The following is a 57671-nucleotide window of genomic DNA, read 5'->3' as shown; positions in this document are numbered from 1 at the left end:
CTTCGAACTTATCGTAGAAGTCAGCCAGTGTGGCGAAGCCATTCCAGCCCGATGGGTTCTGGTCATAATGCAACGTCATCATCCAACGGTTCTGAGGCGTACCCTCGCCGCTGGCGAAGATTACTTCATTGGCACCTGATGAAGTGAACGTCTTGTAGTAGTCAGGGCTCAGCGAGAAGCCAGCAGCCGTAATGGCATCGACATACTTCACGACCAGGTCCATATCAGCTTTATCAAAGGTGTATCCACCCTCAGCTTTTGCTGATTTGTATACGGCTTTATTCAGGTATAGGCGAGCCAGCAGGAAGTTGGCCGCCGATTTAGAGGCAACCGTATTGTCCTGTACCGATGGCTTAGCTTCCGGCAGGTTAGGTAGCGCTTCGGTCAGGTCTTTCACGATGAAGTCAAATGCTTCTGAGCGTGATTTCACTTTCGGGTTCGCGTCTACCCCTTCAGTTAGTTCCCGGAAAGGAACCTGACCCCACAGATCCATCACGTGGAACATGTTCCAGGCGCGTAGGAATTTCGCTTCGGCCAGTTGCTGTGGCGTCGTTTTACCTGAACCAATCAACTGCGTGGCTTTGAATACCCGCTGGTTCAGCTGGTTCCAGGCCGTCAGTACGTTCGAGTGCGTCGCATCCCAGGTGTGCTGGTCAAGCGTACGCCATACGCCATTATCACCCCAGTCTACACCCCGCGTTGGCGGAATCATCTCGGCTGATGTATGCTGACCCAGCGAGTACATGCTGCCTTGGTCAGTGAAAGCACCCAAATCGATATAAGCAGACCGAAGGGCCTCTGCTGCGTTAAAGTTAGGGTCTGGCTTAGTTGGATCCGTTGGCGTTACAACCACTGAATCTTTCTCTTTTACTACCAGATCGGTGCAACCCGAAAGGGTGGCAAGGCTAACACTCAAACCGAGTGTTAGGAGGTTCAAAGGTCCTCTCTTAGTCATGGTTTTTATCGTGTTTACTGATTAAAATGCGATGTTAGCACCAACTGTCACTGTACGGGCACGGGGGTAAGCCGTGTAGTCGATACCCAGTGATGGTACACCGTTGATCGACTTGTTCGTGTTTACCTCTGGATCCTGACCCTTGTAATTGGTGATCAGGAACAGGTTCTGAGCGGCTACAAACAGGCGAAGGTTCGACAGTTGTGACTTACCCGTGTTGAAGCGGTAGCTCAGGCTGGCGTTTTGCAACCGAACGAACGAACCAGACTCCAGGAAGCGGGTTGATACGTCGGGCGCGTTGAATGGGCCTTCAGCCAGCGTAGGTACGTCGCGAGTTACGTTACGGCCGTTGTTGTACGAGCCTTTCGTAAAGTAAGCGTTGGCCGTGTTGTTGTAGATGTAGTTACCAAATACACCGTTGAAGAACAAGCTCAGACTGAGGTTCTTGTAACGGAAGTTATTGGTCAGACCACCTGTGAAGGTTGGCAGTGGGCTTTTGCCCAGGAACCGCTGTACGTCACCGCTTGGGTAGATCGTATTGCCGTTCTCGTCATATCCGCCAAAATCACGCAGGAAGAACGCGAACAGCGGCTGGCCTTCAGCAATACGCTGTGCAAACGCCCCTGTCAGACCCTGACCGCTGATAGCGCCCGTGTTGATCAGACCGGCAAAGTTTTGCACTTCGTTTTTGTTGTAAGCCATGTTGAACTGCACGTCCCAGCCAAATTGTGGCTTGTCGATAGCAGCTACGTTCAAGCCCAGTTCAACCCCTTTGTTGATTACGTTGGCGTCCAGGTTCTTCCACACGAATGGTGATAGGGCTGGCTGAGCCGACGTTACCTGAATCAATAAGTCAGTCGTGTTTTTCGAATAGTATTCGAGGTTACCCGTTACACGGCCACCAGCGATACCGAAGTCGATACCAATGTTGGTTTGTGCTGTTTGCTCCCACTTCAGGTTCGGGTTCGGGAACGCTACGTCGTTCAGACCACCACCGCTGATGTTGGTTGCGTCGGCGTTACCACCCCAGTCGCTATACCGCTGACGCTGTTGATACAGGTTGTGCGGAATTTCCTGGTTACCAGTAATACCGTAGCCAACCCGTACTTTCAGGTCAGAGAAGATATTTTTAGGAACGAAGGCTTCGTCGCTCAGCTTATAGGCAATTGCGGCCGATGGGAAATAACCTGTCTGCTTACCTGGACCAAAACGTGTTGATCCGTCGGCCCGCAATGTGGCAGTAGCCAGCAGTTTACCGAAACCAACGTTTACCCGGCCAAAATACGACTGCAGTTCATCGCGTGATGACGCTGAGTTAGCCAGCAGGCTACCGAACCCTTTCGAGTTATCGGCCGACGCTGCGTTGTTGAGCATCAGATCAAGGTTGCTGGTACGGAAGTTTGTAGCCGTAGTACGCTTGTAGTAGTTGTCGAAGCTCTGGTATTCATAACCCAACAGGGCATTTACCGATACTTTGCCAAACTCTTTGTCGTACGTGAAGTAGCCATCGAGCAGGGTGTTATCAATTTCGATATCACTCAAGATTAATCGACCCACGTTCTGAATGTCCTGATACAGCAGATCGCGTGAGAACGCGGCCTTCCGTGATGACATCGACTTGTCGAAACCGTATACAGCCTTGAATTTCAGGCCACTGATGATTTCGTATTCCGCGTTGATGTTACCCAGCGTACGCAGCGTCTTGGTGTTGTCTTTCGACAGACCGATCAGCGCCAGTGGGTTTGGCTCAGCGATGTTTGTCGACTGGTTGAATGAACCATCGGCTTTGTAGATCGCCCGTGTTGGGTTCGACTTCAGAATACCGCCCAGCAGGTCACCCTGGTAGCCAGCGTTGTCTGTTACGGGGATATTCTTGTCTTTCGTTTCAGACAGAGTCAGCTGCACGCCGACGTTCAACTTGTTATTGATGAACTTCTTGTTGGCGTTGAACGTACCAGACACCCGGTTCATGGCGCTCGTCTGCATGATACCTTGCTGATCGAGGTAGCCCAGTGAGAGGCGGTAGTTACCACCAACGCCATCGCTGCCACCGTAGGCCAGGTTTTGCTGGTTAGTAACACCTGTACGGAAGAGTGCATCCTGCCAGTCTACGCGGGCGCCCAGGTCCTGCGTAGGCTGAAGCTTAGCATATTCGTCAGCGCTCAACAAATCATAGCGCTTGGTGATCGTGCTAAAGCCAACTGATGGCGAGTACTCCAGGCTACCTTTACCGGTTTTACCTTTCTTGGTCGTGATCAGTACAACACCATTGGCACCACGTGACCCGTAGATCGCAGTTGCCGACGCATCTTTCAGGATATCGACACTGGCAATATCTTCCGGGTTCAAGAAGTTCAAAGGGTTTTTAGCCGCTGTAGAACCGATACCTGAGTTATCACCACCGGCCGATGTTTCACCACCGCTCAGGGGCACACCATCCACTACGAATAGTGGGTTGTTGTTGCTCCGAACTGATGACGTACCCCGGATACGGATGTTGATACCACCGCCTGGCTCACCGCTGTTCTGCGTGATTGCCACACCCGGAACCCGGCCCTGAAGCAGTTGTTCTGGTGACGTAATGATGCCTTTGTTGAAATCTTTGGTGCCAATCGTATTTACCGCACCGGTCAGATCTTTCTTCTTGGCGGTACCATAACCGATAACTACTACCTCATTCAAGGTCTTGTTATCTTCCAGAAGCGTTACGTTGATTACCGATTTGGCGCCAACCGTAACGTCCTGGCTCTCAAAGCCCACAAAACTAAATACCAGTACTGCATTGGCTGGAACACCAATTCTGAAATTACCATCGGCATCCGAGTTGGTACCCCGAGTAGTGCCTTTTACGCTGACACTAACGCCGGGTAAACCCCGACCGCTATTGTCTGATACTTTACCCGTCACGCTGTTGTCCTGCGCAAACGTTAACTGGCTGCTCAGCATAAGGAATAGCATGAGCACCGACAGTAGTCCCAACTGAAGAGACGACCGAACGGACTGCATACGCCTGGTAACTGTGGCGTAACCTACTGAGTAGGAATTGTCCATCATAGGTTTGTTAAATTGGTTAGTAAAAGTTTTTTGGTGATAAATACCCCTTCTACACAACGCAGTATTTTCCATAAAGCAGGCTGAAACCAATACATGATAACCCTACTAAAATGGGCTTCACATAGCACTGCATTTAGAAAATATTGAGCGTATAGATGAAGTAGCCGACAAATTACAAGAATTAATCCTTTAGGTACAAATTCATGTTTGATAAATTAATACAGAGGTTTGTTAAAATAGTACTTAAACAATACTATATAATTTTAGTAGTTTATTAGCGATAACTACTGAATTCATGTATTTACACTTAACAACTGCCTGATACACCCCCATTTATACTTAGTCACGTAAGCTCTTCTTTCCCAGACACATGTATACACAGTTAGGAATTTACGTTTTCCCATTGGGCTGGTTTTAGTTAAATTTATGCTCTCAATAGAAGCAGGGTGTAGGGCATACGGGGTAGTTTCTGTATTGGCCGGCTCCAAAGCTTTTCAGTTTACATGACACCTACCGTTTTTCCTCTGTTGCCCCCCCCTTCGTTTGAGGGTGACTTCTTTAGCGATTCAACCTATCGTACGCTCTACGCCACCGATGCATCGGCTTATCGGGAGATGCCGCTGGCTGTAACCATGCCAAAGTCAGTTGCTGATTTAAAGGCGTTGATTCAACTGGCGCGGGAACGGCAGGTATCCCTAATTCCGCGTACGGCAGGTACATCGCTGGCCGGACAGGTTGTGGGGGCAGGAATTGTTGTTGACGTATCGAAACACTTCACTAAAATCCTGGAGATCAATCCAGACGAACGTTGGGTACGTGTACAACCGGGCGTCGTTCGTGACGAACTGAACCTCTTCTTAAAACCATACGGCCTTTATTTCGGCCCCGAAACATCGACGGCAAACCGAGCGATGATTGGCGGTATGGTGGGCAATAACTCCTGCGGCTCAAACTCAGTAGTGTACCGGGCCACCCGCGAGCATACGCTGTCGGTGAAAGCACTTTTATCCGACGGATCAGAAGTGGAGTTCAGCAGCCAGTCGGCCTGGGATTTTACCAAGGCGGTTGGTGAAGCCAGCCGCAAGAACGGAAGTGCTACCCTGGCCGATCAGATTCTGCTGAAAACCAACGCCATGCTGGCTAGTCCGGTTAATCAGCAGGAAATACGGAGCCACTTTCCGAAAGCAAGTATAGAGCGGCGTAACACCGGGTATGCGCTTGATGAGTTGCTGAACTGCGAGCCATTCACACCGGGCGGCGAGGCGTTCAACTTCTGCAAACTTATTGCCGGCTCGGAGGGTACGTTGTGCTTCATGACGGAGATCAAGCTGAACCTGGTGCCGCTCCCCCCCAAAGAACAAGGACTGGTCTGCGTGCATTGCCACAGCATCGACGAGTCTCTACGAGCCACACTGGTGGCGCTGAAATACAAGCCGCAAGCCGTTGAGCTGATCGACGACATTATTTTGGAGCGCGCCGACTCGAACCCGGAACAGCGCAAAAACAGCTTCTTCGTCCAGAAAACCCCGACCGACGGCTTCCCCATTATTCTTGTCGTTGATTTGTCGAAGCCAACGCGGGAAGAGATCGAGGTGACGGCCGCCGACATGGAAGCCGAGATGCGGGCAGCAGGGCTCGGTTACCACTATCCGCTGCTGTTTGGCGAAGACACCAAAAAAATCTGGACCCTTCGTAAAGCCGGTTTGGGCCTGTTGGGGAATTTGCCCGGCGACGAAAAAGCGGTAGCCGTAATTGAAGACACCGCCGTTGACGTGCGCGACCTGCCCGATTACATTCGAGAGTTCAATGAGATTCTAAAGACTCACAACATGGCATCGGTGCATTACGCCCATGCTGGTTCAGGCGAGTTGCATTTACGGCCCATCATCAATCTGAAGACGGCTGAAGGACATCGCCAGTTCAGGATGATTGCCGAAGAAATTGCCACGCTGGTGAAGAAATACAACGGCTCACTCTCCGGCGAGCATGGCGACGGACGGCTACGCGGCGAGTTTATTCCACAAATGGTCGGTGAACACAATTACGAGTTGATGCGGCAGGTAAAGCAACTCTGGGATCCAGAGGGCATTTTCAACCGGGGTAAGATTGTGGATACGCCCCCGATGGATACGTACCTACGTTACGAAGCCGATCAGCAAACGCCCGATTTCCAGACCTATTTCCGGTACAACAACCAAACCGTACTGCAACACGCCGAGCAGTGCAATGGCTCTGGCGATTGCCGTAAAACGGAGGTGTCGGGCGGTACGATGTGCCCTAGTTACATGGCTACGCGCAACGAAAAAGACACGACACGGGGCAGGGCCAACATTCTGCGCGAAATGCTGACGCGGTCGCCGAAAGAAAACCGGTTCGACCATGAAGAGATCAAGCAGGTGTACGACCTATGTTTGTCGTGCAAAGCGTGCAAATCCGAGTGCCCATCGAACGTGGATGTAGCGAAGTTGAAAGCCGAGTTCCTACAGCATTACTACGATGCTAACGGTGTACCCATCCGGTCGCGGTTGATTGCCAATTTTGCCCGCCTATCGGGTCTGGCCAGTTATGTGCCCTGGGCCTGGAACGCGGTGCTGGGTACGTCGTCACTACGCCGTGTGGCCAACCGCCTCGTTGGTTTCCACCCCGACCGGACGATGCCATTGATGCACAGTACAACAGTAAAGAAGTGGTTCGCCGGATGGAAAACACCAGGTACGTTGCCGACATCGGCCAAAAAGGTCCACCTCTTCTGTGATGAGTTTACGAACTTCAACGATGTAGAGGTTGGGCAGAAGGCGGTAATGCTGCTTGAGCGACTTGGCTACGACGTTATTCTTCCGGCTCACGGCGAAAGTGGGCGGGCAGCATTATCGAAGGGGATGCTGAAGTACGCCAAAACGCTGGCCGAACGAAATATCCGCGACCTGCAGGACATAATCAATGACCAAACACCATTGGTGGGTCTGGAACCGTCGGCTATTCTTACATTCCGCGATGAATACCCCGACCTGGTCGACGCGTCGCTGGCAGAGGCGGCTCGTGAGCTCGCTAAACACGCACTGACCTTTGAGGAATTCATTGCCCGTGAACTCGACGCCAAGCTCATTGACCCTACTCTGTTCACCGACGAAAAACGGCTGATCAAACTGCACGGGCATTGCCAGCAAAAAGCGGTTTCGTCGCTGGTACCGAGCAAGCGTATTTTATCGTTGCCTAAGAACTACACGGTCGAGATCATTCCGTCGGGCTGCTGCGGAATGGCCGGCTCATTTGGGTACGAGAAGGAGCATTATGATGTGTCGATGCAAGTGGGCGAACTGGTGCTGCTCCCAACGGTTCGGCAACAACCCGCCGATGTCATCATTGCAGCCGCAGGTACGTCATGCCGCCATCAGATTCACGATGGTGCCCAGCGAACCGCAAAACACCCAGCCGAGATCTTGTATGAAGCACTGAAGTAAACCGTCCATCCAGTACAGAATTTTATTTCGTTAGAACCCTGCTATTTTTACAGAGTAATACGTTCGTTGCTCTATTGGGTGACTTTCCTACAATTTTTGTTCATGAAAAAACTCCTTATTGGTGTCGCCTGTCTGCTTAGCTGGCAGGGTATGGCCCAGACTTCATCGACAACAACCACCAGCGGTTATGACCCCCGTGTGTTGTTTCACCCCTTATTTAATATGCAGCCCGGCAACGATTACCGGACGGGCAGCGGTGCACCGGGACCTCGTTACTGGCAAAACCGGGCCGATTACAAAATCAACGTAAAACTCGATGATGTAGCTCAGAGCGTAAGCGGTGAGGTAGAAATTACGTACAAGAATAATTCGCCCGAGAGCCTCAACTATGTGTGGCTGCAACTCGACCAGAACGCGTTCAGCGATTCGTCGCGGGCGGCCAAAACCACCCCCATTCAGGGCGGACGTTTCGGTAACAAGGATTTCGCGGGCGGCTATGGCATCACCAGCGTGCAGGTTGAGCAGGGGGGCCGTAAGTTCTCGGCGGCACCAAACGTCGTGAGCGACAGCCGGATGCAGATCAAGCTATCGGAGCCCATGAAGCCAGGTGGCGACGTGATTAAGATTAAAATCGGCTATTCATTCAAGATTCCCGAGTACGGATCAGACCGGATGGGGCAGTTGAAACGCAAAGACGGTATCATTTATGAAGTGGCGCAGTGGTACCCCCGCATGTGCGTGTATGACGACATTGAAGGCTGGAACACACTGCCTTATCTAGGTGCCGGTGAGTTTTATCTGGAGTACGGCGACATCGAATACGCCATCGACGTTCCCTGGGATCATATCGTTGTTGGTTCGGGTGAATTGCTGAACCCCACCGAAGTGCTAACGGCTGAGCAGATCAAACGGCTGGCGCAGGCAAAACTGAGCGACAAAACCGTAATGATTCGCAGCAAAGAAGAGGTAACCAGTTCTGCTTCACGCCCCAAACAATCGGGCAGGCTGACGTGGCGGTTTAAATGCATCAACACGCGCGACGTGGCCTGGGCTTCGTCGAAAGCGTTTGTTTGGGATGCCGCCCGCATCAACCTACCAAGCGGTAAAAAAGCACTAGCTCAATCAGCTTATCCGGCCGAAAGCGCTACCAACGACTCGTGGAACCGCTCTACGGAATATGTGAAGCACAGCATCGAGTTCTATTCTGGGTACGTCTTCGAATACTCATATCCGGTAGCAACCAACGTAGCCGGTATTGTAGGCGGTATGGAGTACCCCGGCATTGTGTTCTGTCAGCACAACTCGAAGAAAGACGGCCTGTTCGGTGTAACAGACCATGAGTTTGGCCACAACTGGTTCCCGATGATTGTGGGGAACAACGAACGGAAATACGCCTGGATGGACGAAGGCTTCAACACCTTTATCAACTTCCTGTCGACGGCGGCGTTCAACAAAGGCGAATATGACCGGGAGCGCGGCACTATGCACGACGTAGCTCCTGCCCTCTACTCACCCGTTGAGCCGATTATGACCATTCCCGATGTGCAGGCGGCCCGCAATCTGGGCATTCTGGCCTATTACAAGCCGGGTATGGGTCTTCGTATCCTGCGCGAGAGCATCCTCGGCCCTGATCGGTTCGACTACGCCTTTAAGCAATATGTAGCGCGGTGGGCGTTTAAACACCCAACTCCACACGACTTTTTCCGCAGTATGGAAAACGGCGCGGGCGAAGATCTGGGCTGGTACTGGCGCGGTTGGTTCTTCGAGACCTGGAAGCTCGATCAGAGCGTGAAAGGCGTGAAATACACCGATTCGGCCCCCGAAAAAGGTAGTATCATCACGATCGAGAATCTCGACAAATTGGCTATGCCTGCCGTAGTAGAGATTCAGGAAAGCAATGGTAAGAAAACCCGCGTGCAACTGCCGGTTGAAATCTGGCAGCGGGGGGGGACTTGGAGCTTCCAGGCTAACACTACCTCGACCGTTTCGCAGGTGACAATCGACCCCGATCAAAAGCTACCGGACTACAACTCGAAGAACAACGTCTGGAAAGGCGATGTAAGCCCAAGCAACTAGGTGCAGGGATAAACATGTAAGGAAGCTATAGCACGGAATTACAGAGAGACCTATATAGTTACTCAGAGGGAATTAAACTTTGAGTAACTATATGGGTCTCTCTGTAACTCCGTTCTATAGCTTCTTTTTTTCATAGAAAATCGCGTAATTTTGTAAGACCGATCCGCCGGTGCGGTACTCTTGTATAACCAACTATGAAAATAAATACTTTACTCTGCAACTGGCTGTTAGGGCTGGTGTTGCTAGGGGCAGCAGGGTGTCAATCAGCTAAACCAGAAGAGTATATGCCAAAAGCAGTTGACCCAGAACGTTACAATGCCTGTGTCAACAAGCTCACGGAAGTTGTTATTCACGACATTTTCTCGCCCCCTGTCGCCAGCCGCATATACGGATACGCCAACCTGGCCGGCTACGAAGCCATGGTACCGTTCAATCCAGAGTTCGAGTCGATGAGTGGTAAAGTAAAAACGTTCGCAGCGGGCCCGAAGCCCGAAGCCGGTAAGGAATATTGCTACCCCATTGCCGGGGCAAAAGCTTTCCTGACCGTAGCGCACGCGCTGACGTTCTCAACCAATTTTTACGACGATTTTGAGCCCGGTTTTTACAAACAGTTCGAGAAAGACGGCGTGCCGAGCGATGTCATCGAACGATCAATGGCTTATGGTGAAGCGGTGGCAAAAAATGTACTCGATCTGGCCGCTAAAGACCACTATAAGCAGACGCGTGGATTCAAGCACACAGTTACAAACGATGAGGGAACGTGGGTACCAACGCCACCCGCCTATATGGACGCCGCTGAGCCAAAGTGGAACAATATACGCTGCTGGGTCATGGATACCTGCAATCAATTTATGCCCCCCCGTCCTTATGCTTACAGCATGGCCAAAGGCAGTCCGTATGAGAAAGAGTTGATGGAGGTGTATGAAACTGGCAAAAAGCTGAGCAAAGAACAGTCAGACATCGCCTATTTCTGGGATGATAACGCTTTTGTAATGAACGTAGCTGGCCACGTGAGCTACGCATCGAAGAAGATGACGCCGGGTGGTCACTGGCTTGCTATTGCTCAAACGGTGGGGCGACAACAGAAACTGGGCCTCATGCGTATGGCCGAAGCCTATACGCTTACCTCATTCGCCCTAGCCGATGGCTTCATTGCCTGCTGGGATGAGAAGTACCGCAGCAAAACGGTTCGGCCAGAAACAGTAATAAACAAGTCAATTGACCCCAAATGGGCGCCATTCCTGCAAACGCCCCCATTTCCGGAATACCCAAGCGGGCATAGCACTATTACTGCCGCCGCTGCCACAGTGCTGACCCAGTTGATAGGCGATAACATTGCGTTCACCGACTCGACCGAGTACAAGTATGGTCACGGGGTACGTTCCTTCAAATCGTTTTATGATGCGGCCAACGAAGCGTCTGTCAGCCGATTGTATGGCGGTATCCACTTCCGCTCGGCGCTTGAAAACGGCTCGGTGATGGGTCGGAAAGTAGGCCAGTATGTACTGGAAAAAGCCAAAGCCCGGAAAGAAGGGGTAGCGGTAAAGTAGATTTGAGGTTTACGGTTTTATGCTGCGCTGCTAAGGCAATAGAGCGCTCGATTAGGAGCGCAGCCTCAAACCTTCCTTCCTTCCATTTCACGGAGCAATTTGTTCGCGTAGATGAACTCGTTCAGTCGCTCAACGTCAGAGTGAGCCAACGTGTCGCTATTGCCTTCCCACAGTTTGTTTCCCTCGTAGAGAAACATAATTTTCTCGCCGATCTCCATCATCGAATTCATGTCGTGCGTAATAACGACCGTCGTGATCTTATACTCGTCGGTAATCTCTTTGATAAGCTGATCGATTTTAATCGATGTTAACGGGTCGAGGCCAGAGTTGGGTTCGTCACAGAAGAGGTATTTGGGGTTCATGACAATAGCCCGCGCAATACCAACCCGTTTCTTCATACCACCCGAAATCTCAGACGGCATCCGGTCTTCGGCATTTTCAAGACCTACCCGTTTTAACGACGCGTGCGCCCGCTCCAGCTTTTCGTCTTCCGTCATAGTCGTCAGCATATCGAGCGGAAACCGAACATTGTCAAACACGCTCTTTGAGTCGAACAGGGCCGAACCCTGAAAGAGGACACCCATTTCGCGGCGGATTGCTTTGCGGGTATCGTCGTCGGCAGTCAGGAAATTACGGCCGTCGTAGAGTACCTCGCCCATGTCGGGTTCCACGAGTCCGATCATACACTTCAACAATACGCTTTTCCCGGTACCGCTTCCACCAATGATCAAACTGGTTTCTCCGGGTTGAAAACAGCCATCTATACCAGCCAGTACCTGGCGGCCACCAAAGGCTTTCTGAATATCTTTTATCTCAATCATCTGTCCGTTAGGCCAATAAGAGTTGAGTCAGTACGAAATCGGCAACAATAATTGAGATACAACTGGCAGTAACTGCGTTTGTCGATGCGTTACCAACCTCCAGCGCCCCACCCGTCACGTTAAAGCCCTGATAGGCCGAAATAGTGGCAATCAGAAAGGCAAACACTTCCGTTTTGATGAGGGCGAATTTGATACCAAAGGGATTGTAATCGAACCGCAGTCCCGAGATAAAGTCTTCATGCGAGATTACCCCCACCAGAACACCTGCCAGATACCCGCCCAGAATACCGAGAAACGCCGCCATCATGGTCAGCAACGGAAACATAAGCATGGCCCCGATTACTTTGGGCAACACCAAATACGAACTCGAGTTAATCCCCATCACCTCCAGAGCGTCGATCTGCTCGGTCACGCGCATTGTGCCCAGTTGACCGGCGATACTGGAACCTACTTTTCCGGCCAGCACAATGCTGCTGATGGTTGGTGCGAATTCCAGAATCGTACTGTCGCGAACGATGAACGCAATGATGTTGCGCGGCACAAAGGGATTATCCAGGTTGTAGGCCGTTTGCACGCAGGTAACGGCTCCAATAAAGGAGGATACGATTGCGACGATAAAAACCGAGTTGACACCGATGCTGACACATTCGTCGAGGATCAGGCGTAGGTAAACTGATGTACGCTCGCGGTCGCGAAACAACGTACCCAGAAATATAAAATACCGACCAAGGGTAACCATATGAGGAGAAAAATCGAGGCCGGAACAACCCGTTTAGGGCGGCCACTAAGGCAATCAACGGCCACAGCCAAGGAATGGTTTCGGCCCCTGTTTCCGTTTGATAGCTGAATGGCCGAACTTTGTGGCATGAAAAAACTCATCGTGGTAACCGGCGGCTCAAAAGGCATTGGCCGGGCCATTGTCGATACATTCGTGGCGCGCGGTTATGATGCCGTGCTTTGCGCCCGCAACGTTGATGGAATTGAAGGGCCGGGGCTTATTCCTTTTGCCGCCGACCTGAGCACCCGGGGCGGTGTTGATGCCCTGGTCACGTACCTGAAAAGCCTGAATCGGCCGGTAGATGTACTCGTGAACAACACAGGTACGTTCCAGCCCGGACAGATTCATAATGAGGCCGAGGGAACGTTTGAGACGCTGATGAACACCAATGTTGCCAGCGCCTATCACCTCACTCGTGGCCTGGTTGGCGATATGATTGCCCGGCGCGACGGCCACATTATCATGATGTGTTCAACGGCCAGCATCACAGCCTATACCAACGGCGGCTCGTACTGCATTTCGAAATTCGCCCTGTTGGGCATGAGCAAAGTCCTGCGCGAAGAACTAAAACCGAGTGGTGTGCGTGTTACAGCCATACTACCCGGCGCTACACTTACCGCCAGTTGGGAAGGCACCGATCTCCCCTCCGACCGCTTTATGCAGGCGAATGACGTAGCAGAAACTGTGTGGGCGGCCTGCACATTACCCAAGACCGCTGTGCTCGAGGAAATATTGATGCGGCCACAGTTGGGCGATATTTAACTGAGGTACGCCTCGAAAGGTAAGACATAAAGTTATAGGCAACCTGATACGCCCGATGCTCACCTCCTGCCTCTCGATGCTCACCGCTTGATTTTCAAGATGAACACATATTTCCGCCTACTTTCGTACGGCAGGCCGCTGGGGCGGTTTTTAGTACCGTTCATGCTGACGTCGCTGCTGGCGGCGCTCTTTGCAACGCTGAATTTCACCCTGCTGATTCCCCTGCTCAACGTGCTGTTCAAGCAGTCGTCGCCCGAGCAGTTGCAGGCGGTGCTGAGCCAGCCTGCGCCAACGTTTTCGCTGGGCACGTCGCCTATCGATCTGTTCAACTACTACTTTGCCCGTCAGTTTCAGCAGTATGGGCAACTGGGAGCCTTAAAACTCGTTTGCGGCACGGTAGTAGCGTCGGTTATGCTCAGTAATGTGTTCAAGTATCTGTCTGTCAGGCAGCTCGAATCGTTTAAGGCGCGCATGGTGGCCACCCTACGGGAGTCTGTGTTTGCGCAGGCGATCCAACTGCACCTCGGTTATTTCTCAGATCAACGGAAAGGTAACCTTATTGCCCGCATCACCACCGATGTGCAGGAAGTAGAAAACTCGATTGCCAATACCTTATCAGCGGCGTCGAAGGAGGTATTTACGCTTGTTTTCTTCCTGATCACGCTCTTCTCCATTTCGGCCAAGCTCACCTTTGTCGCCTTTCTGGTCATCCCTATTTCGGGAGGCATCATTGCCACGCTTGTTCGCCGCATGAAGCGCGACGCCACCCAGGGGCAAAATAGGCTGAGCAGCCTGCTGAGTGTGCTCGACGAAACCTTCGGCGGTATGCGTGTTGTGAAAGGTTTCAATGCCGAAGTCTTCACGCTCAACAAGTTCAAAACGGAGAATAATGGCTACCGCGATGCCATCCGGTCGTTGGCGAATCGGCGGGAAATGGCTTCACCATTCTCCGAATTTATGGGGGTAACCGTATTGTCGGGCATTCTGCTCTACGGCGGTTCACTGGTGTTGTCCGGTCAGTCTGACCTGTCGGCCGGAGAATTCGTTACGTACCTGGCCCTTTTTTCGCAGGTGACGCGGCCCGCCAAAGATATCTCCAACGCCATCAGCAGTTCGCAGCGTGGGTTGGTTTCCGGCAAGCGGGTACTAGACCTGATCGATACCCAGCCCCTTGTCGTGGACAAGCCCAACGCTATGAAGCTAACGAGTTTTGAGCGCGACATCACGTTCGAAAATGTATCGTTTGCCTACGAAGCAGGCTCGCCTGTATTACAAGGTATCAATCTTCGCATCGAAAAAGGTCAGACCGTTGCCCTGGTCGGCTCATCGGGCGGTGGTAAGTCGACGTTAGCCGATCTGGTGCCTCGTTTTTATGACCCTGCCTCAGGTGCCGTTCGTATCGACGGACATGATCTCCGAGAATGTCAGACAGCTTCCCTGCGCGATCTGATGGGCATTGTGACGCAGGAGAGTATCCTGTTCAACGATACCATTTTCAACAACATTGCATTTGGTAGCAACGCCACTGAGGCAGCGGTAGAGCAGGCCGCCCGGATTGCCAATGCCCATGAGTTTATCAGTAAGATGCCCAACGGCTACCAGACAACCATCGGCGACCGGGGCAGCAAATTATCGGGTGGACAACGGCAGCGCATCAGCATTGCCCGGGCGGTATTGCGCAACCCTCCGATTTTGATCCTCGACGAGGCTACGTCGGCCCTGGATACAGAGTCGGAAAAGCTGGTACAGGAAGCACTGACCCGCCTGATGGCCAACCGCACTACGCTAGTAATTGCCCACCGCCTCAGCACCATTCAGCACGCCGATCAGATTTTGGTAGTCCATCAGGGACAGCTTGTTGAACAGGGCAACCACCAGGAACTTCTCGCCAACGAAGGTGGCTTCTACTGGCGTTTACAAACGTTGCAGCAGGTGTAAGTCAGTTTGACGTTTGTAGTTTGAGGTTTGCAGTCGCTTCGCTAAACCACAGCCAAGTGCTTCAGCGGAGCAACTACAAACCTCAAACCACAAACGTTAGACTAATTCCTTCCAGCTTCGCCAGCCTTTCGAGCACGGTGCCGACCAGCGACTTGCGGATTTCTACTTCCAAAATACAGGCGGTGTCGTAGTCCTGCTTCAGAACGGTTAGCTGCTGCTCTTTCACCAGGCGCATAACATCGTTCATCTGCTCGAACGGGTAACGTACCCGATATGTCTCATTGATGGTTTGCTCCGTGATGACTCCCTCATCAAGGGCGGCGACGGTGGCCGTTTTGTAGGCGTTAATCAAACCAGGTACCCCCAGCAGCGTACCACCGAAATACCGAACCACCACAACCAGCACGTTGGTCAACTCTCGAGAGTACAGCACGTTTAGAATAGGCCGTCCGGCTGAGCCGCCGGGTTCTCCATCATCATTGGCCCGGTAGTTATTCCGGTCTAGTCCAAGGCGGTAGGCGTAGCAATGGTGAACAGCTTTAGGATGCTGGGTACGCAAGGCATCCAGGTAGGTTCGGGTATCTATCTCCGAACGTATGGGATAGGCAAAAGCCAGAAATTTACTTCCCCGATCACGGAACTCACCTGTAGTTGGAGTAGCCAGGGTACGAAAGGTATCGTCAAAATGCATTGATAACTGCGTCGGGTAATGTGTTGCCTATCTACTGGTAGTCAAGTTGTTGGGCAGGGTCGATAAGTTACCGTTACCGCCCGGTTTTAAAGACCAACAAGTAAATACATACGTAGCGTTTCAAAACACGCCTGCCTGTTTCACAGTTGTATAGCCTACAAACCATTCTGATGCAAGTTACCCTGCCAATGTCTACTCAACCGCCCGACAACACACCTGGTCCCATCGACCAGTTAGCGTTGCGCTACCTACGGGGGGCATTAGAGTCACCGCATCCTATCGACGAACCGTTTGTAATGAACAACCGGGAAAGTCATGTCATTGCGAAGATTCGCTGGCAAACGCTGGCGATGGCAGGTACGTTCGGCGTACTCGGCATATTGCTTCTCTACCTGCCACAATATTTCTGGCCTGCCTTTTTCGAAAATACGGCCATCCATATCTGGGATACGACCTATGAACTACCACTTGTAACGCTACTATATGGTGTGTTGCTTGTGTACCTGGAGATCTACGGATTGTTGTACATCAACCTGCGAGCCGTTCGGTACGTGATGGCTGTATGCCAGTTTCCCCGGCAGCATGACGCTCAATATGAGCGGCATCTACACGCGCTGGCCGACGCCGCACAGGAGAAAGAAAACCAGGGCATTTTCCGATTTGGCATGAATCCTTACCTGGGTCTACCACAATGGGGACTTACTGCCTTCTTCGTTGTCAACAAGCTGAAAGCAGCCTTGAGTAACGTTGTGCTCAAATTCGTACTGAAGCAGTTTTTTGGTCGGTTTCTCCTGCGGCAGGTGACTGATATGGCCGGTATGCCAATTTACGCATTCTGGAATATTTGGGCATCAGATCAGGTTATTCACGAGGCGAAGATTCGGGTGATGGCTCCGCTCACCATTCGTGAGTTTGTGGATAGCCTGCACGAAGAGTGGAAGCATAACCAGTCTTTTTGTGAGTTGATTCCTGAAGCGTTGCAGTACGTAGCTATTCTGAAACGTCAGTACAACTATGCGCATCTGTTGTTGACAGAAACCTTGATGGATCGTTTTGGCCTTCAGGTCATTAAGCCAACTGGCCATTTCCTCGACCGCCTCGCTGAAGCACCGGCAGAGGTACGTCGGCCGCTTGAACGCCTCATCATTTTCGGGGTGTTAATCGACGGCAGTCTTTCCTGGTTTGAGCGTCGCCGCCTCCGTCAGTTTCAGCAGCGGGGCTGGCTTTCTTACTCGATTGCCGAAATCGAAGAAATCGGCCGTGAATATTACAAAGGCCGTGGTCTTTGGGTGTAATTTTTGGCGGTGGTTTGCTGTTTTATCTACGAGTCGATTACTTACCTCATAGGCAGCGGCTCACTTAACATGCACTCAATCATCTTATACCAATGCGGCACTTTCTGCTTTTACTTCTGATTCCCCTCTATTTTGGCTGCGCCACAAAAAAAGGTACCGATAGCGATAACCAACCTACTGTAAAGGACACGTCACCTGCCAAATTGCCTACTCTCCAGCCCGGAGAGGCCGTGGCTACCTTTGCAGGGGGTTGCTTCTGGTGCGTTGAAGAAGAGTTTGAACTGCTCCGCGGGGTTCGGGAGGCAGTGTCGGGCTATTCGGGCGGCATTGAAGAAAACCCGACTTATGAGCAAGTTGGTAATAACGAAACTGGCCATGCAGAATCTGTGCAGGTCTACTACGACCCCAAAGTGATTCCCTATGATACGCTGGTTAAAGCCTTTTTGTACGCGCACGATCCTACCACGCTGAACCGGCAGGGCCCAGATGCCGGGAAACAGTATCGGTCAGTTGCCTTTTATCGGTCACCCGCTGAAAAAGCAAGCATTGACGCAGCCATCAAGCGCTTCAATGCTACTGCTGAGCATACTGATCAGGTGGTTACACAGGTAGTCCCTTTCAACGTATTTTATCCAGCTGAGGTATACCACCAGGGATACTATCGTGCTCACCCCGACGAAGCTTACATTCGGTCTGTGTCGGAACCGAAGGTTGAGAAGTTTAAAAAACGCTTAACCGACAAATTGAAGGCCGCTCAGTAAAGCCTTCTGATAATCAATACGGTTACCACTAAGTTAGTTTACTAGCTCACAGCAAGTTGACTATTTTTAAGTGTTTTGTAACCAATAGGACACCCTGAAATTTATTCCTTCTTTACCGCTGTTCGGGTGGACGAATCGGCTATTTTTGTTAGCACGTAAACAATCTGTATCGTGCCTTTTGCACGAATACTATACAACCGTTAAAACCTCACCTACGCATGCTTACAGCAACTGCAATTGAGCCTATTCTCGAAGAAGACAAAAGCCGGTTTGTGCTCTTTCCGATCAAGCACAGTGACATCTGGCAGATGTACAAAAAGCATGAAGCTTCGTTCTGGACCGCTGAAGAGATTGACTTAGGTCAGGACATGACCGACTGGAATAACCTGAATGACGGCGAACGCCACTTCATCTCGCATATCCTGGCCTTTTTTGCGGCTTCAGACGGGATCGTGAACGAGAACCTGGCGGTCAATTTTCTGTCGGAAGTACAGTACGCCGAAGCAAAATGCTTCTACGGATTTCAGATCATGATGGAGAATATTCACTCAGAAACCTATTCGTTGCTGATTGATACCTACATCAAAGACCCCGTTGAGAAAGACCGGCTGTTGAACGCCATTGACACGATTCCCTGCGTTCAGAAGAAGGCAGAGTGGGCGTTGCGCTGGATCGAGAATGGCACATTTGCTGAACGACTGATTGCGTTTGCGGCCGTTGAGGGTATTTTCTTCTCAGGCTCGTTCTGCTCAATTTTCTGGCTGAAAAAACGCGGTATGATGCCCGGCCTTACCTTCTCAAATGAGCTGATCTCTCGCGATGAAGGACTACACCGCGATTTCGCCTGCCTACTCTATACGGATCACATCAAGAATCAGATGGACCCCGAGGCCGTGTATCAGATCATCCGCGATGCAGTGGCAATCGAGCAGGAATTCGTAACTGATGCGCTGCCCGTGTCGCTGATCGGGATGAACGCCGAATTGATGAAACAATACATCGAGTTTGTGGCCGATCACCTATTGATGTCGTTGAACCTCAACAAAGTATACAACGCGTCGAACCCATTCGATTTCATGGACATGATCTCGCTACAGGGTAAAACCAACTTCTTCGAAAAACGCGTCGGCGAATACCAGAAAGCTGGCGTCATGGCGTCGACGAAAGAAAACGAAGGGTCTAAATTCTCACTGGAGGAAGATTTTTAAGTGAAAGAGTGTAAGAGGCACAGAACACACAGGTGTTATAGTGAATTTTCACTATAACACCTGTGTGTTCTGTGCCTCTTACACTCTTTTTATTCTTCAGTCCCCAGTACTTCCCAGACTAACGCTGGCTCGTAGCCTTTACTGAGGGCATACCGAGCCAGTTTTTGTTTTACCACCAAGGGATTATCGTCACGTACCTGACGGCGCTTCTTTTCCAATAGGTCGGTTAGCTTCCCCCGGTAATCGTCAGGCTTTATCTCGGCAAGGGCCTTGTTCAGGTTATAGCCCGTAATACCCCGTTGCGCTAGTTCCTGCGTGATCTTTCGTTTGCCCCAACCCTTTATTCTGAACTTCCCTCCCGCGAAAGCTGTAGCAAATCGCTCTTCGCTGAGGAAACCCTGCGTAATCAGTTCAGCAATAATTTCCTCCGCATCATCGCCGTAGATATCCCACGCATCAAGGCGTTTCCGCACTTCCTGCTGGGTACGTTCCTGATAGGCGCAGAACGAAGCCGCCTTCCGTAAAGCATCTTTGAGGTATTCGGTCATACCAAAAAAACACCGTTCGCCAGAGGTGGGTTCGGATGTTAAATCGTAGATGTGTCGAACCCGTCGCTATTTTTGCAGTCGCTAAGTAAACCGGCGCAACTCCCGTGTCTCATGACTCATCCGTTTTTATTAAAGAAACCACTGGCCATTTTTGATCTCGAAACAACGGGGGTCAATCCGGCCAAAGACCGGATTGTGGAGATCTGCGTAGCCAAAGCCCTGCCCGGCAAAGACAGGATGCCCGGTGAACTGGTGGTGAAAACGTACCGGGTAAATCCCGGCATTCCCATTCCCATCGAGACCAGCCTGATTCACGGGATCTATGATGAGGATGTGAAAGAGGCGCCTACATTCAAGAGCATTGCCAAAGTGCTGGCGCAATTTCTAGACGGCTGCGACTTAGCGGGCTTTAACAGTAATCGGTTCGATATTCCGCTACTGGTTGAAGAATTCTTGCGTGCCAACGTCGACTTTGACATCAAAAACCGCCGCATGGTTGATGTACAGCGTATTTATCACCTCATGGAACCCCGTAACTTGACGGCCGCCTACCGTCATTTCTGCGGTAAAGAACTAGTGGGCGCCCACGGTGCTGAAGCCGATACCCTGGCCACCTTCGAGGTGCTGGGCTCGATCGTGGAAAACCATACTGGACGGACTATTCGGGATGAACAGCGTAAAGTAGAATTTACCATTGATAATGATATGGAAGTTCTTGCTTCTATAGCCCGAAACAATAACGTAGATCTGGCCGGTCGGATGATCTTCAACGAAAAAGGGGAAGAGATCATTAATTTTGGCAAACATGCCGGTAAATCCGTGCTTGACGTACTTAAAACAGAACCTTCATTTTACGACTGGATTCAGAAAGGCGATTTCTCTTTAGACACTAAACGGCGCTTCACCGAGATACGGTTGCGCCTATTCACTGGTGCCTTAAACGGGAAAAAATAGATTTTCTTCTACCTTTGCCCGCACGATCCCATTCACAGCTTTTATGCAACCTATTGACGCAGCGGCTACCATTCCGGAAGTAATCCAGCAGATTCCTCTGAATTATTACCTCATCTTCAGCACCGCTCTGTTTGTCATCGGCATCATCGGTGTGCTGACCCGGCGAAACGCCATCGTGATGTTCATGTCGATTGAGCTGATGCTCAACGCTGTAAACACACTCCTCATCGCTTTCTCGTCATACCGCTCCGATCCTGCGGGACAGGTATTCGTTTTCTTTATCATGGCCGTTGCCGCTGCTGAAGTATCAGTTGGCCTGGCCATTATTGTTATGATTTATCGTAACCTTCGCACTACGGATATCGGCGTGCTGAATAAACTTAAATGGTGAAATCAGTTTCTTGTGTCAAATTTTAGGTTTCAAGTGCTTCGCTTAGTACCGTACTACTGATTTAGCGAAGCAGTTAAAACCTAAAACCTGCCACCGGAAGCTTGAACCTTCAGGTTCTTATGTCTACCGATCTACTCTGTCTTTTAATACCTCTTCTTCCCCTTCTGGGTTTTATAATCAATGGCCTGGGGTTCCGCAGGGTACCCTCTTCGCTAGTTGGCATTATTGGGCTGGCGGGGCCCGTTCTGGCGTTTATTTGTGTTTGTCTGCTCTGGGGAGCGTTTGGTGCAGGGCAAAACGCTGTAATTAAGTCCGTCCTCTTCGATTGGATCAGCGTTGGCGATTTTCACATTAACTTCTCGTTTCAGATCGATCAGCTGACCATGCTAATGTTGAGCATCGTAACGGGCATCGGTTCGCTGATTCATTTGTATAGCATTGGCTATATGCATCACGATGCAGGGTATGGCAAGTTCATGGCCTTTCTGAACCTGTTCCTGTTCTTCATGCTGTTGCTGGTGCTCGGCTCGAACTTCGTCATCATGTTCATTGGCTGGGAAGGCGTCGGGCTGTGCTCGTACCTGCTCATCGGCTTCTGGAACACGAATACCAGCTACAACAATGCGGCCCGCAAAGCCTTTGTCATGAACCGCATTGGTGACTTGGGCTTTCTGCTGGGTATCTTCACTATCATGGCCACCTTCGGTTCGGTCGAGTACACTGACGTATTCACACAGGCTGTGGGTATGGAAGTGAATGACAAGGTAATTCTGACGATTACGTTGCTCTTGTTTGTAGGCGCCATGGGTAAATCAGCGCAGATTCCGCTCTACACTTGGTTGCCCGACGCCATGGCCGGTCCAACACCTGTGTCGGCTCTGATTCACGCGGCAACGATGGTAACGGCGGGTATTTACATGGTGGTTCGGGCCAACGTCCTATTCTCACTAGCCCCGCTGACGCTCGACATTATCGGCGGCATTGCCATTGCCACGGCGTTGCTTGCCGCCTCAATCGGTCTGTTGCAAAACGATATCAAGAAAGTTTTGGCTTACTCGACCGTGTCGCAGCTTGGCTACATGTTTATGGGTCTGGGCGCTACGGCTTACACCGCCAGCATGTTCCACGTAATTACCCACGCGTTCTTCAAGGCATTGCTGTTCCTGGGCGCGGGTAGCGTGATTCACGCCATGTCTGACGAGCAGGATATCCGGAACATGGGCGGTCTGCGTAAATCACTGCCCATCACGTTTTGGACGTTTCTGATTGGTACCATCGCCATAGCTGGTATTCCTCCCTTCGCCGGCTTCTTCTCGAAAGATGAAATTTTGGCACACGTGTTCGAGCACAGCAAAGTAATGTGGGTATTGGGCGTGATTGGTTCGGCCATGACCTCATTCTATATGTTCCGCCTGTTGTTCCTGACCTTCTTCGGCGAATTCCGGGGTACGTCGGAGCAGAAACACCACTTGCACGAATCGCCGCTAAGCATGACTTTACCCTTGATGGTATTGGCGGTTCTATCAGCCGTAGGTGGTTTTATGAACGTACCTGAAGTATTGGGTGGTTCGGCCCGACTGGCAGAGTTCATGTCGCCCCTGTTTGATGAAGCACGCCAGGCGAACCCGGCCATTTTTGAAGCGAACGCGCTGGATCATGGTACCGAAATGCTACTGATGGGCCTTTCGGCGGGCATTGCTGTTCTGGCTGCCATTGGCGCCTATATTATGTATGTTCGGAATGCTGCTGTTCCGGCTCCAGACTCAGAAGCCCGCTCATTACCACAACAAGTCATCTACGGCAAATATTACATCGACGAATTCTACGAAAATCTGGTTGTTCGGCCTGTTCGGGCATTAGGTGATGCCTTTTACAGCCTTGGCGAATTCGCTATCGATGCCGTTGTGGGTGGCGTAGCCTTCGCTGTTCGTGGAAGCGCTACGGCGTTGCGGCGCGTACAGAGCGGTTCTATCAGTCTGTATATTCTGCTGATGGTGCTCAGTATCACACTAATCGTTGCCCTTCGCTTCTTTACTCTCCCCTTCATCGGCGGGAAATAACCGTTACAGCTACTTAACCATGCTTACGTTATCCCTAATTTTTTGCCCCATCGTAGCGGCCATAGCGGTACTATTTTCGTCCCGTGAACTGGCCCGCATCACCGCATTGGTGGGTACGTTGGTCGAATTGGCCCTAACAGCCTACGTTTTCCTTTCCTTCACGGCTAATGCTGATTTCCAGTTTGGCTTCGACTATGCGTGGCTATTCAATGCTGCCGACGGCAAAAGCGGTATTCGCTTCGCGGGTGCTATTGACGGTATCAGCTTGCTGCCTGTTATCCTGACTGGCCTGGTTACGCCGTTGATCGTACTATCAACCTTCAAGCAATCATACGATCGCACCAACTCATTCTATTCGCTGATTCTGTTTATGCAGGCAGCGCTTATGGGCGTTTTTGTAGCCCGCGACGGCTTCCTGTTCTACCTGTTCTTCGAAGCGGCCTTGATTCCCATCTACTTCCTGGCAGCGATGTGGGGCGGGGAAAACCGAATTAAGGTCACCTTCAAGTTTTTCGTGTACACGATCTTCGGTAGCCTGCTCATGCTGGTAGCGCTGGTTTATCTGTACGCTAACACGCCCGTCACAACCACAGGGGTTCATAGCTCGGCCATTGCTGACTTATACGCTCTGAATCTAAGTCCTGTTCAGCAGGGTTGGATATTCTGGGCGTTCTTTATTGCTTTTGCCGTGAAGATGCCTGTCTTTCCATTTCATACCTGGCAGCCCGACACCTACGTGGAATCACCCACACCTGCTACCATGCTACTGGCTGGTATCATGCTAAAAATGGGTGTCTACGGCCTCATCCGTCTATTGCTGCCCATCGTTCCGGCCGGAGTTGACCGGTGGGGCGGTTTAGCCATTACTCTATCAATTATTGGCATCGTATACGGCGCCGTCATCGCTATTCGTCAGCGCGACATGAAGCGGCTCATTGCTTACTCGTCGTTCTCGCACGTTGGCTTGATGGCTGCTGGTGTCTTTTCGCGCTCGGAAATGGGGTTACAAGGTGCGTTGATTCAGATGCTTGCTCACGGCATCAACGTGGTAGGCTTGTTCTTCATTGCTGAACTGATCCTGCAACGTACCGGTACCCGCCAACTCGATCAATTGGGTGGCATCACCCGGTCGACGCCCAAATTGACAGTCTACTTCATGATTATCCTGCTCGGCAGCGTGGCCCTTCCCCTGACAAACGGGTTTGTGGGTGAATTTCTGTTGCTGGCGGGTGTATACGCTTATAATCATTATCTGGGCCTCGTAGCTGGTCTGACCATCATTTTTGGTGCAGTGTATATGCTTCGGATGTATCAGAAGAGCATGTTCGGCGCAACGAGTAGCCGTACAGAGTCGGTAATTGACCTAAGCGGAACCGAAAGCTATACCCTGTTGATACTTAGTGTATTTGTTTTCTGGATGGGTCTGTATCCGGCCTCCTTCCTAAAGCTGACCGAACCTGCCGTTGCCAATTTATTGCAATTCATAAAATAGTCGCCATCGTCCGAGAGGTCATTGATCTGGAAAATCATACGTCATAATCTGACTTAGCAGACTACCAGGCAAACAGGCAAGTAACCAGTGATTTACTGTTACTTCCCTTCACGACTTTCCAGACTTACGACGTAGAACTTACGACTTAAAAGCATATGTTTCCCATCGTTGTCCTTTCTGTTTCTGGCATTGTATTGCTGTTTTTGGGCTTCCTGAAGTCGCGGGCCGTTTTGCTGCCTGCTACCCTGGTCTGCCTCCTGATAGCAACCGTGGCTAACTTCTACGACTGGAACAAGACGTTTGTCTATTTCAACGAGATGCTGGTTATCGACAACCTGGCAATGGTTTTCATCGGCATTGTGTTGTTTTCGGCATTTATGATTGTCGCTCTGTCAGGTAGTTTGCTTGACGATGAAGAGGGACAACCTGCCGAATATTACGCGATCATGCTGTTCTCGCTGGTTGGTGCGATCATGATGATCGGCTACGAGAACTTGTTGATGCTTTTTGTCGGGATCGAAGTCTTGTCTGTTGCCATGTATGTGCTGACAGGTAGTGACAAGCGGAACCTCCGTTCAAATGAAGCGGCATTGAAGTACTTCCTGATGGGTTCGTTCGCCACCGGAATTTTGCTGTTCGGTATGGCTTTGCTCTATGGCGCCACAGGTACGTTTACCATTTCAGGAATCGCCAGTGCAGTAAACAGCATGGCCGCAGCCCAGACATCGCCGCTGCTGCTGTACACTGGTATGTTCATGCTGCTGATTGGTATGCTATTTAAAGTATCAGCCGCTCCATTCCACTTCTGGACACCCGACGTGTACGACGGCGCTCCTTCGTTATTTACCGCTTTCATGTCGACAGTAGTAAAAACTGCTGGCTTCGCGGCCCTGTTGCGCGTGTTGATGGTTTGCTTTAACACTGGCAGTGTTTATGCATACTGGGTACAGGTGCTGGCAGTAATTACTATACTGACGCTAGTGATTGGCAACATTACGGCTGTATACCAAAGTAGCTTCAAGCGTATGATGGCCTATTCAAGCATCTCACATGCCGGTTATCTGTTGATTGGTTTGATTGGACTGACACAGCAGTCAAAAGGAGCTATTGCGTTCTACTCGCTAGCGTATTCAGTATCAACCATTGCAGCTTTTGGTATTTTGCTGTTGGTCGTTAAAAACCGGCCTATTAACGATGCGCTTGTTGGAGACCAAACCACACTTACCCGACCCGATGAGAGCTACGAAGCATTTAATGGCCTGGCTCGTGCAAACCCGTTGCTGGGTTTTGTCATGACCGTGGCCATGTTGTCACTGGCAGGTATCCCATTAACAGCCGGATTTTGGGGTAAATTTATGTTGTTCTCAACAGCGGTAGATAGAGGGCTCGTTTGGATTTTAGTAGTGGCCGTACTGATGTCGGCGGTTAGCATTTATTATTACTTCCGGGTTATCATTGCCATGTACTTCCGTGAAGGCAACGCCGAAGCGATTCGGGTAGCGCCTTTTTACCGGTTTATGCTGATTGCCGCTACCGTGATAACTATCGTGCTGGGTGTAGTTCCCGGGCTTTTTCAGCGGGTAATTTAGCGCCGCACAAAGCTGTTGCAATCCCGTTTACTCAGTAGATGGGATTTAAGTAACAGAACAAAAGGGCACAGTGTACTTTTGTGACCGCAATCAATAATCCAGCTAACGTGCAGCCTGTCGAACTAAGCATCGTGCAAACAGAGAAATATAAAGCACAACGGGAATTTCTTTCCTTCTTCCTGACGGCTCTGCTTGGTGCTTCAGTAAACTTCTTTAGTCAGATTTACTACCGCGACTACTTCAGTTTCGGCACAAGCGTACTCCTTGGCTACCTGACAGCTACCGTAGTTAGCTTTATTCCAACCAAGTTATTTGCCTTCTCAGCCAAAGGAACCGGAAACTCAGGCCGCGAAGCCATCAAGTATTTGGTTATTGCCTTAATAGCCTGGGCTGTGCAAGTGGGTATTGCTGCTGCAACACTCAAATGGATTGCAGATCCCCTTTTAGCTGGTAAACTGTCAGTGTTCTGGCGCGAAAAATTCTCCCACGTAGTTGGCATGGGCTTCAGCTTTTTGGCCAACTTTTTCGGTCATAAACTCCTCACGTTTCGCAGTACTGGCGTATATGACCGCATTAAGGCACGTACAGGCCGCCAGAATGAGGATGTATTCTGAGCTTTCTCTATAGAAATAGCATACTGTACTTTTTCAAGACGAAAGCTGTTTTAGGAAAATAATTGGCTGGCTATATTGCACATTACCAAGGTAGTGTCTACTTTTGGGCCGGAAACTTTAAAGCCACCAAGACTTATCATGAAAAAAGTTATCGCCCTCCTGTTTGTAGGTAGCGTTCTTACGCTGGCATCATGCGAAAGCAAGCCAAAAACTGAAGAAGCTGCAGTTGATTCTACTGCTGCTGTTGTTGACTCAGCATCTGCCGTTGTCGATTCAGCTGCCACCACGGTTGATTCAGCTGCCGCTGCTACCGTTGCTCCTGCCGACAGCGCGAAGTAATTTTAGTTGCCTTCCAGCAACTCAGAAAAAGCCCTATTTTCGTAGGGCTTTTCTGTTTTTATACCCCTGTGCTTCGTCAACTTACTCAACATGTTCCCGCCCCGGCAGTTATCTATTGCCAGCAGCTTCAGCAGCAGTTTCCGTTTAGCTTACGAGTCGTCAGACCTCGACGTACTCGCCTGGGCGATTTCAGGGCTCTTCCCGATGGTACTACGCACATCACCGTCAACGCTGATCTAAATCCTTACGCCTTCCTGATTACTTACGTGCATGAGGTGGCGCATTGCGCCGTGTACCATACCTATAAGCGTGTCGGGAAGCCACATGGACGTACCTGGCAAGTCCAGTTTCAGCGACTTATGGCGCCGCTGCTGACCGAAGCAGTCTTTCCGGCCGATGTGCTGGTGCCACTTCGCCACTACATGACTAAGCCAGCGGCAACTACATCGGCCCAGCCTGCGTTGATGCAGGCACTACAGCACCACAATGCTCAAACTGTGGCCCAGCCCGCCGAAGGGCAGTGTCGACTACGGCAACTAGCGGAGGGACAGCTGTTCCAACTACAGAAAAAAAGGTATGTTCGGGGTAAGTTACGCCGTTCCCGTATCGTTTGTAAAGAGATGCAGTCTGGCCGTTCATATGCCGTTTTAGCTGATGTACTGGTTATGATTCTTGACGAAAACCACTTGAGCAATGCCTAACCTGTACCGTACAGTGCGTAACCGCGACAACACATCACGTCAGGGGCAGCTATTCACGGTTTCTCAGTGGCTGTGTTTGTTGCTCTTATGTCAGTGCAACCTGATTATGTTCGGCACAGCTCAGGCGCAATCGGTGTTACAATCAGGTACATGGTACAAAATCGGCGTGTTAGGTACGGGAGTCTACCAGTTAGACTACAATACGCTTTCGGCTCTTAACCCGTCATTCCGTACAGCCGACCCGCGTCGCTTCAGGCTATATGGAAATGGGGGAGCCCCGCTGCCTCAGCCAAACGCAACGGCCCGGCCCGTTGATTTACTAGAAAATGCCATTCAGGTGACAGGCGAGGAAGATGGACGTTTTGATACGGGAGATGTGCTTCGTTTTTACGCACAGGGGCCGCAGACAGTCACGCGTAGCCCCGCAACGGGCCGATTCCAGCATCAGCTAAATCCCTACAGCGATACCACCTTCTATTTTCTTACCCTTGGCCCGGCTCCGGGGCGGCGTATTGCTACACGCCAGCCGGGCTCAGCAGCCGGGTTGCCTGCTATCAGTACGTTCGATCATTACGCCTACTATGAGCGCGATACTACGAACCTGATCAACTCGGGCCGGGAATGGGTGGGCGATTACTACGGAACGTACCCACAGCAGTTTGCCCCATTTCAGCTGCCGGGCCGCATTGCTGGCGCTCCTACTTACGTAACGCTGTCGGCCGTAGGTGTATCGCTTTCTCCCTCCTCCTTTGTGGCTTCCTACGATAACACGGTCCTAGCAAGTACTACGTTCGATGCGATCAGCGGGTATCGGTTTGCTCCCCGAGGCTCTGCGAGAACCGTAACGGGTCAGGCCATTCTTCCTACTACTCCCGACGAACTCCGGCTTACCCTAACCTATGACCGGCAGGGAGGTAGTGGTGCGGTAGCGTATATGAACTATGTGGCGGTGCAGACACGGCGCGAAATCCGCCAATACGATGTACCCACGCTGGTATGGGGTGGGCGGGGTAGTTACATGGCCCGGCAGGCAACCAGCGACCTGCTGATCTGGGATGTCTCGAATCCGATCACGCCTACTCAGCAAGCTTACGCGCTCAATGGCGCACAAGCTACTTGGACTGCTGCCGACACTGCCGCTTTTTATTTACACACCCTGCGCAATGTTGGCGCTCCTGCCGCGGTTTATTCCATAGCTAATCAGAATCTTCGCGCCGAACCAACGCCAAACCTGCTGATTATTACGCCTGCTGCCTGGCGTGATCAGGCCGAGCGGCTGGCTCAGTTTCGGCGGACTAATGATAAACTGACGGTGTTGGTAGCTACTACCGCCCAAGTGTACAATGAGTTTTCGTCGGGCCAACCCGATGTGTCAGCTATCCGGGACGCCGCCCGGTTCTTTACAATGAAACAGCCGGGTACGTTGCGCTACCTGCTGCTGATGGGTGACGCCTCCTTTGATTATCGAGGTAAAACCAAATCGTTAACAGCCAGCCAGACCGTCAATCTGATTCCGACTTACGAGAGCCGCGAATCGCTTGACCCGGTGCGTAGCTTTTCATCAGACGATTATTTTGGCTTCCTAAAAAATGAAGACGGCGAATGGCCGGAAACCTACGACGACAACACACGGCTCGATATTGGCGTTGGCCGACTTGCCGTGAAGACCCCTGCCGAAGCCCGGAATGTAGTGGATAAACTAATTCGCTACGCCTCAGACAATCGATTACTGGGTGACTGGCGCACCAAATTGCTACTGGTAGCCGACGATGGCGATGCCAATATTCACCAGAACGACGAAGACCAACTCGCGGCACTTGTCGAGGCCCGGCACCCTGAATTCAGGCCGGAGCGACTTTTTCTGGATGCTTTCAAGCAGGACACGATTACACTGGCCGGACAGCCAACCGGTCTGGTAACCGAGCGGGCACCACTGGTAAACAAAGCCATTAACCGCGCCATCGACGAGGGACAGCTCCTGATCAATTACGCCGGTCATGGTGGTGAAACAGGCTGGGCACAGGAACAGATACTGACCGTTCAGGATATTTTGTCGTGGAAAAACAACCGAATGCCGTTGTTCGTGACGGCTACCTGCGAATTTGGGCGATACGATGACCCTAACGTTGTGTCGGGGGCCGAACTGGCTCAATTGGACCGCGTAGGTGGCGCTATTGGACTGCTGACAACGACGCGCCCCGTTTTTGCGAATACGAACTACCTGTTGAACGAAGCTTTTTACAAAGCTATTTTTCTAGCGGTTGAAGGCGGTTTACCCCGCCTCGGCGATGTCATGCGCGATACGAAGAACAACAGTATCAGTGGGGTACAAAATCGCAACTTTACCCTCCTCGGCGACCCCTCTATGCGGCTGGCTTACCCCCAACAGACTATAACATTCACGCAGTTGAATACCCGACCGCTGAACCCCAGTCGGGTCGACACCTTACAGGCTGGCCAACGCATTACGCTGGCTGGTGAGGTGCGTCCGCAAAGTAGCACACTAGCCGCCGGCGACTTTACAGGTACCGTACGTGTACTGGTGTATGATAAGCCATTAACCCTGAAAACACGGGGTACCGAAAGCAGCCCCTTCACATATAAGGCTTACCAAAGTGTGTTGTTCTCAGGCCAGGCACAAGTACAGCAAGGGCGCTTTCAGGTTAGCTTTACCGTACCAGCAACGGTATCTTCCGCAGTTGGCTTTGGTCGGGTATATGCCTATGCTGTTCGAGCCGACAGTCTTAGCGACGCTGTTGGAGGATACCAGAACCTACTAATAAGCAACAAATCAGGTACGTTACCTGCCGATACACGTCCCCCGAGCCTAACGCTAACGCTGGCTGGGTCAGGTTCAGAAATTGAACGCCCATCCGCAACTGGTCCAACCGTGACCATTCAACTTCGAGTGGCCGACGAAACGGGCATTAACCTCACACAAACGACAGCCAGTCAAGGACCCACTCTACAACTGGATGCTACTGCCCCTATGCGCATCACCGACTATTATACGGGTTCGGCTGACGGACGTTCGGGAGAGTTTATGTTTCCTTTACGCGACATGGCTCCTGGCAACTACGTGGTTCGGGCCAGGGTTTTTGACCTTAACAATAATCTGGCAGAGGCGACGTTGGCATTTGTAGTTACCGAACAGCCAGCCATGACTATCCGCCGGTTGGTTGGAGCGCCTAACCCCATTAGGGAGCAAAGCGAGTGGCAACTAACGCATAACCGGCCTGGTCAGCCACTTAGCTGGACCTGGCGATTATTATCAATGAGTGGCAAGCGTTTTGTTGAGCAACATGGTGAATGCTATGACTGCTCGGAAACCATAACAATTGGTGCCTATAACCGATTAATAGCTCCGCTGGCAGCAGGAATTTATAGCTTACAGGTTGATTTGACTAACCCGGAAACCGGCGAAAAGGCCAGAGCCAGCAGCCGACTCCTTTTTACCGACAACTAGAATCGTTTTTTTCTACACGCAGAAACCTCGTAATTTTGGCGGTCGCGCAGTAGTATAGCATGAGCACCACACTGACAGACCATTAGAACGGATTTATGAATCGTATGTACTTCAGCTTGCTACTTAGCGCAGGCTTCCTCGTAACAAGCTTTGCGGCAGTAGCCCAAACAACACCTCCGTCTCTCACAAATCTGGCAGGTCAGGTTCAGCGAGTACCCAACTCAGCAGTGCCTTTTCTAAATTTCACGCCCGATGCCCGGTCGGGTGCGCTGGGCGATGCAGGTGTAGCCCTGGATAATCCCGATGCCAACTCAATTTTCTGGAATCCATCCAAGCTGGTGTACGCCAAAGAAAATTCAGGGGCCGCCGTATCCTATACGCCCTGGCTGCGCGACCTGATCGGCGACATGTATTATGGTTACTTCTCTGGCTACAAGAAACTCGATAAAGATCAGGTAATCGGCCTCTCGCTGCTTTACTTCGATCTGGGCACTATCGATTTCACCACCAGCCAAGGAGTGTCGGCGGGTTCGTTCAACTCACGAGAGTATGCGCTTACGGCAAGCTACTCGCGGCGGCTGGCGCGTAATTTCTCAATGGGCGTTAACGTAAAGTACCTTAATTCTAACCTGGGCGGCGGCGCTTCGTTTGGCAGTGGGCAAACACCCATTGAGGCGGGGTCTACGGCGGCGTTTGACTTAAGCGCGTACTATAACAACTCGATCCGCGACGATGTCACGGGCAAAGGTATCAGCTGGGCGTATGGTCTGATGATTTCGAACCTGGGTGGCCGGATTAACTACGGTAGCTCTGAGCGGTATTTCATTCCTACCAACTTCCGCCTGGGTGGTATGTTTACGTACCACGCCGACCAGCTCAACAAGTTTAACTTCGTGGTTGATCTGAATAAGCTGATGGTGCCAACGCCACCAATTTATCAGATTGTCAATGGTCAGCGGGTTATCATATCTGGCCAAAATCCGAATCGTCCTTACCTAAGCGCGGTGTTCGGCTCTTTTGCCGATGCGCCTAGCGGCGTTAGCGAGGAGTTGAAAGAAATTACCGGCTCGTTCGGTGCCGAATACTGGTACAACAACCAGTTTGCTGCCCGGGTAGGCTATTTTGGCGAGTCGGTGGAGAAAGGTGGTCGACAGTATGCCACTGCCGGTATTGGTGCCCGCCTTCCTTCGTTGGGCGTCGATTTCTCGTATCTGCTGCCTGTTAAGTCGGGAAGCCCACTGGCCAACACCTTCCGGGTAACCCTGCTCTTCAACTTCAACAAAGGGCAGCGCGAAGCTGAAGATACCGACAGCGAGAACTAATTTCTGAACACGTAGTTTTTATACCGGCAATCCATCTCGGTGGGTTGCCGGTTTTTCATTATCTGATGACATCACTCGACCGCACCATTGCGCCCGCTTACCAGCCCGTTCAGGATATCAGCCTCGCCCGTGTAGACACGCAGCAGTTGAGCAACGGTGCCCCTCTTTACATTGTCGCTTTCGATCAGCAGGCCGTTATGCGTATCGAGATAAACATCGATGCGGGAGCCTGGTATGAACAGCAGCCAGCCACGTCTTTTTTCGCCTGGAAAATGCTGGCCGAAGGCACCAGTTCACGAACCTCTGCTCAAATCAGCGATGCATTTGACCGCTACGGTGCTTTTCTGGAGCTCAACAGTGGTTTCGACCGGGGTAGCCTGGTGGTATACTGTCAACCCAAGCACTTGGCCAATATTCTGCCACTAGTGGCCGAACTGCTTACTGACGCTACGTACCCGGAGAAGGAGTTTGAAGATCTGCGCTCAATTACACTGCAAAACCTGAAGGTCAGTTACGAAAAAACGAGCCATCTGGCCAGTGTTCGGTTCAGGCAAAAGCTGTATGGACAGCAACATCCGTATGGCCGGAGCCAGCATCCTGATACGGTGGGTACGTTGCCCCGCACCGAAGCCATCGCTTTCTACAACCAGCATATTCGCCATCAGCCCTTCCGAGTACTGCTAGCCGGACAAATTACGCTGACAGAAACCGCGTTGGTCAACGAGATCCTGGGCCAGCTACCCATTCAAACCAATCCGACGACGCTGGCTACTCCACCGGCTATCGTAACCGACTCAACGCCCGAGCTGATCGAGAAAGCAGGCAGTCTGCAATCGACCATTCGCATGGGCCGCGTCCTGTTTAAGCGTGACCACCCCGATTTTTACAAAATGCTGGTCACAAACGAAATTCTGGGCGGGTATTTCGGCTCCCGGCTGATGAAAAACATTCGCGAAGACAAGGGATTTACGTACGGTATTTCATCAAACGTAGGTGCTTTCCGCGAGGCAGGGCAATTCCTGATTGGGACTGATGTGAAACGGGAGTTTACTCAACAGACTATCGACGAAATCTGGAAGGAAATTCACAAACTACAAACAGAGTCCACCCCTGCCGACGAACTGCTGACAGTACAGAATTATATGGCTGGCGAATTTGTAGGGTCGCTGAACACACCTTTTGAAATTGCCGATCGGTATAAGCTCATCCTGCTCGATGGCCTGCCAAGCGATTTTCTGAGTAGTTATATCAGCCGCATCCGGACGGTAACGGTGGAGGACGTTCAACAAACTGCTCAAACGTACCTGACCGAACAATCGTTGGTAGAGGTGGTAGCCGGGGGTAAGTAGTTTACGAGGAGCCACTAGGTAACTAAACGCCTCCTTGGATAGCGTTAGAAGGCGTTCGTTGGTTTTTTGCTAAATTTGAGGTCAGTTCTGACGAAATGACTCAGACACAGCCCTACATAAGATCGCACTAATGACTTTATCTATTGCCCCAGCCGCGTTGCTGGCTTACTTACTTGGGTCGATTCCGACTGCCGTTTGGTACGGACGCGCCTTCTTTAAGATTGATATCCGTGAGCATGGAAGTGGTAATGCCGGAGCAACCAACACGTTTCGGGTTTTGGGTAAGCGGGCAGGCACCGTTGTTATGCTGGTCGATGTACTGAAAGGATTTGCGGCCGCCTCATTGGTGCATATTCTTAGCGCGCTGGGTACGTTGTCGGTCGACGAAGTATTGGGATGCCAGCTTATGTTTGGTTTTCTGGCGGTGTTAGGTCATCTCTTTCCCGTTTTCGCCCAGTTTCGCGGGGGCAAGGGCGTAGCCACGCTCCTGGGTATGGCCCTGGCAATAAAGCCCGACGTAGCCGCTCTTTGCATTGGCGTCTGGCTACTTGTGGTAATTGCCTCGCAGTATGTCTCGCTCGGTTCTATTTTGGCGGCATTGGCCTTTCCGGTACTGTTACTGCTCCGCATATCGGGCCAACCTGAGAATCCGCTTCTTATCGCCTTTGGCTTTGTTATATTTCTGGTGGTAGTAATCACCCACAAGAAAAATATTGGACGCCTGCTTCAGGGCAATGAAAGCCGCACTGTATTGATTAAGCTTAAGAAGGCGAAATAATGGTTCATTAACGGTCACTGCCCACCGGAACTTTGGCGGTGGCGGCAGTAGCAGTTTGTCCGTTATTCAATGTCTAGTATCTAGTTTCTAACATCAACCTACTATGCTCGCTACGTACCTAACAGAAAACAAGCAACGATTCCTGGACGAACTGTTCGATTTGATCCGGATTCCATCGGTTTCAGCTGATTCTAAGTTTAAAGATGATGTTCGTCGGGCGGCCGAGTTCGTTCGCGACCGGCTGAGCGATGCGGGTCTGGACAATGCTGAACTTATTGACACAGCAGGGCACCCGATCGTGTTCGCTCAAAAAATCATTGATCCGTCAAAGCCAACGGTATTGGTCTATGGCCATTACGACGTTCAGCCTGCTGATCCGTATGAGCTTTGGGATACCCCTCCCTTTGAGCCGACCATCCGCAACGAACGTATTTACGCCCGGGGTGCCTGCGACGATAAAGGCCAGTTTTACATGCACATAAAGGCGCTGGAAGCCATGCTGGCCACCGGAAACCTACCCTGCAATGTGAAAGTAATGATTGAAGGCGAAGAGGAAGTAGGCTCTGACCACCTGGGTGATTTTGTAACGGCCAACCGGCAGAAACTTGCTGCTGACGTCATCTTAATCTCAGACACGAGCATTATCAGCAATGACGTACCCTCGGTGGAATCGGGGCTACGCGGCCTGTCGTATGTTGAAGTGGAAGTAACCGGCCCTAACCGTGATCTGCATTCAGGCGTATATGGTGGTGGGGTCGATAACCCAATCAACGTGCTCTGCCAAATGATTGCCTCATTGAAAGACGCGGATGGCCGTATCACTATTCCCGGCTTTTACGATCCGGTGGTTGACCTCACCGATGCTGAGCGAGCCGAGTTGGCCAAAGCACCGTTTGATCTCGACGAGTACAAGCGCGATCTGGGCATTGGCGACGTATTTGGCGAAGCGGGATTCTCAACCAACGAACGTACCTCAATCCGCCCTACGCTGGATGTTAACGGCATATGGGGAGGCTACACCGGCGAAGGCGCTAAGACCGTATTGCCTTCAAAAGCATCGGCCAAGATTAGCATGCGCCTGGTGCCTAATCAAACGCCCGACGAGATCACGGCCCTGTTTGCCGCACATTTCGAGTCAATTGCTCCCGCTTCAGTAACGGTAAAAGTAAAGCCCCATCACGGCGGTTTTCCCTACGTAACGCCCACCGATTCAATTGAATTTGAAGCAGCAAGTCGGGCTTTTGAAGAAGCGTGGGGTAAAAAGCCAATTCCTACCCGTGGTGGTGGTAGCATTCCTATTGTCGCCCTGTTTGAAAAGGAACTGGGTATCAAAAGTATTCTAATGGGCTTTGGCCTTGACGCCGATGCACTGCATTCACCCAATGAAAGCTATGGGCTATTCAACTTTTACAAAGGCATCGAAACGATTCCTTATTTCTATAAGCACTATACGGCCCTAAAAACTACTGGCGAGGCAGTTGATTCATGATCAACCGTTTACCCTGCCACGCGCATTTGTCTTTTATTGGATTTAATTCTAAAGCCCCCTACTTGGGGGCTTTTAGTTGCACTTTATTCAGATTTACAGCTAAGTAATATATCTCAAACTGCAAAAAAATGCTTATAAGCATACATTTAGTGTAGTTATTTTTTCGTATAATTCGGTTCAGTAACAGTAGGTTAAAGACCTGAGCGATGAGAAGAGTAGCTACGTGTACAACACGATGGTGGGCTACGGTCTGCTGTGGGCTGTTGACGCTTTATGGCCATACTTTCGCTGAGCCTCTACTACCTTCTGTCCGGTTTCGAGTTGATCATATCGGCGTAGATAATGGACTCACGCAGGGGTCTGTCTACTTCATGCTCAAAGATTCGCGTGGGTTTATGTGGTTTGGCACTCAAGATGGCCTAAACTGCTATGACGGCCACCGATTTTTGACTTACCGTCCCGACGATAACCAACCTGGAAGCATTCGTGGCGTCAACATATTTGGAATTGTCGAAGACAAACAGGGTACGATCTGGGTGGGTACCGAAGAAGGACTTAACCGGTACGACCGCTGGAAAAATTCGTTTACCTGCTTCTATACGGCCCTCCCCAAACCTGGCAAACGGCCCGTACCCTCTCGAACACTTCCCTTCTTTGCTAACGAAAAAGAATTACTCTATCTCAGCGACGATGAAGGCCTTGTTTCTGTAGATATCCGGTCAAGAACCAAGCATATTATTCATTCTGCGCTGAAACCAAAGCAGGAATATGATATGCAAAGCTCAACCATACGTACTCCGGCAGGTGACGTATGGCTTCACACGTCTACGGGTTTACTTCGATACAATCTAGCCGAACGAAAGCGTTACTATTACTTCAGCAATAAGCCAGAAAATACGTTTGGCAGGACCGAGACAGTTTTCTCATTCCATATCGACACCGAAAATATCGCCTGGGTTGGTACCGCAAACGGACTCATTCGTTTTGATTATAAAGCCGGTATAGCCCACACCTACAATCGGGTAGGGAACAACGACCTTGGTCCCATCTATAGTCTGGCCGAAGATCCACAAGGTCGAATCTGGATTGGAACTCAGCAACAGGGTATTTTTTACTTTGATAAGCGTGCGCGCCTGTTTGGTGCCGTTGAAAGCCCACCAAATACTACCCAGACAATCAGCCAGTATGAGATCAATAAAATTTTTGTTGACAATCAAGGAATAATATGGGCCAACATCGATCCCAACGGCGTAGTAAAGCTTGTTCCCGAATTATTTTCGTTTGGCGGGCTATCAAAAAGTTTTCAAGCTAGCCAGGGCAATGCATCTACCCAATTAACCAGCTACACTATCCGGGGATTTGCCGAGTTTGCTACAACACCAGCTGACAAAGCACTTTCCAAACCACCTATTTGGGTCGGAACGGAGTCGGGTATCAATGTCCTGGAACAATCTTCATGGCGTGTACTCCGTCACTATCTCACTACCCGGCCACGAAGTAATTTACCCATGCACAACCTCATCAAACGTTTGTACGTTGATCCGTACAAGCGTATGTGGGTTGGTACAATCGGTGGCGCCTATCTGTTTCATCCGCGTGATGAATCGTTTGAATTATTGACGTTTCCCAAAGCCGCAACCAAGCAAGCAGAAGTTGCCGAAAATTTTGCACGCGACTTAGTAGCCATTAGCGCAGATACCATGTTGGCGACTTCCGAGGAGGGTATTTTTCAACTGAGTCTTGCCACCCGCCAATGGCAGAAACGACCCGAATTCGCCAATCAGAATTTATTTTCATTCAATTGGGAACCGACTACACGCCGCTTATGGGTGGGTACTTACTTAAACGGGTTCACGTGCTTTCAGCTTCCTCCCGACGGGTCCGCTGCTCCCTGGAAACCAGTAATAACTGGCTTAGTTGGCTATACGGTTCTACATATTTACAATGATATCGCCCGTAAACTGGTTTGGCTTTCTACCGATCGTGGATTGGCTGCACTTGACCCTAGAACTGGCAAAATTCAACTCTATACCGAGCGGGATGGATTGGCGAACTCGTTCATATACGGTGTTTTACCCGATAGACATAATAACCTCTGGATGAGCACCAACCGAGGTATCACCAGGTTTGATGTGTCAACCAAACAGATCAAAAACTTTGGTTTAGCAGATGGGCTTCAAGGCCTTGAATATAACGGGAACGCATTACTTCAAACCCAAAACGGTACGTTGCTTTTTGGTGGGGTGAATGGATTCAACAGTTGTCAACCTGATCTTTACCGTAGCACCCATACAAACCCGGCAGTGCATTTGTATAACCTTCGAGTAAACGATGAGCCTTATGCTACAGATGCCGTACTCAATGAAGAAGCCTTAAAACTAAATTATTCGCAAAACACCTTCTCACTCGAATTTGCTGCTATTGATTACTTGAGCAACACGCGAAACAGGTACTCCTACAAACTCAGTAATTATGATAGTGATTGGGTACAGGCGGGCGAAAAGAATTACGTTCGCTATGCCAACGTGCCACCGGGCAATTATATACTGGAGGTGAGAACAGCTAATAAGGATGGGCGCTGGAGTTACCATATCCACCGTCTAGCTATTCAAATCAACCCGCCTTTTTGGCGAACCATTCCATTTGTTGGCTTGGTAATCATTGCCCTAAGCGGTCTGATTTTATTTTGGGTACGTAGGCGCGAATGGCAAATCCGCGACAAGCAGGCCGAGCAACTTCGTCTGGCGTTTGATGTACAGGAGCAGGTAAAACGAGATATTGCCCGCGACCTACACGACGAGATTGGTACCCGATTGGCTACACTGAAGCTATATACATCACAAATAGCACGCTTTGCGGGCGATGAAGAAGCGCCCCGAACACTCCGCAATGCAATCAATATGCTAATCAATGATACCATTAGCGATGTACGTGATTTACTTCGCGAACTGAATCCCCGCACCCTGGAACAATACGGCTTTGGAACTGCTCTCGAAGAGTTACTTGACCGAATTAATGCAACCGGCGCTATCGAGGCTCATGTAAGTTTAGACACTAGCCTGACGCGGCTGCCTACTGACACCGAGATTATGCTATACCGCATAGTGCAGGAGCTAATTAACAACACGTTGAAACATGCCAATGCTACACGCATAGATATTACGTGCCGGTACCGGGAAGATCGCATTTATTTGACCTACGCTGATAACGGCCAAGGGTTTAGTTACGATCGTGTACGGCAAGGGCTGGGCATTGGTAATATTGAATCGCGGGTAGCTATACTTCTGGGAAATATTCAATGGCAAAGTGAACAGGAAAAAAGCACTTCGGTTATAATCTCGATACCCTTACCTTATGCCGATCGGAAGTTACGGCGTTCCCACATCTCGGTCAGAATTCCATTTTCCTGACAATTTCTTCTCTACTGCATGAGGCCTTGTACGTTTATCTATAGCAGCAATATCCCATAAATATACTTTTAAAATATTCTAGTTTACTTAAGGTTGAATTTTAAACTGGTATATAAGGTACTAGCTAATACACACAAATTTACAAACTCCTGATTGACATTACATTTGAGTAGTATAACGTATTTAATGTTGACTAATAGTGACCTTATTAAAAATGGTACGTCTGAGATACAAAATATCAGCTTCTAAGCCTCACTAATATGGAAAAAGTACGAAGAAATCGCGCTAAGACTACGCAACGGATCATTGATGCGTTTGAGGAGGTACTGGCAGAAAGAGGATTACAGGCTGTAGGTGTAAATCGTGTTGCAGAACGGGCGGGGGTCAGCAAAGTATTGATTTACCGTTATTTTGGTGGCCTTGAGGGATTAATCAGCTACTACATAAAGATGGGTCGGTTATACCCTAACTTCACGGATTCGGTATTAGAGCAACTCCGCCCTAGCAGTGAAGAGGAATTAAGCCGCCTATGGCATAAGCAGTTGACTCAATTATTCCGGCAATTCAGAAATAATAAGGCAAGTCGTGAATTATTAAAAGCAAATACCATTGATAGTGACCCCGTTGCAGATATTGCCAGCCAGGCGCAAGACGAAGAGATTTCGCGGCTAATTGGTCAATTTTCGTTCGTGACGGATGTAGACAACCAAGCTATATCCGCCGTTACTATCGGTGCTATGTCTTATTTGACACTGCTAGCCGATAACAACCGCACTATGGCTGGTATAAATCTACGCAGTGAAGAAGGCTGGAAGCGAATAGAGCAGGCCATCAAGCTAATTTATTCGGCATTAAGCAAGAAAGCCACCGAATCGGAAAGTGCTGTGTTTGCCAAATCAGATAGTGCGCTCGACATCCAATGGAAATAGTTATGATACTGTCAGCTGCACTAGGGGTAGTGTGCAGCTGACAGTATCATAACTACTTTACAGTAATTGTTTTACGCTCTATCCCAACGCCTTTTATCGTCAGCGACTTCCATTTTTTGGGTAGCCGTCCTTGTAGCTGTCCAATACCTGCATCGGTAATATCTACGCCGCCAAATCCGTTGATAACTGCCTGTAGCATTCCCCCAGCTCCAGTAGCGAAATAAGGGTTGGTACCTCCCGCTGTTTCAGACAATACACCAAATGGAGGCACCTCATTAGGCTTGTAGCTCCTTACAAACCAATCATATCCTTTCTCGGGGTCTCCCATCCTTGTATACAGTGTAGATAGAACAGACCAACCCATTGCAGGGCCATCAGGAGAATAGCGGGGTGTGTAGTAGGCTAAGTCCTTACGTATTTTGGCCTCATCTGTTACAATCTTGAGTGGAAATGCCAGCAAATTTGCATCAGCCTGTTTTATCATTACGCCATCGTATGTCCGATTTTCTTTGGTTGTTCCGTCTGGAAACGTCAGAATAGGAATGGCGGCAGCTATTGCGTTCCATTGCGGGTTAGGTTCAATACCCAATTCTCGCGCCGCTTTTGTTACCATTGGCAACACGGTCTTTACCATACCGTTTGTAAAAGCATTATCGTCGATGTTTTCCTGCCATTCATTTGAGCCGATCACATTGTTAATGTGGTATTGCCCATCAGGGCCCTTTTCTACTCGGCTTACCCAAAAGTCGGCCACCTCTTTCAGCATCGGATACCCCCGGGTACGTAGCCACTCTTTATCTTTTGTCACCTGATAGTACGTCCAGAATGACCAGCCCACGCACCCGGTGATATGGTGTTGAAACGGACCCGTAAGCGCCCAAACAGGTGTTGCTTCCTGCCCATCAGCGTCTGATTCCCAGGGAAACATAACCCCTGTATAGCCATGACTAAACGCATTCTGCCGCGCCATAGCCATACGTTCATAGCGGTACTCAAGCAATGATTTAGCAAGCTCGGGTTTAAGGGTCACCAACGGCGGGTACATCCAGAGTTCAGTATCCCAGAAAACATGTCCATTGTAGCCCAGTCCTGATAGCCCCATAGGCGACAGACTGTAGGCGGTCCCTTCGCGTGCAAATGAGTACAGATGATACAACGCTTGCCGAACTGCCCGCTGGGCATCCGGATCACCCTCGATTATAATATCTGATTGCCAAAGCTTTTCCCATTCAGTATGGTGACGGCTAAGTAGACGCTGGGTACGTTCCAACGCAGCAAAGATGGTCAGGCGCTCGGCTTCGTTATGCGGATCGGCAGTATGAGCCGTTGATGATACGGAGCCAACCACGCTAAACTTATACGTCTGCCCTGCCTTTAGCTGCTTTTTAAACTTAGCCAGGTGCATGTTATAGTCCCAATCTTCATGAATGACATCGGGCTCCTGACCGTGGGGCTCGTCGAATAGGAATGATGTTGAAGCGGCAACGGTATGCCGTCCGGTAGGGCTTTTTGCAACCGACGTCAATAAACGAATGGTTACATGAGGGCGGTCAATTTCCGAATAAAAATTCTTTACCTCCTTTAAGTTCTCCGGTGATTCGAGCACCGACATTGGAATGATTTCGCAGTCTTTCTTTGCTGTAATCTCCACTTGTGTTAGGGCCGAGAAAGGGAGGTGTCTCAGAGCCAGCACGGTTTGTTTAACGCTGACTTTATCTTTGAAGTCGAACGTTGTTGTCAGGGCCGCATTTTGCATGTCGAGCATTTGCCGGTAATTGGCAATCGTGCGCTGGTCGATCCGTTGCCCGTCGACATCGAGGTTCATATTGGCGAAGTTGAACACCTTCAGAATATTTGACACCCGCCCCCGGCCGTAAGTATCAAATGCGCCATTTAGCACTACATCCTTCACCTTCATTGGCTCAGGTGATGACACCAGTCCAATCATTCCGTTAGCTACAGTGATACCATAATAATTGGCAGCATTAATGTTTTGCGCCACAATTTGCCAATCCCCTTGCTGTTTCTGGGCGTTGGCAGGTACACTCGTTACGCAACAGAATAAACTTACTATACTAATCTTAAGAAGTAGGTTACCGCTCATAGTAATTGGCTTAGGTCAAAATACTGGCAATATAGCGTAAAGTACAGTAGACGGCGCAGGTAATCAATCGGGTTCAAAAGTCAGCTGTACTACTATTGCCGACGCACCATCCTGGTTTGCACGTTGCCATCCAATCGATAAAGGCATATTCTTTGACAAAAAGATACTTATGCCTACTACGAGTTGTCCTACATCATTTTGGCCTGAAATCCAGTCACCAAGTACATGCAATTTCTGGTAAAAAATACCAGCTTCGAAGCCCGTCTGGAAGCCAATCTGTCGCCCATTGCCAAGGTATCTGACATGCCCAGTATAGGCACCAGTAGTCAGCTTATAATGATCTTTGTAAAAAGTCTTGTTCAGGTTGACATACGCGTAACCAACAAATCGCCGCTGAGCTTTATCAGGCGTAAGATTATACCCAGCCTGTCCGCCAATACCAATGTGAAACTCATGAGGTAATTTGAAGATTTTTTGAGCGTTCAGTGTCAACAATGGCGAGTACGCCTGGTCGCTTGTCGAGTCATTGCGTAAGATGTGCTTTTGGGTAGGGTAGTAATCCAGGTTCAGTAGGTTTGCGCCAATTTCCCAGTCCTTTCCAAGTCCGTAGTCAATTGTCGTCAGCGAGCGGTAGTAGCTTTGAATAACAAACTGCTGTTGAACATTTAGTTTGTGTGTCTTGGCCACATCCGATTCTGGTACGTTGAAGTAGGACTCCTGTGCCATCGCTGTAATCGATAGTAACCAGAAGCCGCAAAGAACTAGCCAATGAAGGACATTTTTTTTCATAAAACGTTGAGTTTATACGTTCGACATGTCCTTGTCTCCAGGGCCGTCAGTTGGACCATAACTCCCCCAGTCAATAACAGTTCAATCGGTTTCAACTCATCACTGCCCTTCGGTAACGCGCATGTCAACGGACGCTTCGTCGTCCTCACCGGTTGATACAGGGTAACCGTTTCCCATGATACTGTCTGGATCAGCAGGAGTGGCAAACCGTATTTGCGCTAAAGTCTGCTTCTGTCCAAGGTCTACCACTCTGGCCCGAAAAGTGACGGTAGTAGTCGAATTGGCCGCTAATTGCAATATGGTTCCTGTAACCCCTCCCCCACCCGGAGCCATAGTGTTGCTATCGACAAACTGAACCCCGGCGGGCAGATAGGCAGTTGCGTTTATATCGCTAGCTGTTGCCCCACCAGCGTTGGCAACAATTAGTGTATAGGTTACCAGCTCATTCAATTTAGGCGTTCGTGAACTCACAACCAGCTGCAGGCTTAGATCAGCCAGATTGGGAACAGGTGCAGGCTGATTACTCTGCACAATGGGCAATGGCGTTTGATTTGGATTAGGCGATGCATATGTACCTGAACCAGTACCAACCCGCAGGTCTAGCTGAGTAGCGTCATCTTGTCCATCGCCTGTTCCGGAAGCGGGCTGGCTATCTGAGTCAGCGTTATCACTCTGCACGATCTCTGCTGCCAATAGGTACGTTCCGTCTACGGTTGGCCTCACACGGAAAGCCTGCGTTACCTGCTGCCCAGCCAGTAAAGAAGACACCGTGGCCGATACCAGCGTAGTAGACACAGTAACTCCACCCGACACAGCGATAGCACTCACATTCAGGGGCAACCGACACTGCCAGCTGATCCCCGTAGCGTTTACGGTACTGCTATTTGTAATGGTGAGGTATATAGTTGTGGTGTCTTGGGCTACCAGAGCACGACGAGAGGCAGCACTGCTAAGTACCAAGTCAGCTTTAGCGCGAACCGTTAATATAGGGGTAGGTGCTCCGGCAACTACCGGACTTGTTGACACAACCCGTACTCTATACGTACCTACAGTGAGAGAATCGGGCCAACGTACACGAATGGGCGATGCATTTCCCTGACCAATAGTGGCTCGAAACCGACCTTGAGCATCCAAAACTTGCACCGTCCATCGGTTTCCGTTATTGAACGTACCTGACTGAAGGAAAGCCACCCTAATACTGTCACCTGGCGCAAATGCTTTACCGGCTACAGACAACACTTCGCCCGTAGCCGCAAATTGCACAGGTAATATGGGTGATGCGTTACGAAAAAAAGCATCCGTCAAGCTGGCATTCCAGTTACGGGCAAACCGTGATAGGCCCATATCGGCCGGAATCGACTTGGGATTGAGGTAGTACCTTGGATGTGGCGTAGGACGAAGTGCATTCTTGAAGTGTACATCTACCTGACCACCAAGTCTGTTGACAATCGTGTCGTTGAATGGACCTTCGAATACATTAAAATTGCGCGTGCTGATTACCTGTTGTTGCTGCGCTATAACATCCGAATTAGTCACCTGTCCTGTAAATGAGGCGCGTGCAATCATCCAGGGCATTGACCGATTGTTAAAATCCTGCCTCACCTTCCGAATTAGCGAGTCGAGCCTGGCAGCATAGAGCGGGATGGTAGACGGACGAACGTTTTCTGACTCACCCTGATGCCACAAAACGGCTCTAAAACCTCCCGTCGCACCATAATAGCTCATGATCTGACGGAGGTTCGTGTAGGGCTGCAAGTTGGGCCAATTAACTACACAATAAAATAGATTGCACGCTGGAACACCTTTCGCCGGATCATTCCAATTATCCACGGTAGAGGCATCCCAACCTGCGTTGTAGAATGTTACCGGTACATTCAATCGGTTAACCAGATAATCACCCAGTTCACCCCAGCCCCACGAACTTTCGCCCATTGGGAATACCCGTTTACCGGCCGTCATTGCCGTGTAGGTCGGATATGGCATAGGATCGCCCGATGAAAGTAAGGCAGGAAAGTTAGCGGGGTAATAGTGATTAATTGTGTCTATCGAGTTGACGCGATCCGTAGCAGTACCAAGGTCATTGTCACCAATGCCGAAACCACGTGCATTTGACTGACCTGCCAGTATGAAGACCTCGCCAATTCCCACTGGCTGTACTGTTTCCTGCGCTGCAGTTACGCCATTTCGAATACTACGTACTGTTAGTACATACCATCCACCTGCGCCCGTAACCGAGCCTATTACCATCCCGGCGGCAGCGTTTGTCTGGATCGTTTGCCAGGCGGTAGCTACGCCCTGACCAGGTGCATAAGGCGTTAATTGTGCTTCCACCCGATCAGCCGACTCAGTCAATAGAGCAGATATATAAATCTTACCCTGGTTATCGGTCCCCCGTTGTGTTACGAAACGACTTACTGGGAACTGTACTGAAATCTGTGCATTTGCAACCGCAAAAGCAGTTAACAGCACACAAAGTGCGAGTATAAACCGGTACGAATTCATCTACGGATAGTGGGCGCAAGATAATCAACTCGTACTGCTCTAAGCTACCGTTACCATAGTTTAGCGCCTCTTTATGCAAAAAGTAGGCTGCCTGCATCTATTGAAAATCAAAGATAACAGAGCATATGTGCATAAACAGTCTTACGTATGCAAGAACGCGCTCCCCCAAAAGTCCAATCAGACCTACACTTTTTTTATGGTAGTTACATTTATTCACTGCGCTGACACTCAATCTATAAAGTATAAAGATTGTTGATCTTACCCGGCGGTTTTGTCCAATGAAATAGTAGGAAAATTACAATTCATAATTTTTTTACAAAAGAAGCGTATCTGTATATGGGCAGAAAAAACGTAGATTTGTAAGCGTGTTTAGTGGGCTTTATCGGAATTTTATTTCCCGAAACGCCACAGTTGTAAAATTTTCACTTTTTTTACGTTCAAAACCTAACTTTCAATTCAACCCCAACAGTACACAGTTCAATGAAGACACAATCTGCAACCCCCGCACCCGCTAAGGCAGCCGCACCGAAGAAATCGTCAGGTGGTTTGAACCCGGTATTTGTTATTCCGATCCTGTTCATCATCGCTGAATTGGTTTTCCATTTTATTTTCGGTGATGGTAAGCACTTCCAGGACGGAGACAACACCAAATTGCCCCTGCCCGGTGATTATTTCGGAACCGTATACGCTGGTGGTTTTATCGTACCTATTCTGTTCACTTGCTTCCTTTGCGTGTTCGTGTTCTCAATTGAGCGTTTCATCACCATTGGCCGTGCCAACGGTTCAGGCTCTATCGATGACTTCGTTCGTAAAGTAAAAAGCCAGCTTGACCGGAATGAGGTTTCAGCTGCCATTGCTGAGTGCGACAAGCAGAAAGGCTCAATCGGTAACGTTGTAAAAACTGCCCTGCTGAAATACCAGCAATTGGCTACCGACACGCAACTGAACAAAGAGCAAAAACTGGTTGCTCTGCAGAAAGAAGTAGAAGAAGCTACCACGCTGGAGCTGCCAATGCTGGAGAAGAACCTGACGATCATCGCTACGCTGGCGTCGGTATCTACCCTGATCGCTCTGCTCGGAACGGTACTAGGTATGATTCGTGCCTTCGCCGCTATGGGTGCAACTGGACAGCCTGACACAGGTGCCCTGTCGACTGGTATCTCTGAAGCCCTTGTAAACACGGCTATCGGTATCGGTACGGCTGCTATCGCCACGATCATGTACTCGTACTTCACGAGCCGGATCGATACGCTGACTTACAACATCGACGAAATCGGCCTGAGCATCCAGCAGAACTTTGCTGCACACAACTAAGCCGGCTTCTGACGTTATTTACATGGGTAGCCCGTTCCTGATTGGGCGGGCTAACCCCTTAACGGACCAAATCAATGCCAAAAGTTAAAGTTAAACGGGCCAGTTCAACAGTCGACATGACGGCGATGTGTGACGTAGCCTTCCTGCTGCTTACCTTCTTCATCTTGACGGCCCAGTTCCGGTCTCAGGACGCTGCTGCGATTGAAACGCCTTCGTCGATCTCGTCCATCAAGGTGCCTGACACAGACATCATGACCATCGCCCTTGACAAAGAAGGTAAGATCTACTTTGGGGTCGATGGCCAGCCAACTCGTATCCAGATGCTGGAGTACGTTGGTGAAGCTAAAGGCATTACGTTCTCAGAGAAGGAAAAGAAAGAATTTGCCCTTATGAGCAACTTCGGTCTGCCTATCGCCCAGTTGAAATCATACTTGAGCCTATCGAAAGAACAACAGGCGAAGGTGAAGCAACCAGGTATCCCCGCCGATACCACTGGTGCAGGCCCAAACAATGAGCTTAAGGATTGGATCTACAACAGCCGCAAAGCCAACAACGGCCTTCGTATTGCGCTGAAGGGTGACAATCTGGCTAAGTTCACAAATTTCAAGAACGTGCTTTCTACGCTTCAGGCGCAGAATATCAACAAATTCAACCTGATCACTGGCACGGAAGCGCCACCAGCAGGTTGGAAGGCAGACTAACGGAAACACAGTTTGCCTGGTGGGTACGTTGCAAAATTGACGCTTACATCAAGTAGTTCGTATGGAATTTCGGTGGTGAATGCATCAATAAGACAAACGACCAAACAGTCAAACACTTAAACATTTTCCCTCATGGCAGAAATTAACACCGGTGGAGGTGGTGGTAAGCATGACGGCGGTAAGGTACGGTCCAAGAAAGCATCAACCCGCGTCGATATGACGCCTATGGTTGACCTCGGGTTCCTACTCATTACCTTCTTCATTCTGGCTACCACCCTCAGCAAACCATCTTCGATGACGCTGAACGTACCGGATAAAACAAAAACGGAAGAAACGGAGCCCCTCAAGGCCTCCAACGTAATGACGATTTTCTTGGGTAAGGACAACAAAGCCCATTACATCATGGGTAAAGCTGCCGGTGAAGACCCAGAAGTGAAAACCGTTTCAATGGGTTATGACCTACGGAAAGCTATTCAGGAGAGTTCTACAAAAGCGCCTGCTGACAAGTTCGTAGTAGTAATTAAGCCAACAAAAGAGTCTACCTACAAAAACATGGTAGACCTCTTGGATGAAATGGCCATCATCAAAATCAAGCGGTACGCGCTGGTTGACGTGTTGACGCCTGATGAGAAAACGCTGTTGAAAGACAAAGTTAAATTAGAGATCTAGACCCATGGCAGAAAACCCAAATCAGGCAACACTCGATGATATCGTGTTTGCCGACCGGAATAAGGCCTATGGTGCCTATGCCCTGCGGAAGGGTTATCCTGCGGTTGTTACGCGTGCGTTGATCATTGGGTCAGCGATCACAGCTCTGGCGCTATTTGCACCAACGCTACTGGACATCCTGACACCGGAAGAAACGCAGGAAGCAATGGTAGAAGTGGATCTGATGAAGCTGCCACCACCGCCGATTGATCCGAACGAGCCACCACCGCCGCCGCCGCCACCAGTTGAACTGCCGAAGGTGAACACGGTAAAATTCCTGCCGCCCGAAGTAAAACCTGACGAAGAGGTACCCGAAGAAACGCCACCTCCTGCAGTTGAAGAACTAAAGGAAGCCGTAGCTGCCGAGAAAACTCAGGAAGGTGACCCTAACGCAGAAGAAGTTATTGCTGCACCAGAAGCATCAGCTGGTCCGTCAAAAGCCGAAGTAGTGGTTGAAGCGCCTGCCCCAAAAGATGATGAAGTCTTTACGGTGGTAGAACAAAATCCCGAATTCGTTGGTGGTAACGCTGCGATGTATGCCTGGTTAGGTAAAAACATTAAATACCCAGCTGCCGCGTCACGGGCCAACATTTCGGGTAAAGTGTTTGTAAGCTTTACGGTGAACACGGATGGATCGATTACAGATGCTCAAGTATTGAAGGGTCTCGGTTTCGGTACAGATGAGGAAGCCATTCGGGTTGTAAAATCAATGCCGAAGTGGAAGCCAGGTAAGCAGTCGGGCCGTCCGGTTCGAGTGAAATACAACCTGCCAATTAGCTTCCAATTGGAGTAAGCATGAACCGCGACAATAATCGCCTTGCCGAAAACCTTCGATTTTATTTGTCGGTTTTAGCATCGGTCGCATATTTGGGAGGAGGCATCGCACTGATAGCCTCCTCTCAGTCTTTTGGCATGGCCGACTCAGAGAGTCCATTAAGCCGGATTGTAGCATTTATAATCGCCGATGGCCCTCTCCGCTATGCACTGGCCGTTCTATTAATCATCTACGGTGGTTACCGTGGATATAGGGCTATTCAGCAGTTTCGCAATCGATAGCTTGCGCACAGTAGTTCTCTTTCTTGTATGGAAAAACCGTTGTCAAGGCATCTATCAGATGTAAAGGCAGCGGTTTCTCTGTCTTATCGCTAATAGTAGTGATCTCACGCACACACCTTTTTTCCAGCTTTATCGCCCTTGGGCTACTCACGTCGGCCTGTAAGGAAGAGAAGAAACTAGACAGCCCTTCACAGGGGCAGATAACGGTTGCTGCCGATGAATCGTACCAGCCGCTGACAGAAGAAATTACGAGGACGTATCAATTGCTCTACCCACGTACAAAATTTGATCTTGTCTTTAAACCAGAGCGGGAGGCAATACGTCTAATGCTTGAAGACAAAGCCCGGATTTGCATTGTGTCACGCCGATTAACTGCGAATGAGCAGCGAGGGCTCGATCAGCATAAGATTGTAGGCTCAGCTACGCGCATTGCCACTGACGGGGTTGCCTTGATTATCAACAAAGCGAATAACGACTCATTGATGACAATGAAGGAGCTACAGGGTCTATTTAAAAAACAAATAACCCAGTGGTCACAGTTAACGGGAGGTAACCGATCAGCACCGGTAACACTTGTGTTTGACAACCCGAATTCAAGTAATCTCGACTATATGTTGACTAAGTTTGGCGTGAAAGCGCTCGACGGATTGCGAATCACGACGGCGAACTCGAATAAAGGAGTTATCGATTATGTACGGAAGAATCCTGATGCAATTGGATTTATTGGCGTCAATTGGATAAGCGATGGCGACGGTCCGGTCTCAGCTGACTTATCAAGGGATATTCGGGTAGTGGGACTTTCTGAAAAAGAAAACCCAAGTTCACGGGCTGATTACTTTCAGCCTTTCCAACAATCGCTCGGCCTAAAGGATTATCCATTACGCCGCGATGTATTTATTTTGAGTCGAGAGGCACATCCCGGCTTAGGGGGCGGCCTCACCAATTACTTGATACGAGATGCCGGCAGCCTGCTTATCGAAAAATTAGGGCTTTGGCCACAAGTGCCGTATAATCGGGAAGTACGCTTTAGATGAGCAGTCATTTTTTTCTGTTTGAACGCAATTTTTTAGTTTTGCGATTTGTTTTATAATTAAAGCACCCTTCGTTTTTTTAACAACCTACGAATGCGAATGAACCAACCCAAAAACGCCCTGCTGGCCACCTTGTTCTTAGGGGCCGCAACGTTGGTACCAGCCACCGCTCAGGACATTGCAACAGGTCTGAAAGATCTTGAAGCAGAGCGCGTTCCGAAGGCGGAGCAAACGTTCAAGCAATTGGCGTCTACGGCTCCGACCGCCGACAACCAGTTTTACCTGGGCTATTTCCTCCTGAAAACAGGGAAAGCAGATGAAGCTAAAGCGGCTTTCGAAAAAGGCTTAGCGGCTGATCCTAAAAACCAACTCAACAACGTTGGTTTGGCAGGCGTGGCCCTGACAAAGAAAGATCTGGCTACAGCGAAAGCTAAAACAGACGAGGCTGTAGCTGCCACAAAAGGCAAAAACGGCGACGTACTATTTCGTGCAGGTGAAATGTATACGCTGTTCGAAGGCGACAAAGGAGTCAACGACCCCGCTCGTGCGATAGAACTGCTCGAGCGTGCCAAAGTACTTGATAAGAAAAACCAGAACGTAGAAATTCCAATGGCGATGGGCGATGCCTACACCCTGCGGAATGAAGGTGGCCCAGCTGTAAGCCGTTACGAAGAAGTAATCGATGGTCAGCTTGCAGCGGCATCAAACAACACGACGAAAGCTGAGGCTAATGCTAAAATTGGCCAGCTGTACCTGCGCAGTAAGCAGTACAAGCTTGCTCAGGAGTTTTTTGAGAAAGCACTGGCAGCTGACCCTGAGTTTGCCCCCACTTACCGCTCATATGCTGATGCACTGGTAGGCTCAAAGGCGTACAAAAAAGCATCGGGTATTTATGACACGTATGTGCAGAAAAGTGGTACCAAAGATCCAGAACTGCTGTTGAACGTGGCCAAGTATTACTTCTTGGCTGGTGAACATCAGAAATCACTGGATTATCTGGATAAGCTAAAAGGACAGGTTAAAGATCCAATTATTGATCGTATGACTGGTTGGTCAAGCTTGGCCCTGGGCCGGAATGATCAGGCGGTAACATCGTTGGGTAAGTTCATCAACGAGGCTCCACAGAAAGTTATCTTTGATGACTACAAATACCTGGGACGCGCTTACGCCCAACTTGGTACGCCAGAAGGAGACTCATTGAGTATCACCAACCTGCTGAAAGCGGCGCCAAACGATACGACAGAAAACCTTTACAAAGAGGTAGCTGATCGTTATTATGCTGCAAAACGGTACGACAAATCAGCCACGTACCTGCGTCAGGCAATTGCTTCTGATGACAAGCCAAGCAACAATGATTACCTGAAGCTGGGTCTGTCGTACTACCAGTACGGTCTTGCAGTGCCTAAACTGATCGCTGATACAGCGCAACAGTCAGCTGCCCGGAAAATGGCCTTCATGCAGGCAGATACTGCGTTTGCCCGCCTGGCTGAAAACGCCGAAAAAATTGGCACTCCGTATCCGCTGGCGTACTACTACCGTGCTCAGTCGAACTACTTTGCCAATGGTCGTGAGTCGTCCCTGGCTACCGGTGCACCTGTTCCACTCTATGAGAAATTCATTGAGCAGGCCATTGCTGCTGAAGCTAATCCGCAAACGGGCGCTACTACTCGTGAGCAGAACCGGAAATACCTGATCACGGCTTACCGATACCTGATCAACAACAGCATTGCCAAGAAAGACGATGCAAAAGCAAAAGAGTACGCGAACAAAGTGCTTGAGCTGGACCCGAATGATAAGGATGCAAAAGAGTTTTTGAATCCTACACCAGTGGCAGCACCTGCTAAACCAGCAGCCAAGCCAGCGACTAAGCCAGCCCCAAAAAAGAGTTCGGCTAAGTAATAGTTAGTAATGAGTTTACGCAGAGGGCGCGGGCAGGTTTGTCCGCGCCTTTTCGTTTTGTAATTTTGTGCCCGTTGCTTTTTTCAGACGCAACCTTGCATCCCCCTTCGTAGTAGCATGCTCAATCTTGTACTATTCGGTCCGCCGGGTGCCGGCAAAGGCACACAGAGTGAAAAATTAATTCAGAAATATCAACTCGTACATCTATCGACGGGTGATATACTACGATCGCAAATTGCGGCGGGGACTGAGCTGGGCTTACATGCCAAATCATTGATGGATCAGGGACTACTGGTCCCCGATGAGGTGGTAATTGGCATGATTGAAGCAAAGCTCACCGAAAATCAAGACGTAACCGGCTTTATTTTCGATGGATTCCCCCGTACCGTAAAGCAGGCGGAAGCGCTGGATACGTTGCTGAGTCAACATGGTACCAGTATAACCACCATGGTTGCTCTGGTTGTAGATGAGGAAGAGCTAATCCGGCGTTTATTGAAACGAGGCGAAACATCTGGCCGTCCCGATGACAAAAACGAAGCAACAGCACGTCGGCGAGTGAGTGTATACAACAGTGAGACAATGCCTGTTGCTGAACACTATGAAAAGCAAGGTAAGTACGCAGCCATTAGTGGCGTAGGTACAATAGAGGACATTTTTGAGCTGGTTTGCCAAAAAATTCAACAGGCGCAGCATAGTTGAGTAATCTGTTTAGTTGTTTATGTGTTTGGCTGTTTGGGTCGTGCATCGCAACGAGACAACCAAACGCATAAACAATTAAACAGCCAAACGGCTACTTCATGGCTTCATCCAATTTTATTGATTACGTAAAAATCAACTGCCGGTCGGGGCATGGCGGCGCTGGATCTCTTCACTTCCGGCGCGAAAAACACGTACCCAAAGGTGGACCGGATGGTGGTGATGGCGGACGCGGGGGCCATATTATTCTGAAGGCAAATGCCCAATTATGGACATTACTTCACCTGAAGTACCAAAAACATATCAAAGCTGACTCCGGTAACGGTGGCGAAGGTGGCCGTAGAACCGGAGCAGAAGGTCAGGACGTATATATTGAAGTACCCTTGGGTACAATTGCCCGCCACGCCGAAACAAACGAGGTGATGGCGGAACTCACAGAGGACGGTCAGGAAGTTATTTTGCTCCCGGGCGGACGAGGTGGCTTAGGCAATACCCATTTCAAATCGTCGACACAACAGGCTCCTTACCATTCGCAGCCTGGCGAACCCGGACGAGAAGAATGGGTAATCCTGGAGTTAAAACTCCTGGCTGATGTTGGCTTGGTTGGTTTTCCAAATGCGGGTAAATCAACCTTATTATCTGTCCTCTCGGCGGCAAGACCAGAAATAGCTGATTATCCGTTTACTACGCTGGTGCCGAATCTGGGAGTTGTTGCTTACCGTGATTACAAATCATTCGTGATCGCCGACATTCCAGGTATTATCGAGGGGGCTTCGCAGGGGAAAGGGCTCGGTCTGCGTTTTCTGAGGCACATAGAACGAAACTCTATCTTACTGTTCCTAATCCCGGCTACTTCGGAAGACATTGCAGCTGAGTATCAGATTTTGACGAATGAACTTGTAGCCTTTAACCCGGAGCTCGCCGACAAGACACGCATACTGGCAATTACCAAGATAGATCTGGCCGATGAAGAGATACTGGACCAGATAAAAGATAATATACCAGTTAATGTACCCTATATCTTTATTTCATCCGTTCAACAGAAAGGTCTGACTGAATTAAAGGACTTACTCTGGAAAACGCTTACTACACCCGTTGATCCATCTTGACTATAAATTTTCACAAGTCACGTACAAGCCACCGCAAAACGTGATTTAACCAAGCGTGGGTTAGTTGAGCTCTCGCTTGCCAAATGGCTTCGCATTTGCCCATGAAACTACTCACGTTTACATTAACATTTATCCTTAGTTTATTTGCTGCTTTAAGCACCTACGCCCAGTTACAGGTATCATTTCCAGTTAGTCGTGCTGTATTGCAGCGTAACACGGCCAACAACGCTTCGGTAAGTATTACGGGTACTTACACCACCGCCATTACACGGATTGAAGCTCGTGCAGTAGCGCGCAATGGACAAGGAACATCAACTGACTGGCAGACCATTGTAACCAACCCAACAGGAGGCGTTTTCGGTGGAGCATTAACAATTGCCGGGGGGTGGTATGACCTGTCGGTCAGGTTGATGCGCGATAATCAGGAGATAGCGATACAGAAAATTGAGCGCGTTGGCGTCGGTGAAGTTTTTGTTATAGCCGGCCAATCCAATGCTGGTGAAGTGCGCCGGGATGCAGAACCAGCTCAGGATGATCGGGTGAACTGCGTAGATTATCGCTACGAGGCAAGCCAATACCCAAATGATGCTCCGTTTCCTGTTTTCTCGCACCTGGATGGACCCAACAATATCGCTCCCAGAGGCATCGGCGCCTGGTGTTGGGGTAAACTTGGCGATTTGCTGGCCGCCCGCCTGAACGTACCTGTCTTATTTTTCAACGCTGCCTTCACAGGAACGTCTGTCCGAAACTGGGCCGAAACGGCAACTGGCGAACGAACTCTTAGCGATTACATACCTGTCTTTTACGAACCAAAACATCCCTATTTTCCGCTGAAGCTAGCGCTACAGAACTACACGAACATGCTTGGCGTACGGGCCGTTATTTGGCAACAGGGTGAAGCAGATAACCAGTTCGAAACTACAACGGCTCAGTATGTTGAGCGATTGCAAACGGTAATTCGCCAAAGTCGCGCTGATTTCGGCAAGAATGTTCCCTGGATTGTCGCTCGTGCCTCATACAGCGATTATTATTTAACTGACCAGAAAGTGATTGACGGCCAGAATCAGGTGATCGCCAGCGGGCCCAACGTGTTTGCAGGCCCAAGCACAGACGGCATTCAGATTCCCCGGTCGCGGGCACCACTTTTCGACGTTGTGCATTTTGATAATGTGGGGCTTCGGGAAGTAGCGGCGGCCTGGGACGCCAGCATGACCAGTGCGTTTTTCACGAATGCTGTACCGATTAGCCCGGCACCTGCCCCTATACTAACCGTTGGCTGTGCTGCAGCGAACACTGTGACCTACTCTGTAACTAACTACCAACAAGTATTTTGGGAGTCAGGCGAAACGGGCACATCCATCACTAAACCAGCAGGCAGCACGGTACGGGCTAAGGTTAAGGACGCAATCGGAAACATTCATTATACCCCTGTCATCACGATAGCTTCCCAGCCATCAATTCAGGCCGATGGGCCAACCCGCTTTTGCCTCACGGGAAACGTGAACCTTACAGCTAATACCGACCAGAGCTTTGTGTGGAACAATGGTTCGACTAATAAGACCATAAATGTCACCAGTAGCGGTTCTTTTTTTGTTTCGGTGAAAGATATCAGCGGTTGTACGTTCACCTCCAACACGATAGCAGTCTCAATTAATCCGCTACCGTCAGCGCCAACCATTACTGCAGAGGGCTCGCTCACGTCATGCCAAGGCAGCAATACAACCTTACTGGCTAGTCCGGCAGCCAGCTACAGATGGAGCAACGGCGAACGTACCCAGCGCATCACAGTTGGTCAGACAGGTACCTATTCGCTAATCGTTGCTGATGAAAACGGGTGCGAATCGCCTAGCTCAGCCGCTATCAATGCCACAGTGAACCCCAGTCCAAACCCGCTTACCGTTAATTTTTCGGGTCCTACCACTTACTGCGCTAACCAATCGCTAACGCTAAACGCTAGCCCGGCGGCAACGTACGAGTGGAGTAACGGACAAACCAGCCCGAGCATTACGGTGACTCAATCAGGGAATTACACAGTACGCACCAGAAATCAGTTCAACTGCCCATCTGCGCCATCAAACGTTGTAGCAGTGACCGTTAATGCACTACCTGCTACACCCGTCATTGTCAGCGACCGGGCAACTACCTTTTGCCAGGGTGATAACACAGTACTGTCCATCGCAAACACGGCGGGTACAAACTACAACTGGAGCAATGGTGTGCGCACCCCGCGCCTAACAGTTACTCAATCTGGAAGCTATTCTGTTTCAATCACGAATGAGAATGGCTGTGTATCCGCCCCATCCAATATAATCACCACAGTAGTTAATCCTGTGCCGGCGGTGCCACAGGTAACAGTTAGTGGGCGAACAATCTTCTGTGCTAACGAGTCAGTGACGTTGACGTCAAGTCCAGAGTCAGTATATGAATGGAGCAATGGCCAAACCAGCCGTAGCATCGTGGTAAATCAGTCGGGTAGCTACTCAATACGTACCCGCAATCAGTTCAACTGTTACTCGCAATCATCAGGCCCGGTAAACGTAACGGTAAACCCGCTTCCGGCAACACCCACTATCAACCCCGAACGGCCGACGACCTTCTGCCAGGGCGATAATACAGTGTTGATAGCTAGTCCGGCTACAGCCTACAATTGGAGTAACGGTACGCAAACACAACGGCTCACGGTAACTCAAACAGGTAGTTTTTCCCTTACTGTATCGGATGCCAACGGTTGTATATCCCTGCCATCGGCCGTTGTCACAGTAACGGCAAATCCGGTGCCTGCTACACCTCAACTCACGGCCAGCCGCTCAACTACTTTTTGCGCCGACGAGTCGGTTACACTCACCTCTTCAGCCGAGGCAAACTACAGCTGGAGCACGGGCCAAACAACACGTAGTATCGGGGTGAATCAATCGGGCAATTACACGGTACGGACTCGCAACCAGTTCAACTGCGAGTCGGCCCCATCCAATGTTGTCACA

Annotated in this window: 41 protein-coding genes and 1 pseudogene (2 of these 42 cut by a window edge); 33 read left to right on the top strand and 9 right to left on the bottom strand. The window is 50.1% G+C overall.

Going from position 1 to position 57671, the window contains the following annotated elements; all coding sequences use genetic code 11:
* A protein-coding gene (locus tag F7231_RS17695; RefSeq protein ID WP_229365059.1) for a RagB/SusD family nutrient uptake outer membrane protein crosses the window boundary here: on the bottom strand, positions 1-916 show its 5' portion. It extends 554 nt beyond the left edge of the window; 916 of the gene's 1470 nt are visible here — the first part of the coding sequence; it begins with the start codon at positions 914-916; the stop codon falls past the left edge of the window.
* 60 nt (positions 917-976) lie between these two features.
* Positions 977-4009, bottom strand: coding sequence for a SusC/RagA family TonB-linked outer membrane protein (locus F7231_RS17690; protein ID WP_085411851.1), 3033 nt, complete (start codon positions 4007-4009; stop codon positions 977-979).
* A 503-nt stretch (positions 4010-4512) separates the two neighbouring features.
* Between F7231_RS17690 and F7231_RS17685 the strand changes: the two genes are divergently transcribed.
* From F7231_RS17685 to F7231_RS17675, 3 genes are all read left to right on the top strand, one after another.
* Positions 4513-7470, top strand: a complete 2958-nt coding sequence (locus F7231_RS17685) for an FAD-binding and (Fe-S)-binding domain-containing protein (RefSeq protein ID WP_166692883.1) — start codon at positions 4513-4515, stop codon at positions 7468-7470.
* Between the two features lie 102 nt (positions 7471-7572).
* Positions 7573-9546, top strand: a complete 1974-nt coding sequence (locus F7231_RS17680; protein ID WP_166692882.1) for a M1 family metallopeptidase — start codon at positions 7573-7575, stop codon at positions 9544-9546.
* Between the two features lie 194 nt (positions 9547-9740).
* Complete coding sequence (locus F7231_RS17675) at positions 9741-11096, top strand: vanadium-dependent haloperoxidase (RefSeq protein WP_085411849.1); 1356 nt, start codon at positions 9741-9743, stop codon at positions 11094-11096.
* Between the two features lie 65 nt (positions 11097-11161).
* On the opposite strand, the gene F7231_RS17670 is transcribed toward F7231_RS17675, so the two are convergent.
* Both F7231_RS17670 and F7231_RS17665 read right to left on the bottom strand, forming a co-directional pair.
* Positions 11162-11917 (bottom strand): ABC transporter ATP-binding protein, encoded by a 756-nt coding sequence (locus F7231_RS17670; RefSeq protein WP_085411848.1) that lies wholly within the window; start codon positions 11915-11917, stop codon positions 11162-11164.
* A 7-nt stretch (positions 11918-11924) separates the two neighbouring features.
* Entirely contained in the window at positions 11925-12656 is a 732-nt protein-coding gene (locus F7231_RS17665; protein WP_085411847.1) for an MlaE family ABC transporter permease, read from the bottom strand.
* A gap of 126 nt (positions 12657-12782) precedes the next feature.
* Here F7231_RS17665 and F7231_RS17660 point away from each other — a divergent pair, with 126 nt between their 5' ends.
* Positions 12783-13457, top strand: a complete 675-nt coding sequence (locus F7231_RS17660) for an SDR family oxidoreductase (RefSeq protein WP_085415056.1) — start codon at positions 12783-12785, stop codon at positions 13455-13457.
* A gap of 99 nt (positions 13458-13556) precedes the next feature.
* On the top strand, positions 13557-15395 hold the full coding sequence (locus tag F7231_RS17655) for an ABC transporter ATP-binding protein (RefSeq protein WP_166692881.1): 1839 nt from the start codon (positions 13557-13559) through the stop codon (positions 15393-15395).
* Between the two features lie 82 nt (positions 15396-15477).
* Here F7231_RS17655 and F7231_RS17650 read toward each other — a convergent pair whose 3' ends face one another.
* Positions 15478-16086 carry an IMPACT family protein gene (locus F7231_RS17650; protein ID WP_166692880.1) on the bottom strand — a complete coding sequence of 203 codons (609 nt, stop codon included), beginning with the start codon at positions 16084-16086 and terminating at the stop codon, positions 15478-15480.
* 188 nt (positions 16087-16274) lie between these two features.
* Between F7231_RS17650 and F7231_RS17645 the strand changes: the two genes are divergently transcribed.
* The 3 genes from F7231_RS17645 (at position 16275) to F7231_RS17635 (ending at position 19350) form a co-directional block, all read left to right on the top strand.
* A complete protein-coding gene (locus F7231_RS17645) occupies positions 16275-17381 on the top strand; it encodes an LBF_2804 family protein (protein ID WP_208295633.1) in 1107 nt (368 codons plus the stop codon).
* 92 nt (positions 17382-17473) lie between these two features.
* Entirely contained in the window at positions 17474-18142 is a 669-nt protein-coding gene (gene msrA, locus F7231_RS17640) for a peptide-methionine (S)-S-oxide reductase MsrA (RefSeq protein ID WP_166692879.1), read from the top strand.
* A 218-nt stretch (positions 18143-18360) separates the two neighbouring features.
* Positions 18361-19350 carry a ribonucleoside-diphosphate reductase small subunit gene (locus tag F7231_RS17635; protein WP_085411843.1) on the top strand — a complete coding sequence of 330 codons (990 nt, stop codon included), beginning with the start codon at positions 18361-18363 and terminating at the stop codon, positions 19348-19350.
* 89 nt (positions 19351-19439) lie between these two features.
* Here the strand turns inward: F7231_RS17635 and F7231_RS17630 are convergent, their stop codons facing one another.
* Positions 19440-19898, bottom strand: a complete 459-nt coding sequence (locus F7231_RS17630; protein WP_085411842.1) for a regulatory protein RecX — start codon at positions 19896-19898, stop codon at positions 19440-19442.
* 111 nt (positions 19899-20009) lie between these two features.
* Between F7231_RS17630 and F7231_RS17625 the strand changes: the two genes are divergently transcribed.
* The 16 genes and pseudogenes from F7231_RS17625 to F7231_RS17555 all read left to right on the top strand — a co-directional run bounded on the left by F7231_RS17625 (position 20010) and on the right by F7231_RS17555 (position 40781).
* Complete coding sequence (locus F7231_RS17625; RefSeq protein ID WP_085411841.1) at positions 20010-20852, top strand: 3'-5' exonuclease; 843 nt, start codon at positions 20010-20012, stop codon at positions 20850-20852.
* A 43-nt stretch (positions 20853-20895) separates the two neighbouring features.
* Positions 20896-21243, top strand: coding sequence for an NADH-quinone oxidoreductase subunit NuoK (nuoK, locus tag F7231_RS17620; RefSeq protein WP_085411840.1), 348 nt, complete (start codon positions 20896-20898; stop codon positions 21241-21243).
* Between the two features lie 119 nt (positions 21244-21362).
* Positions 21363-23303, top strand: a complete 1941-nt coding sequence (nuoL, locus tag F7231_RS17615) for an NADH-quinone oxidoreductase subunit L (protein WP_166692878.1) — start codon at positions 21363-21365, stop codon at positions 23301-23303.
* 19 nt (positions 23304-23322) lie between these two features.
* Complete coding sequence (locus F7231_RS17610) at positions 23323-24795, top strand: complex I subunit 4 family protein (RefSeq protein WP_166692877.1); 1473 nt, start codon at positions 23323-23325, stop codon at positions 24793-24795.
* A 155-nt stretch (positions 24796-24950) separates the two neighbouring features.
* Positions 24951-26384 carry an NADH-quinone oxidoreductase subunit N gene (locus F7231_RS17605; RefSeq protein WP_166692876.1) on the top strand — a complete coding sequence of 478 codons (1434 nt, stop codon included), beginning with the start codon at positions 24951-24953 and terminating at the stop codon, positions 26382-26384.
* Positions 26385-26491: 107 nt separating this feature from the next.
* Positions 26492-26998, top strand: coding sequence for a GtrA family protein (locus F7231_RS17600; RefSeq protein ID WP_085415054.1), 507 nt, complete (start codon positions 26492-26494; stop codon positions 26996-26998).
* Between the two features lie 138 nt (positions 26999-27136).
* A complete protein-coding gene (locus F7231_RS17595) occupies positions 27137-27337 on the top strand; it encodes a PG1828 family lipoprotein (RefSeq protein ID WP_085411836.1) in 201 nt (66 codons plus the stop codon).
* Between the two features lie 68 nt (positions 27338-27405).
* Positions 27406-28038 (top strand): SprT family zinc-dependent metalloprotease, encoded by a 633-nt coding sequence (locus F7231_RS17590; RefSeq protein WP_166692875.1) that lies wholly within the window; start codon positions 27406-27408, stop codon positions 28036-28038.
* Entirely contained in the window at positions 28031-31504 is a 3474-nt protein-coding gene (gene porU / locus F7231_RS17585) for a type IX secretion system sortase PorU (protein WP_166692874.1), read from the top strand. Before F7231_RS17590 ends, porU begins: the two co-directional genes overlap by 8 nt.
* 95 nt (positions 31505-31599) lie before the next feature.
* A complete protein-coding gene (gene porV / locus F7231_RS17580; protein ID WP_085411833.1) occupies positions 31600-32826 on the top strand; it encodes a type IX secretion system outer membrane channel protein PorV in 1227 nt (408 codons plus the stop codon).
* Positions 32827-32891: 65 nt separating this feature from the next.
* The gene (locus F7231_RS17575; protein WP_166692873.1) at positions 32892-34175 is read left to right on the top strand and encodes a M16 family metallopeptidase; all 1284 of its coding nucleotides are present in this window, start codon (positions 32892-32894) and stop codon (positions 34173-34175) included.
* 130 nt (positions 34176-34305) lie between these two features.
* The gene (plsY, locus tag F7231_RS17570; RefSeq protein ID WP_085411832.1) at positions 34306-34953 is read left to right on the top strand and encodes a glycerol-3-phosphate 1-O-acyltransferase PlsY; all 648 of its coding nucleotides are present in this window, start codon (positions 34306-34308) and stop codon (positions 34951-34953) included.
* A gap of 103 nt (positions 34954-35056) precedes the next feature.
* Positions 35057-36442 (top strand): dipeptidase, encoded by a 1386-nt coding sequence (locus F7231_RS17565; RefSeq protein ID WP_166692872.1) that lies wholly within the window; start codon positions 35057-35059, stop codon positions 36440-36442.
* A 206-nt stretch (positions 36443-36648) separates the two neighbouring features.
* Positions 36649-37515 (top strand): annotated as a pseudogene (locus F7231_RS27755) (ligand-binding sensor domain-containing protein); the annotation flags it as partial.
* A gap of 435 nt (positions 37516-37950) precedes the next feature.
* Positions 37951-39852 carry a sensor histidine kinase gene (locus F7231_RS27460; protein ID WP_229370083.1) on the top strand — a complete coding sequence of 634 codons (1902 nt, stop codon included), beginning with the start codon at positions 37951-37953 and terminating at the stop codon, positions 39850-39852.
* Between the two features lie 260 nt (positions 39853-40112).
* Positions 40113-40781, top strand: coding sequence for a TetR/AcrR family transcriptional regulator (locus F7231_RS17555; protein WP_085411829.1), 669 nt, complete (start codon positions 40113-40115; stop codon positions 40779-40781).
* Positions 40782-40833: 52 nt separating this feature from the next.
* Here the strand turns inward: F7231_RS17555 and F7231_RS17550 are convergent, their stop codons facing one another.
* From F7231_RS17550 to F7231_RS17540, 3 genes are all read right to left on the bottom strand, one after another.
* The gene (locus F7231_RS17550) at positions 40834-42885 is read right to left on the bottom strand and encodes a kojibiose hydrolase (RefSeq protein WP_166692871.1); all 2052 of its coding nucleotides are present in this window, start codon (positions 42883-42885) and stop codon (positions 40834-40836) included.
* 63 nt (positions 42886-42948) lie between these two features.
* Positions 42949-43674 (bottom strand): hypothetical protein, encoded by a 726-nt coding sequence (locus F7231_RS17545; RefSeq protein WP_166692870.1) that lies wholly within the window; start codon positions 43672-43674, stop codon positions 42949-42951.
* 99 nt (positions 43675-43773) lie between these two features.
* The gene (locus tag F7231_RS17540; protein WP_310589344.1) at positions 43774-46005 is read right to left on the bottom strand and encodes a sialate O-acetylesterase; all 2232 of its coding nucleotides are present in this window, start codon (positions 46003-46005) and stop codon (positions 43774-43776) included.
* Between the two features lie 651 nt (positions 46006-46656).
* Here F7231_RS17540 and F7231_RS17535 point away from each other — a divergent pair.
* The 9 genes from F7231_RS17535 to F7231_RS17495 form a co-directional block, all read left to right on the top strand.
* Complete coding sequence (locus tag F7231_RS17535; protein ID WP_085411825.1) at positions 46657-47490, top strand: MotA/TolQ/ExbB proton channel family protein; 834 nt, start codon at positions 46657-46659, stop codon at positions 47488-47490.
* 74 nt (positions 47491-47564) lie between these two features.
* Positions 47565-48191, top strand: coding sequence for an ExbD/TolR family protein (locus F7231_RS17530; RefSeq protein ID WP_085411824.1), 627 nt, complete (start codon positions 47565-47567; stop codon positions 48189-48191).
* Positions 48192-48323: 132 nt separating this feature from the next.
* A complete protein-coding gene (locus F7231_RS17525) occupies positions 48324-48860 on the top strand; it encodes an ExbD/TolR family protein (RefSeq protein WP_085411823.1) in 537 nt (178 codons plus the stop codon).
* 4 nt (positions 48861-48864) lie between these two features.
* Entirely contained in the window at positions 48865-49692 is an 828-nt protein-coding gene (locus tag F7231_RS17520; RefSeq protein ID WP_085411822.1) for an energy transducer TonB, read from the top strand.
* 361 nt (positions 49693-50053) lie between these two features.
* Positions 50054-50989 carry a PstS family phosphate ABC transporter substrate-binding protein gene (locus F7231_RS17515; RefSeq protein WP_229365055.1) on the top strand — a complete coding sequence of 312 codons (936 nt, stop codon included), beginning with the start codon at positions 50054-50056 and terminating at the stop codon, positions 50987-50989.
* 96 nt (positions 50990-51085) lie between these two features.
* A complete protein-coding gene (locus F7231_RS17510; RefSeq protein WP_085411820.1) occupies positions 51086-52885 on the top strand; it encodes a tetratricopeptide repeat protein in 1800 nt (599 codons plus the stop codon).
* A 117-nt stretch (positions 52886-53002) separates the two neighbouring features.
* Complete coding sequence (locus F7231_RS17505) at positions 53003-53584, top strand: adenylate kinase (RefSeq protein ID WP_166692868.1); 582 nt, start codon at positions 53003-53005, stop codon at positions 53582-53584.
* A gap of 98 nt (positions 53585-53682) precedes the next feature.
* Positions 53683-54690 carry a GTPase ObgE gene (gene obgE, locus F7231_RS17500; RefSeq protein ID WP_085411818.1) on the top strand — a complete coding sequence of 336 codons (1008 nt, stop codon included), beginning with the start codon at positions 53683-53685 and terminating at the stop codon, positions 54688-54690.
* Between the two features lie 101 nt (positions 54691-54791).
* On the top strand, positions 54792-57671 hold the 5' portion of the coding sequence (locus F7231_RS17495) for a sialate O-acetylesterase (RefSeq protein ID WP_166692867.1). Its footprint extends 723 nt past the window's final position; only the first 2880 of its 3603 coding nucleotides appear in the window; the start codon lies at positions 54792-54794; the stop codon falls past the right edge of the window.

It is taken from the genome of Fibrivirga algicola (genome assembly GCF_011742925.1).
GTDB classification, from domain to species: domain Bacteria; phylum Bacteroidota; class Bacteroidia; order Cytophagales; family Spirosomataceae; genus Fibrella; species Fibrella algicola.
The sequence above is the reverse complement of the archived record's forward strand: the minus strand, read 5'-3'. Positions and strand labels throughout refer to the sequence as shown.

What these genes read in the sequence shown, in the direction of transcription:
- F7231_RS17680 (WP_166692882.1), top strand. Translation starts at nt 7,573, where the DNA reads ATGAAAAAACTCCTTATTGGTGTCGCCTGTCTGCTTAGCTGGCAGGGT.
- msrA (WP_166692879.1), top strand. Translation starts at nt 17,474, where the DNA reads ATGCGGCACTTTCTGCTTTTACTTCTGATTCCCCTCTATTTTGGCTGC.
- F7231_RS17655 (WP_166692881.1), top strand. Translation starts at nt 13,557, where the DNA reads ATGAACACATATTTCCGCCTACTTTCGTACGGCAGGCCGCTGGGGCGG.
- F7231_RS17610 (WP_166692877.1), top strand. Translation starts at nt 23,323, where the DNA reads ATGCTTACGTTATCCCTAATTTTTTGCCCCATCGTAGCGGCCATAGCG.
- F7231_RS17625 (WP_085411841.1), top strand. Translation starts at nt 20,010, where the DNA reads ATGACTCATCCGTTTTTATTAAAGAAACCACTGGCCATTTTTGATCTC.
- F7231_RS17575 (WP_166692873.1), top strand. Translation starts at nt 32,892, where the DNA reads ATGACATCACTCGACCGCACCATTGCGCCCGCTTACCAGCCCGTTCAG.
- F7231_RS17670 (WP_085411848.1), bottom strand. Translation starts at nt 11,917, where the DNA reads ATGATTGAGATAAAAGATATTCAGAAAGCCTTTGGTGGCCGCCAGGTA.
- F7231_RS17510 (WP_085411820.1), top strand. Translation starts at nt 51,086, where the DNA reads ATGAACCAACCCAAAAACGCCCTGCTGGCCACCTTGTTCTTAGGGGCC.
- F7231_RS17535 (WP_085411825.1), top strand. Translation starts at nt 46,657, where the DNA reads ATGAAGACACAATCTGCAACCCCCGCACCCGCTAAGGCAGCCGCACCG.
- F7231_RS17550 (WP_166692871.1), bottom strand. Translation starts at nt 42,885, where the DNA reads ATGAGCGGTAACCTACTTCTTAAGATTAGTATAGTAAGTTTATTCTGT.
- F7231_RS17605 (WP_166692876.1), top strand. Translation starts at nt 24,951, where the DNA reads ATGTTTCCCATCGTTGTCCTTTCTGTTTCTGGCATTGTATTGCTGTTT.
- F7231_RS17505 (WP_166692868.1), top strand. Translation starts at nt 53,003, where the DNA reads ATGCTCAATCTTGTACTATTCGGTCCGCCGGGTGCCGGCAAAGGCACA.
- F7231_RS17530 (WP_085411824.1), top strand. Translation starts at nt 47,565, where the DNA reads ATGCCAAAAGTTAAAGTTAAACGGGCCAGTTCAACAGTCGACATGACG.
- F7231_RS17595 (WP_085411836.1), top strand. Translation starts at nt 27,137, where the DNA reads ATGAAAAAAGTTATCGCCCTCCTGTTTGTAGGTAGCGTTCTTACGCTG.
- F7231_RS17635 (WP_085411843.1), top strand. Translation starts at nt 18,361, where the DNA reads ATGCTTACAGCAACTGCAATTGAGCCTATTCTCGAAGAAGACAAAAGC.
- F7231_RS17660 (WP_085415056.1), top strand. Translation starts at nt 12,783, where the DNA reads ATGAAAAAACTCATCGTGGTAACCGGCGGCTCAAAAGGCATTGGCCGG.
- F7231_RS17690 (WP_085411851.1), bottom strand. Translation starts at nt 4,009, where the DNA reads ATGATGGACAATTCCTACTCAGTAGGTTACGCCACAGTTACCAGGCGT.
- obgE (WP_085411818.1), top strand. Translation starts at nt 53,683, where the DNA reads ATGGCTTCATCCAATTTTATTGATTACGTAAAAATCAACTGCCGGTCG.
- F7231_RS17685 (WP_166692883.1), top strand. Translation starts at nt 4,513, where the DNA reads ATGACACCTACCGTTTTTCCTCTGTTGCCCCCCCCTTCGTTTGAGGGT.
- F7231_RS17520 (WP_085411822.1), top strand. Translation starts at nt 48,865, where the DNA reads ATGGCAGAAAACCCAAATCAGGCAACACTCGATGATATCGTGTTTGCC.
- F7231_RS17545 (WP_166692870.1), bottom strand. Translation starts at nt 43,674, where the DNA reads ATGAAAAAAAATGTCCTTCATTGGCTAGTTCTTTGCGGCTTCTGGTTA.
- F7231_RS27460 (WP_229370083.1), top strand. Translation starts at nt 37,951, where the DNA reads ATGCACAACCTCATCAAACGTTTGTACGTTGATCCGTACAAGCGTATG.
- F7231_RS17650 (WP_166692880.1), bottom strand. Translation starts at nt 16,086, where the DNA reads ATGCATTTTGACGATACCTTTCGTACCCTGGCTACTCCAACTACAGGT.
- porU (WP_166692874.1), top strand. Translation starts at nt 28,031, where the DNA reads ATGCCTAACCTGTACCGTACAGTGCGTAACCGCGACAACACATCACGT.
- F7231_RS17555 (WP_085411829.1), top strand. Translation starts at nt 40,113, where the DNA reads ATGGAAAAAGTACGAAGAAATCGCGCTAAGACTACGCAACGGATCATT.
- F7231_RS17645 (WP_208295633.1), top strand. Translation starts at nt 16,275, where the DNA reads ATGTCTACTCAACCGCCCGACAACACACCTGGTCCCATCGACCAGTTA.
- plsY (WP_085411832.1), top strand. Translation starts at nt 34,306, where the DNA reads ATGACTTTATCTATTGCCCCAGCCGCGTTGCTGGCTTACTTACTTGGG.
- nuoK (WP_085411840.1), top strand. Translation starts at nt 20,896, where the DNA reads ATGCAACCTATTGACGCAGCGGCTACCATTCCGGAAGTAATCCAGCAG.
- F7231_RS17525 (WP_085411823.1), top strand. Translation starts at nt 48,324, where the DNA reads ATGGCAGAAATTAACACCGGTGGAGGTGGTGGTAAGCATGACGGCGGT.
- nuoL (WP_166692878.1), top strand. Translation starts at nt 21,363, where the DNA reads ATGTCTACCGATCTACTCTGTCTTTTAATACCTCTTCTTCCCCTTCTG.
- F7231_RS17665 (WP_085411847.1), bottom strand. Translation starts at nt 12,656, where the DNA reads ATGGTTACCCTTGGTCGGTATTTTATATTTCTGGGTACGTTGTTTCGC.
- F7231_RS17630 (WP_085411842.1), bottom strand. Translation starts at nt 19,898, where the DNA reads ATGACCGAATACCTCAAAGATGCTTTACGGAAGGCGGCTTCGTTCTGC.
- F7231_RS17675 (WP_085411849.1), top strand. Translation starts at nt 9,741, where the DNA reads ATGAAAATAAATACTTTACTCTGCAACTGGCTGTTAGGGCTGGTGTTG.
- porV (WP_085411833.1), top strand. Translation starts at nt 31,600, where the DNA reads ATGAATCGTATGTACTTCAGCTTGCTACTTAGCGCAGGCTTCCTCGTA.
- F7231_RS17565 (WP_166692872.1), top strand. Translation starts at nt 35,057, where the DNA reads ATGCTCGCTACGTACCTAACAGAAAACAAGCAACGATTCCTGGACGAA.